Source organism: Kitasatospora sp. NPDC005751 (assembly GCF_040630835.1).
Lineage (GTDB): Bacteria > Actinomycetota > Actinomycetes > Streptomycetales > Streptomycetaceae > Kitasatospora.
Genome location: NZ_JBEXYC010000011.1, coordinates 54,819 through 110,072, shown reverse-complemented (window position 1 = coordinate 110,072; position 55,254 = coordinate 54,819). Strand labels below are relative to the sequence as shown.

54 protein-coding genes and 1 tRNA gene (1 of these 55 cut by a window edge) are annotated in these 55,254 nt (G+C 73.0%); 27 read left to right on the top strand and 28 right to left on the bottom strand.

Going from position 1 to position 55,254, the window contains the following annotated elements; all coding sequences use genetic code 11:
* The first annotated feature begins 162 nt into the window (after nt 1-162).
* Entirely contained in the window at nt 163-2,220 is a 2,058-nt protein-coding gene (locus ABZ497_RS14005) for an EAL domain-containing protein (RefSeq protein ID WP_359805007.1), read from the top strand.
* A 64-nt stretch (nt 2,221-2,284) separates the two neighbouring features.
* Here ABZ497_RS14005 and ABZ497_RS14000 read toward each other — a convergent pair whose 3' ends face one another.
* Nucleotides 2,285-3,388 carry an LLM class flavin-dependent oxidoreductase gene (locus tag ABZ497_RS14000; RefSeq protein ID WP_359805005.1) on the bottom strand — a complete coding sequence of 368 codons (1,104 nt, stop codon included), beginning with the start codon at nt 3,386-3,388 and terminating at the stop codon, nt 2,285-2,287.
* 496 nt (nt 3,389-3,884) lie between these two features.
* On the opposite strand from ABZ497_RS14000, the gene ABZ497_RS13995 reads away from it, so the two are divergent.
* The 6 genes from ABZ497_RS13995 (at nt 3,885) to ABZ497_RS13970 (ending at nt 12,355) form a co-directional block, all read left to right on the top strand.
* Entirely contained in the window at nt 3,885-4,481 is a 597-nt protein-coding gene (locus ABZ497_RS13995; protein WP_359805003.1) for a hypothetical protein, read from the top strand.
* 441 nt (nt 4,482-4,922) lie between these two features.
* Nucleotides 4,923-6,206, top strand: coding sequence for a hypothetical protein (locus ABZ497_RS13990; protein ID WP_359805001.1), 1,284 nt, complete (start codon nt 4,923-4,925; stop codon nt 6,204-6,206).
* Between the two features lie 200 nt (nt 6,207-6,406).
* Nucleotides 6,407-7,168: a CoA transferase subunit A gene (locus ABZ497_RS13985; RefSeq protein ID WP_359804999.1), complete on the top strand. Its 762-nt coding sequence runs from the start codon at nt 6,407-6,409 to the stop codon at nt 7,166-7,168.
* A 4-nt stretch (nt 7,169-7,172) separates the two neighbouring features.
* Nucleotides 7,173-7,922 carry a 3-oxoacid CoA-transferase subunit B gene (locus ABZ497_RS13980; RefSeq protein ID WP_359804998.1) on the top strand — a complete coding sequence of 250 codons (750 nt, stop codon included), beginning with the start codon at nt 7,173-7,175 and terminating at the stop codon, nt 7,920-7,922.
* 570 nt (nt 7,923-8,492) lie between these two features.
* Complete coding sequence (locus ABZ497_RS13975; RefSeq protein WP_359805082.1) at nt 8,493-10,340, top strand: cellulose synthase catalytic subunit; 1,848 nt, start codon at nt 8,493-8,495, stop codon at nt 10,338-10,340.
* A gap of 155 nt (nt 10,341-10,495) precedes the next feature.
* On the top strand, nt 10,496-12,355 hold the full coding sequence (locus ABZ497_RS13970) for a galactose oxidase-like domain-containing protein (protein ID WP_359805080.1): 1,860 nt from the start codon (nt 10,496-10,498) through the stop codon (nt 12,353-12,355).
* Between the two features lie 71 nt (nt 12,356-12,426).
* Here the strand turns inward: ABZ497_RS13970 and ABZ497_RS13965 are convergent, their stop codons facing one another.
* The 4 genes from ABZ497_RS13965 to ABZ497_RS13950 all read right to left on the bottom strand — a co-directional run bounded on the left by ABZ497_RS13965 (nt 12,427) and on the right by ABZ497_RS13950 (nt 16,546).
* Nucleotides 12,427-13,551, bottom strand: coding sequence for a glycoside hydrolase family 6 protein (locus ABZ497_RS13965; protein WP_359804996.1), 1,125 nt, complete (start codon nt 13,549-13,551; stop codon nt 12,427-12,429).
* 78 nt (nt 13,552-13,629) lie between these two features.
* Nucleotides 13,630-14,307: a uracil-DNA glycosylase gene (locus tag ABZ497_RS13960; RefSeq protein ID WP_329492109.1), complete on the bottom strand. Its 678-nt coding sequence runs from the start codon at nt 14,305-14,307 to the stop codon at nt 13,630-13,632.
* A 185-nt stretch (nt 14,308-14,492) separates the two neighbouring features.
* The gene (locus tag ABZ497_RS13955) at nt 14,493-15,671 is read right to left on the bottom strand and encodes a low temperature requirement protein A (RefSeq protein ID WP_359804994.1); all 1,179 of its coding nucleotides are present in this window, start codon (nt 15,669-15,671) and stop codon (nt 14,493-14,495) included.
* A gap of 95 nt (nt 15,672-15,766) precedes the next feature.
* Nucleotides 15,767-16,546, bottom strand: a complete 780-nt coding sequence (locus tag ABZ497_RS13950) for an HAD-IIA family hydrolase (protein ID WP_329487794.1) — start codon at nt 16,544-16,546, stop codon at nt 15,767-15,769.
* A gap of 407 nt (nt 16,547-16,953) precedes the next feature.
* Between ABZ497_RS13950 and ABZ497_RS13945 the strand changes: the two genes are divergently transcribed.
* The gene (locus tag ABZ497_RS13945; protein WP_359804992.1) at nt 16,954-17,994 is read left to right on the top strand and encodes a lytic polysaccharide monooxygenase; all 1,041 of its coding nucleotides are present in this window, start codon (nt 16,954-16,956) and stop codon (nt 17,992-17,994) included.
* A 171-nt stretch (nt 17,995-18,165) separates the two neighbouring features.
* Nucleotides 18,166-19,269, top strand: coding sequence for a Gfo/Idh/MocA family oxidoreductase (locus ABZ497_RS13940; RefSeq protein ID WP_359804990.1), 1,104 nt, complete (start codon nt 18,166-18,168; stop codon nt 19,267-19,269).
* 77 nt (nt 19,270-19,346) lie between these two features.
* Here ABZ497_RS13940 and ABZ497_RS13935 read toward each other — a convergent pair whose 3' ends face one another.
* Together ABZ497_RS13935 and ABZ497_RS13930 are read right to left on the bottom strand one after the other, a co-directional pair.
* Nucleotides 19,347-19,769, bottom strand: coding sequence for a type II toxin-antitoxin system VapC family toxin (locus ABZ497_RS13935; RefSeq protein WP_329487797.1), 423 nt, complete (start codon nt 19,767-19,769; stop codon nt 19,347-19,349).
* Complete coding sequence (locus ABZ497_RS13930) at nt 19,762-20,046, bottom strand: type II toxin-antitoxin system Phd/YefM family antitoxin (RefSeq protein ID WP_329487798.1); 285 nt, start codon at nt 20,044-20,046, stop codon at nt 19,762-19,764. Before ABZ497_RS13930 ends, ABZ497_RS13935 begins: the two co-directional genes overlap by 8 nt.
* Nucleotides 20,047-20,286: 240 nt before the next feature.
* Here ABZ497_RS13930 and ABZ497_RS13925 point away from each other — a divergent pair, with 240 nt between their 5' ends.
* Nucleotides 20,287-20,580 (top strand): DUF6412 domain-containing protein, encoded by a 294-nt coding sequence (locus ABZ497_RS13925; RefSeq protein WP_329487799.1) that lies wholly within the window; start codon nt 20,287-20,289, stop codon nt 20,578-20,580.
* Nucleotides 20,581-20,670: 90 nt separating this feature from the next.
* On the top strand, nt 20,671-21,390 hold the full coding sequence (locus ABZ497_RS13920) for a YidC/Oxa1 family membrane protein insertase (protein WP_329487800.1): 720 nt from the start codon (nt 20,671-20,673) through the stop codon (nt 21,388-21,390).
* A 50-nt stretch (nt 21,391-21,440) separates the two neighbouring features.
* On the opposite strand, the gene ABZ497_RS13915 is transcribed toward ABZ497_RS13920, so the two are convergent.
* A complete protein-coding gene (locus tag ABZ497_RS13915) occupies nt 21,441-21,995 on the bottom strand; it encodes a TetR/AcrR family transcriptional regulator (protein WP_359804987.1) in 555 nt (184 codons plus the stop codon).
* Nucleotides 21,996-22,100: 105 nt separating this feature from the next.
* On the opposite strand from ABZ497_RS13915, the gene ABZ497_RS13910 reads away from it, so the two are divergent.
* Both ABZ497_RS13910 and ABZ497_RS13905 read left to right on the top strand, forming a co-directional pair.
* Nucleotides 22,101-22,532, top strand: coding sequence for a DoxX family membrane protein (locus tag ABZ497_RS13910; RefSeq protein ID WP_352293144.1), 432 nt, complete (start codon nt 22,101-22,103; stop codon nt 22,530-22,532).
* Nucleotides 22,533-22,687: 155 nt separating this feature from the next.
* On the top strand, nt 22,688-23,428 hold the full coding sequence (locus ABZ497_RS13905; protein WP_359805078.1) for a CDP-alcohol phosphatidyltransferase family protein: 741 nt from the start codon (nt 22,688-22,690) through the stop codon (nt 23,426-23,428).
* Nucleotides 23,429-23,530: 102 nt separating this feature from the next.
* Here ABZ497_RS13905 and ABZ497_RS13900 read toward each other — a convergent pair whose 3' ends face one another.
* The gene (locus tag ABZ497_RS13900; RefSeq protein WP_329487803.1) at nt 23,531-23,806 is read right to left on the bottom strand and encodes a hypothetical protein; all 276 of its coding nucleotides are present in this window, start codon (nt 23,804-23,806) and stop codon (nt 23,531-23,533) included.
* Complete coding sequence (locus ABZ497_RS13895) at nt 23,803-24,165, bottom strand: ATP-binding protein (protein ID WP_329487804.1); 363 nt, start codon at nt 24,163-24,165, stop codon at nt 23,803-23,805. Before ABZ497_RS13895 ends, ABZ497_RS13900 begins: the two co-directional genes overlap by 4 nt.
* A 220-nt stretch (nt 24,166-24,385) precedes the next feature.
* Between ABZ497_RS13895 and ABZ497_RS13890 the strand changes: the two genes are divergently transcribed.
* The 4 genes from ABZ497_RS13890 (at nt 24,386) to ABZ497_RS13875 (ending at nt 26,491) form a co-directional block, all read left to right on the top strand.
* Nucleotides 24,386-25,285 (top strand): helix-turn-helix transcriptional regulator, encoded by a 900-nt coding sequence (locus ABZ497_RS13890; protein ID WP_359804984.1) that lies wholly within the window; start codon nt 24,386-24,388, stop codon nt 25,283-25,285.
* A gap of 4 nt (nt 25,286-25,289) precedes the next feature.
* A complete protein-coding gene (locus ABZ497_RS13885) occupies nt 25,290-25,475 on the top strand; it encodes a DUF397 domain-containing protein (protein WP_359804982.1) in 186 nt (61 codons plus the stop codon).
* A gap of 61 nt (nt 25,476-25,536) precedes the next feature.
* A complete protein-coding gene (locus ABZ497_RS13880) occupies nt 25,537-26,106 on the top strand; it encodes a hypothetical protein (protein ID WP_359804980.1) in 570 nt (189 codons plus the stop codon).
* 58 nt (nt 26,107-26,164) lie between these two features.
* Entirely contained in the window at nt 26,165-26,491 is a 327-nt protein-coding gene (locus tag ABZ497_RS13875) for a nuclear transport factor 2 family protein (protein WP_359804978.1), read from the top strand.
* Nucleotides 26,492-26,537: 46 nt separating this feature from the next.
* On the opposite strand, the gene ABZ497_RS13870 is transcribed toward ABZ497_RS13875, so the two are convergent.
* From ABZ497_RS13870 to ABZ497_RS13835, 8 genes are all read right to left on the bottom strand, one after another.
* Complete coding sequence (locus tag ABZ497_RS13870) at nt 26,538-27,611, bottom strand: ABC transporter ATP-binding protein (protein ID WP_359804976.1); 1,074 nt, start codon at nt 27,609-27,611, stop codon at nt 26,538-26,540.
* Nucleotides 27,612-27,659: 48 nt separating this feature from the next.
* The gene (locus tag ABZ497_RS13865) at nt 27,660-28,496 is read right to left on the bottom strand and encodes a DUF4097 family beta strand repeat-containing protein (protein WP_359804975.1); all 837 of its coding nucleotides are present in this window, start codon (nt 28,494-28,496) and stop codon (nt 27,660-27,662) included.
* Nucleotides 28,497-28,577: 81 nt separating this feature from the next.
* On the bottom strand, nt 28,578-29,108 hold the full coding sequence (locus ABZ497_RS13860; protein WP_359804973.1) for a hypothetical protein: 531 nt from the start codon (nt 29,106-29,108) through the stop codon (nt 28,578-28,580).
* A gap of 157 nt (nt 29,109-29,265) precedes the next feature.
* Complete coding sequence (locus tag ABZ497_RS13855) at nt 29,266-30,336, bottom strand: adenosine deaminase (RefSeq protein WP_359804971.1); 1,071 nt, start codon at nt 30,334-30,336, stop codon at nt 29,266-29,268.
* Between the two features lie 62 nt (nt 30,337-30,398).
* Nucleotides 30,399-31,694 (bottom strand): DUF445 domain-containing protein, encoded by a 1,296-nt coding sequence (locus tag ABZ497_RS13850; RefSeq protein WP_329487813.1) that lies wholly within the window; start codon nt 31,692-31,694, stop codon nt 30,399-30,401.
* Nucleotides 31,695-31,821: 127 nt separating this feature from the next.
* A complete protein-coding gene (locus ABZ497_RS13845) occupies nt 31,822-32,781 on the bottom strand; it encodes an ATP-binding cassette domain-containing protein (protein WP_329487814.1) in 960 nt (319 codons plus the stop codon).
* Between the two features lie 35 nt (nt 32,782-32,816).
* The gene (locus tag ABZ497_RS13840; protein WP_359804969.1) at nt 32,817-33,734 is read right to left on the bottom strand and encodes an ABC-2 family transporter protein; all 918 of its coding nucleotides are present in this window, start codon (nt 33,732-33,734) and stop codon (nt 32,817-32,819) included.
* Complete coding sequence (locus ABZ497_RS13835; RefSeq protein WP_352293166.1) at nt 33,727-34,527, bottom strand: ABC-2 family transporter protein; 801 nt, start codon at nt 34,525-34,527, stop codon at nt 33,727-33,729. Before ABZ497_RS13835 ends, ABZ497_RS13840 begins: the two co-directional genes overlap by 8 nt.
* Before the next feature lie 332 nt (nt 34,528-34,859).
* Here ABZ497_RS13835 and ABZ497_RS13830 point away from each other — a divergent pair, with 332 nt between their 5' ends.
* Entirely contained in the window at nt 34,860-37,256 is a 2,397-nt protein-coding gene (locus ABZ497_RS13830) for a transglycosylase domain-containing protein (protein WP_359804967.1), read from the top strand.
* Nucleotides 37,257-37,313: 57 nt separating this feature from the next.
* Here the strand turns inward: ABZ497_RS13830 and ABZ497_RS13825 are convergent, their stop codons facing one another.
* The 3 genes from ABZ497_RS13825 to ABZ497_RS13815 all read right to left on the bottom strand — a co-directional run bounded on the left by ABZ497_RS13825 (nt 37,314) and on the right by ABZ497_RS13815 (nt 39,453).
* Nucleotides 37,314-38,504 carry a winged helix DNA-binding domain-containing protein gene (locus tag ABZ497_RS13825; RefSeq protein WP_359804965.1) on the bottom strand — a complete coding sequence of 397 codons (1,191 nt, stop codon included), beginning with the start codon at nt 38,502-38,504 and terminating at the stop codon, nt 37,314-37,316.
* Nucleotides 38,505-38,618: 114 nt separating this feature from the next.
* Complete coding sequence (locus ABZ497_RS13820; RefSeq protein WP_057237824.1) at nt 38,619-38,921, bottom strand: co-chaperone GroES; 303 nt, start codon at nt 38,919-38,921, stop codon at nt 38,619-38,621.
* A gap of 190 nt (nt 38,922-39,111) precedes the next feature.
* Nucleotides 39,112-39,453, bottom strand: coding sequence for a DUF3618 domain-containing protein (locus ABZ497_RS13815; RefSeq protein WP_359804963.1), 342 nt, complete (start codon nt 39,451-39,453; stop codon nt 39,112-39,114).
* A 143-nt stretch (nt 39,454-39,596) separates the two neighbouring features.
* Here ABZ497_RS13815 and bcp point away from each other — a divergent pair, with 143 nt between their 5' ends.
* A complete protein-coding gene (gene bcp / locus ABZ497_RS13810) occupies nt 39,597-40,073 on the top strand; it encodes a thioredoxin-dependent thiol peroxidase (protein WP_329487819.1) in 477 nt (158 codons plus the stop codon).
* A gap of 109 nt (nt 40,074-40,182) precedes the next feature.
* Here bcp and ABZ497_RS13805 read toward each other — a convergent pair whose 3' ends face one another.
* Nucleotides 40,183-42,609 (bottom strand): glycosyl hydrolase family 18 protein, encoded by a 2,427-nt coding sequence (locus ABZ497_RS13805; protein WP_359805076.1) that lies wholly within the window; start codon nt 42,607-42,609, stop codon nt 40,183-40,185.
* 243 nt (nt 42,610-42,852) lie between these two features.
* Nucleotides 42,853-43,473, bottom strand: a complete 621-nt coding sequence (locus tag ABZ497_RS13800; RefSeq protein WP_359804961.1) for an ABATE domain-containing protein — start codon at nt 43,471-43,473, stop codon at nt 42,853-42,855.
* Nucleotides 43,474-43,545: 72 nt separating this feature from the next.
* Between ABZ497_RS13800 and ABZ497_RS13795 the strand changes: the two genes are divergently transcribed.
* From ABZ497_RS13795 to ABZ497_RS13785, 3 genes are all read left to right on the top strand, one after another.
* Nucleotides 43,546-44,031 carry an HPP family protein gene (locus ABZ497_RS13795; RefSeq protein WP_359804960.1) on the top strand — a complete coding sequence of 162 codons (486 nt, stop codon included), beginning with the start codon at nt 43,546-43,548 and terminating at the stop codon, nt 44,029-44,031.
* A 76-nt stretch (nt 44,032-44,107) separates the two neighbouring features.
* Nucleotides 44,108-44,809, top strand: coding sequence for an HNH endonuclease signature motif containing protein (locus ABZ497_RS13790; RefSeq protein WP_359804959.1), 702 nt, complete (start codon nt 44,108-44,110; stop codon nt 44,807-44,809).
* Between the two features lie 12 nt (nt 44,810-44,821).
* Nucleotides 44,822-44,905 (top strand) — tRNA-Leu (locus ABZ497_RS13785).
* 69 nt (nt 44,906-44,974) lie between these two features.
* Here ABZ497_RS13785 and rdgB read toward each other — a convergent pair.
* The 4 genes from rdgB to ABZ497_RS13765 form a co-directional block, all read right to left on the bottom strand.
* Entirely contained in the window at nt 44,975-45,580 is a 606-nt protein-coding gene (gene rdgB / locus ABZ497_RS13780) for an RdgB/HAM1 family non-canonical purine NTP pyrophosphatase (protein ID WP_359804957.1), read from the bottom strand.
* Between the two features lie 20 nt (nt 45,581-45,600).
* Nucleotides 45,601-45,990 (bottom strand): hypothetical protein, encoded by a 390-nt coding sequence (locus ABZ497_RS13775; RefSeq protein ID WP_329487824.1) that lies wholly within the window; start codon nt 45,988-45,990, stop codon nt 45,601-45,603.
* Nucleotides 45,991-46,159: 169 nt separating this feature from the next.
* Nucleotides 46,160-46,885 carry a ribonuclease PH gene (gene rph, locus ABZ497_RS13770; RefSeq protein WP_359804955.1) on the bottom strand — a complete coding sequence of 242 codons (726 nt, stop codon included), beginning with the start codon at nt 46,883-46,885 and terminating at the stop codon, nt 46,160-46,162.
* Between the two features lie 193 nt (nt 46,886-47,078).
* Nucleotides 47,079-47,312: a PTS glucose/sucrose transporter subunit IIB gene (locus ABZ497_RS13765; RefSeq protein ID WP_030060521.1), complete on the bottom strand. Its 234-nt coding sequence runs from the start codon at nt 47,310-47,312 to the stop codon at nt 47,079-47,081.
* Nucleotides 47,313-47,712: 400 nt separating this feature from the next.
* On the opposite strand from ABZ497_RS13765, the gene ABZ497_RS13760 reads away from it, so the two are divergent.
* From ABZ497_RS13760 to ABZ497_RS13745, 4 genes are all read left to right on the top strand, one after another.
* Complete coding sequence (locus tag ABZ497_RS13760; RefSeq protein ID WP_359804953.1) at nt 47,713-49,002, top strand: PTS transporter subunit EIIC; 1,290 nt, start codon at nt 47,713-47,715, stop codon at nt 49,000-49,002.
* 847 nt (nt 49,003-49,849) lie between these two features.
* Entirely contained in the window at nt 49,850-51,127 is a 1,278-nt protein-coding gene (locus ABZ497_RS13755; RefSeq protein ID WP_329487827.1) for a PTS transporter subunit EIIC, read from the top strand.
* A gap of 408 nt (nt 51,128-51,535) precedes the next feature.
* On the top strand, nt 51,536-52,591 hold the full coding sequence (locus ABZ497_RS13750) for an LLM class flavin-dependent oxidoreductase (protein WP_359805074.1): 1,056 nt from the start codon (nt 51,536-51,538) through the stop codon (nt 52,589-52,591).
* On the top strand, nt 52,588-53,868 hold the full coding sequence (locus ABZ497_RS13745) for an LLM class flavin-dependent oxidoreductase (RefSeq protein WP_359804951.1): 1,281 nt from the start codon (nt 52,588-52,590) through the stop codon (nt 53,866-53,868). The genes ABZ497_RS13750 and ABZ497_RS13745 overlap by 4 nt, the downstream gene beginning before the upstream one ends.
* Nucleotides 53,869-53,905: 37 nt before the next feature.
* Here ABZ497_RS13745 and ABZ497_RS13740 read toward each other — a convergent pair whose 3' ends face one another.
* Nucleotides 53,906-54,985 carry a helix-turn-helix domain-containing protein gene (locus tag ABZ497_RS13740; RefSeq protein WP_359804949.1) on the bottom strand — a complete coding sequence of 360 codons (1,080 nt, stop codon included), beginning with the start codon at nt 54,983-54,985 and terminating at the stop codon, nt 53,906-53,908.
* A gap of 172 nt (nt 54,986-55,157) precedes the next feature.
* Between ABZ497_RS13740 and ABZ497_RS13735 the strand changes: the two genes are divergently transcribed.
* A protein-coding gene (locus tag ABZ497_RS13735) for a branched-chain amino acid transaminase (protein ID WP_359804947.1) crosses the window boundary here: on the top strand, nt 55,158-55,254 show its beginning. The gene runs 818 nt beyond the window's last position; the window shows 97 of its 915 coding nt (coding positions 1-97); it begins with the start codon at nt 55,158-55,160; the stop codon falls past the right edge of the window.

The window sequence follows — 55,254 nt, the reverse complement described above, 5'->3', positions numbered from 1 at the left end:
GCTCCACAGCGAGCGTTGCGCACCGGACCGTGAGGACCTCGACAGGGCGCGGGAGCCGGCCGCCGCAGTTCCAGGTGACCGGCCTGACCAGCATCAAGCGTCAGCAGCGGACGGGAGCATGCCGTGCCGGGCCAGAACGAGGGGGCCGACGCACACCCAAGCGTGCGGCACGAACAACCGCACCAGCACCACCACCTCACCTTTCCGAACCTCCGCCCGGCCCGGGGCACCGACGGGGCACCCGGTGCCCCGTCGGACGGCGCGTCCGACGCGGGGTCAGGACGGGGGCCGGGGGCCGACGATGCGGCGGGCGCCGCCCGCTGTCCCACCTGCTCGGCCCCGCTCGCCGACGGAACGCACCGGCCCGCCGACCCGGCCGGTCCCGCCCCCGCTCCCACGCCCGGGAGCACCGACCGCCTGCTGGCCGCGCTGAGCGCCAGCGAGTCCCGGTTCCGGGCCGCCTTCTGCGACGCCGGGATCGGCATGGCGCTGCTCGACCCCGACGACCGCATCATCGAGGTCAACCCGGCCTTCGCCACCCTGGTCGGCTGCGGGGTCGTCGACCTGGTCCGCACCCACATCCACGACATCATCGACCCGGAGGGCATGCCCGACCGGCTCTTCCCCGAGCTGGTCCGCGGCGACCGCGAACGCGTCCGGGTGGAGAAGCAGCTCAAGCACCGCGAGGGCCGCACGGTGTGGAGCAAGGTGACCATCTCCCTGATCCGGGACGGCGCCGGCAACCCGCAGTACACGCTCGCCATGGTCGAGGACATCACCGAACAGCGCCGGCTCGGCGACCGCCTGGAGTACCAGGCGCTGCACGACCCGCTGACCCGGCTCCCCAACCGGACCTTCTTCTTCGACCGGCTCGACGCGGCCTGCCTCACGGCCGGGATCACCGCGACCGCGCCGGAGACCGCGGAGACGGCGGCGGACCGGCCGGCCGGCCGCCGGGTCGGGGTCTGCTACCTGGACCTCGACGGCTTCGCCGCGATCAACGAGACCCTCGGTCACCACATCGGCGACCAGTTGCTGATCGCGGTCGCCGCCCGGCTCCGGCACGGCGTCTCCGACCACAGCTCCCACCTGGTCGCCCGGATGGGCGGCGACGAGTTCGCCGTCCTGGTGGCCGACAGCCGGGGCAGCGAGCAGCTCACCGAACTGGCCGCCCGGCTCCTCGAAGCGCTGGAACGCCCCTTCGACGTGTCCGGGCACCGGCTGGCGGTCACCGCCAGCGTCGGCGTCGTCGAACGGTCGGTGCACGAGACCACGCCCGCCGACCTGGTCAAGGACGCCGACTCCACGCTGTACTGGTCGAAGGCCGACGGCCGGGCCCGCTGGACCCTCTACGACCCGGACCGGGGCGCCCACCAGCTGACCCGTCAGCTGCTCGCCACCGCGCTCCGTCCGGCCCTGGAGCGCGGCGAGTTCACCGTCGAGTACCAGCCGCTCGTCGGCCTCGCCGACGGCGCCGTGCACGGTGCCGAGGCCCTGGTCCGCTGGCGCCACCCGCGCTACGGGACGCTCTCGCCCGACCGCTTCATCCCGCTCGCCGAGGAGTCCGGCGCGATCGTGCCGCTGGGCACCTGGGTGCTGGAGGAGTCCTGCCGCCAAGCCCGGCGCTGGCTCACGGAGTTCCCGGACAACGAGACCTTCGTGAGCGTCAACCTGGCCGCCCGTCAGATCTGGGACTCCGACGTGGTCGCCGACGTGGCCCGGGCCCTGGAGAGCTCCGGCCTGCCGGCCCGGCTCCTGCAACTGGAGATCACCGAGAGCGCGTTGCTCGGCCCCGGCGGGCGGCCGCTGCAGTCCCTGCAGGCCCTCGCCGACATGGGCGTCCGGATCGCCATCGACGACTTCGGCACCGGCTACTCCAACCTCGCCTACCTCTCCCGGCTGCCGGTGCACGTCCTGAAACTGGACGGCACCTTCATCGAGGGCTTCCGCGACCCGGACCCGGCCGGCCGCACCGGCCGCCCCGGGGCCGGCTCGCGCCGGAGCGACGCCGACGAGCAGATCGTCGGCGCCATGGTGCAGTTGGCCCACACGCTCGGGCTGACCGTGACCGCCGAGGGGATCGAGAGCGCGGCGCAGGCCGAACGGCTGCGACTCACCGGTTGCGACACCGCGCAGGGCTGGTACTTCGCCAAGCCCGGGGAGGCGGAGCACGTCGCCGCGATACTCCGCGAGCGCCGCCCGCGGCCGGCCACGTCATGACAACGGCCCGGCCGCGCCCCTGGTCGGGGGCCGGCCGGGCCGGGAACCGGACCCGCCGGCGGGCTCAGGCGCCGGCGGCCGCCTCGCCGGTGAGCCCGTAGGCCCGGGCGATCAGCCCGTACGAGCGGTGCCTGGCCTCGTGGCCGTGGATGTGCGAGGTGACCATCAGCTCGTCCACCCCCGTCCGCTTGCGCAGCGACTCCAGCCCGTCGGCGACCTCGCCCGGCGAGCCGAGGACGACGTTGCCCAGCCAGTCGTCCACGAAGTCGGCCTCCACCGGGCTGTACGGGTAGCTCTCCGCCTCCTCGGGGGTGGGGATCGGGCCCGGGTTCCCCCGGCGCAGGCGCAGCATGCCGAGCGCCGAGGAGCGCGCGAGCCTGCGGGCGGCCTCCCGGTCGTCGGCCGCGACCGCGTTCACCCCGATCAGCGCGTACGGCTCGGCGAGCACGGCCGAGGGGCGGAAGGACGACCGGTAGAGGTCGAGGGCCGGGATGGTGTTGGTGCTGCTGAAGTGGTGGGCGAAGGCGAACGGCAGACCGAGCCGGCCGGCCAGCTGGGCGCTGAAGCCGGAGGAGCCGAGCAGCCAGATCGGCGGCCGGCCGGCACTCCGGGGAACGGCCGCGAGCCGGGCGTAGGGGTGGCCGTCCGGGAAGTCGCCGTCGAGGAAGTGGGTCAGCTCGGAGAGCTGCTGGGGGAAGTCGTCGGCCCCCTCGGCGAGGCCGCGCCGCAGCGCCCGGGCGGTCGCGGGGTCGGTGCCGGGGGCGCGGCCGAGCCCGAGGTCGATCCGGCCGGGGTGCAGCGCCTCCAGGAGGCCGAACTGCTCCGCGATCCCCAGCGGCGCGTGGTTGGGCAGCATCACGCCCCCGGACCCGAGCCGCAGCGTCGTGGTGTGGGCCCCGAGGTGGGCGAGCAGGACGGCGGGCGTCGAGCTGGCGACGCCCGGCATGCCGTGGTGCTCGGCGACCCAGAACCGGTGGTAGCCCCACTCCTCGGCGCTGCGGGCCAGGGCCGTGGTCGAGGCCAGCGCCTCGGCCGGGGTGTAGCCGGCGCCCACGGTGGCCAGGTCCAGGATGGAGAGCGGCGCGGGCGCCGAGCCCCGGGCGGTGCCCCGGATCGCCGGGTGGCTCCGCGGTCCGGGCCCGCGCTCCTGCTGGTCGTCGGTGGTCATGCCGTCCGCCCTCCTGGCCGTCCTGCCGGTGTCCGTGTGGCGTCTGGAACGGCCGCGCACCTCGTCCGCGGCCCCGCCACTGCCAAGGGGGGTCAACCACGCCGCCGGGCCGGGTGTTCCCGCTCTCCGGCTCCACCGTGCGACCACCCGCCTACCGACCGTTCGGCTGACTCAGAGCCAGCGCGCGAACACGTGTGGCGACTTCACGCCAGCGCGGGAAGTCGCCAGCCGCAGGGCTCGCGACGGGCGGGCGGCGTCCGGCAGGCTAGGACGCAGAGCGGATCACCCAACGGGATCCACTCCCACCTGCAAGGTCGTCGGGCTGGACCAGCACCGATCGATCCCCGCGAGCCCCTGGAACGGCACCCCGCTCCAGGGGCTCGCGTCGTGTGAGGCCGAGCACAGCCGGGGTGCTTCATGGCATGAAAAGTCGAGGCGCTAGCGTTGTCCCCTGCAGCCATCTGCTCCCCCGGGCAGCCTGGAGGGAGTACCTGACTTGGACATCGCGACGGTGATCGGATCCTCATGGATCTGCGCCCTGGCTCTCTGCGCCGTACTCGGCGACGCCTTTCTCCCCTTCATCCCCAGCGGGACGCTGGTCATCCTGGCCGTGCTCAAGACGGCCCAGATAGACGGCGCTCCGGTGGTACTGGGGTTCGGGGTGGCGATCGCCTCCTTCCTGGGAGACCTCCTGCTGCTCCGGCTGGCCCGCCGGGGCGCCCCCTCGCTGCAGCGACGGCTCGAACACCGGCCGCAGCTGGCGGCCAGCGTGGCCCGGGTCCAGCAGGCGCTGGACGGGCGCACCACCGGGGCCGCGGCCGCCATGGTGGTGGTCGCCCGGTTCGTGCCGGCCGGCCGGACCGTGCTGGACCTGGCCATCGGGCACTCCCCCGCCGAGCCGCACCGCTTCCTGCGCTGGTCTGCCCTGGCCGCCCTGGTCTGGGCCGCCTACATCGTCACGCTGGGCTGGCTCAACAGCCACTGGTTCGACACCGCCTGGCTGAGCCTCGCGGTCTCCTGCGCCGCCGCGACCGTGATCAGCACCGCGATCGCCCGGATCGTGCGGCGCAACCGCCGGCTCGTCATCACCTGACGCCGCGCCGCACCGGCGTGGGCGCGGAACCGCGTCGAGGGCTCCTACGGCACCGCAGCGTCGTCGACGCGCGGTGCCGCGCCCGTGCAGCCTCCGCCCCAACTCTCACTCCGGCCTCCGCCCCTGCGGCGCTGGCCCCGCGGCGTACCGGAGTTCGCGGTTCCGGTACAGCGCGCGGAGGACCGCCCGCCCGGCCCCGCCGGGAGCCGATCCCCCAAGAGCGTGCAAAACGTCACAGGACCGCAACAGAAGGCCGGCCGTTGCAGCCGGTCGATGCCGGGTAGGCGTGTTGGCTGTTGTTGGACCTCGGGGACTTCTTCTTCCTTGATGCCTTCCGCGTCCACATGCCATGCTAACGGCGTATTACATATCAATTACCCGATATGACCGGTGCGGCCCACTGGCGCCCTTCGGCCCGGCCGGCGGCACCCAGGGGAGACCATGACCAGCATCTCGCGCAGGACCGTGCTCAGCGCCACCGCCGCGACCGTCGCGCTCGGGGCGGCGGCGGCGTGTTCCAGCAGCGGATCGGGTTCAGGATCGAGTTCCTCCGCCCCCGGCGGCGCCGGAACCGGCACCGGCACCGGCGGGCCGGCGGTGACCGGTACGCCGAGCAAGGGGGGCGCCAAGGGCACGCCGATCGGGGACGGCTCCACGTCCGACACCGGCCCCCAGCCGAACCAGCCCAAGCCGGAGAAGCTCAAGCCCGGTGAGCGGCCGCCGCAGTTCGTGGTCTTCTCCTGGGACGGCGCCGGCGGCACCGACGACAACCAGTTCCCCCGCTTCCTCAAGCTGGCCGAGGAACACAAGGCCGCCATGACCTTCTTCCTCTCCGGGATCTACACCCTCCCCAAGGGCAAGGCCGAGCTGTACCACCCGCCGAAGCACTCGGTCGGCGCGTCCGACATCCCGTACCTCTCGGACGGGGCGGTGAAGAGCACGATCAAGCTGATCAGCCAGGCCTGGCTGGCCGGCCACGAGATCGGCACCCACTTCAACGGGCACTTCTGCTCGAGCCGTTCGGACGGCAACGGCGTCAACAAGTGGACGCCCGAGGACTGGCAGAGCGAGATCGACCAGGCGGTCTCCTTCGTGACCCAGTGGCGCACCAACACCGGGTTCACCGACGTCGACCCGCTCCCCTTCGACTACAAGAAGGAGCTCATCGGCGGGCGGACCCCGTGCCTGGAGGGGCAGAAGGCCCTGCTGCCGACCGCGGCCGCCCTCGGGTGGAAGTACGACGCCAGCTCCTCAGGCGGCCTCCAGATATGGCCGCAGAAGGTGCAGGACGGCAAGGTCTGGGACTTCCCGCTGCAGAGCATCCCGTTCCCCGGGCACTCGTTCCAGGTGCTCTCGATGGACTACAACATCCTCGCCAACCAGTCGGCCGGCAGCACCAAGGGCGACCCGGCGAAGTACGACGACTGGCGCTCCCAGGCCCGGGACTCCTACCTGGCCGGGTTCGACCGGGCCTACAACGGCAACCGCGCGCCCTTCTTCATCGGCAACCACTTCGAGCAGTGGAACGGCGGGATCTACATGGACGCCGTCGAGGAGACGCTCAAGACCATCGCCGGCAAGCCGGAGGTCCGGCTGGTCTCCTTCCGCCAGCTGGTCGAATGGCTGGAGGTCCAGGACCAGTCCACCATCCGCAAGCTGCGTTCGCTGAACGTCGGGCAGGCCCCGGCCGGCGGGTGGGGGACCTTCCTCGGCGCCGCCGGGTGACCGGCTCCTGAGGCGCGGCGGGCGGGCACCCGGGGCGCGGGCGCGGTAAGCGGACGCCCGGGGCGCGGGCGTGCCGGGTGTGGGCGCCGGCCATGTGTCCGCGCACCGGCGTGGGGCCGGGCGACATGGTCGCCGTGCCCCGCGCTCGGGGACGGTGGTGGGGCGTTCCTCCGCCCCCTCCCCCCTCACGAGGTGACCCTGTGGACAAGGTCCTGGACTCCGCCGCCGAAGCGGTCGGGGACATCCCCGACGGAGCGGTGCTGGCCGTCGGCGGCTTCGGCCTCTGCGGCATCCCCAGCACCCTGATCGGCGCCCTGGCCGCCACCCGCGCCACCGGCCTGCACGTCGTCTCCAACAACTGCGGGGTGGACGACTGGGGGCTCGGCCTGCTGCTGCGGGCCGGCCGGATCGCCCGGATGACCTCCTCCTACGTCGGGGAGAACAAGGAGTTCGCCCGGCAGTACCTCTCCGGCGAGCTGGAGGTGGAGCTGACCCCGCAGGGCACCCTCGCCGAACGGCTGCGCGCCGGGGGCGCGGGCATCCCCGCGTTCTTCACCCCGGCCGGGGTCGGCACCCAGGTCGAGGAGGGCGGGCTGCCCTGGCGCTACGGCGCGGACGGTTCGGTGGCGCTGGCCTCGCCGCCGAAGGAGGTCAGGGAGTTCGGCGGGCGCCGCTACCTGCTGGAGGAGGCCGTCACCGCCGACTTCGCGCTGGTCCGCGCCGAGGTCGCGGACCGGCACGGCAACTGCGTGTTCCACGCCGCCGCCCGCAACTTCAACCCGCTCTGCGCCACGGCCGGCCGGACCACGCTGGTCGAGGCCGACCGGATCGTCGAACCGGGCGTGCTGGATCCGGACGCCGTCCACCTGCCCGGGGTGTACGTCGACCGCCTGGTCCTCGCCGATCCCGCCGACCGCCGCGTCGAGCGCCGCACCGTCCGCACCGCGCTCCAGGAGGCCTGAGCCGATGACCGCCGAGACCTTCGCCGCCGCCCCGCGGTCCGTCGCCGCCCCGGGCCGGGCGCCCGAATCCCGGAACGCCCCGGACGCCCGGAGCGCTTCCGACGCGGACGCCCGGAGCGCTGCCGAGGCCCGGAACGCGCTCGCCGCGCGGGCCGCGCGGGAGCTCCGGGACGGCCAGTACGTGAACCTGGGGATCGGCCTGCCGACCCTGATCCCCGGTCACCTCCCCCCGGGCGTGCGGGTGGTGCTGCATTCGGAGAACGGCGTCCTCGGCGTCGGCCCGTACCCCCTGGAGGGCACCGAGGACCCCGATCTGATCAACGCGGGCAAGGAGACCGTGACCGTCACCGCCGGCGCCTCGTACTTCGATTCGGCGTTCTCCTTCGGCATGGTCCGGTCCGGTCGGATCGACGTCTCGGTGCTCGGCGCGATGCAGGTCTCGGCCGCCGGCGATCTCGCCAACTGGATGATCCCGGGCAAGATGGTCAAGGGCATGGGCGGGGCGATGGATCTCGTGCACGGCGCCCGCCGGCTGATCGTGGTCATGGAGCACACCGCCCGGGACGGTTCGCCGAAGATCGTCGAGGAGCTCTCGCTCCCGGCCACCGGGCGGGGTGTCGTCGACCGGATCGTCACCGACCTGGCCGTCGTCGACGTCACGCCCGGCGGGCTGCGCCTGGTCGAGACGGCGCCGGGCGTCTCGTTCGACGAGGTCCGCGCCGCGACCGGCACGGCCCTGCTGCCGCCGTCCTGACCGAGGGACCCGCACGGAGGCCGGACCACCCGTACGGCGGTCCGGCCTCCGCTCCTCCGTCAGACCGGCCCGCGTACGCGAGGCAGGAATCATCCCCTCGTCACACCAACTCGGGCCGCATGGCCGGGAATCGTCATATCCTCACCCCCGCGCGATGATCGTTTCGAGGACTGGTTGCGATCACGTCAACCCTCCGGGAGAGTTGGGGCAGCCAGAAGGTCCCGCGCACCCGGAAGGGAGTCCGGAGAGCGCGCCGGGACCCCGCCTTCGAAGTGGCCGGACGACCGCGCGCGATGATCGGTCGTACACGTTTCACCGATGCCGCCCGGGATCCGCCCGGGATCCGCCAGGCGACACCGCAGTCGCCCGGGCGGCGCCCCGCTTCGAAGGCCAGGCTCCGGGGGAGCGGCCTTCCAGGACGCCCAGGCACAGCCACTGGGCATCGGATCGCACACCTCCGGTCGGAGCACGCACGATCGAGCCGGCCCGAGCGGCCGGCCACGGGGGGAGCCACAGTTGGTCAAGCAGTTCTCGCGGCGCCCGCGCGAGGAGAGCGCGCCCGGTGCTTCCCTGGCCGTCCCCGAAGCCCCGTACGACTACGCCCACTTCAGCCGGCTCGCCGGTCCGGCCACCACCCCGGGCGACGGCGGCGACACCCCCGGCCCCTACCGCGTCCGCTACCGGAGCCTGCTGCGCCGGGAGCCGCACCGGATCCGGGCCGCGCTGCTCCTGCTGGCCGCCCCGGCGGTCGAGTCGGTGCTGCTGGTCTGGCTGCTGCTCCCCGGCCACTGGCCGGTCCGGCCGGGCGAGACGCACGCCTGGCTGCTGATCGCCGACAAGGCGATGGTCACGATCATCGCGGTCGTCGAGCTGTTCCGCCTGGTCAACGTCGTCTCCAACACCCACGCCACGCTGGTCGCCCGCGACCCCGTGCCGGTCACGCCCGAACCGGGCACCCGGGTCGCGTTCCTCACCACCTGCGTACCGGGCAAGGAGCCGCCGGAGCTGGTGCGCACCACACTGGTCGCCGCGCTCGCCGTCCGGCACGACGGACCGTACGACGTCTGGCTGCTCGACGAGGGGAACGATCCCGCGATGCGCGCGCTCTGCGCCCACCTGGGCGTGCGGCACTTCAGCCGGCGCGGGATCGGGCCGTGGAACCGGCCCGAGGGGCGGTTCCGCGCCGGGAGCAAGCACGGCAACTACAACAGCTGGCTCCAGGCCCACGGCGCCGCCTACGACTTCTGGCTCTCGGTGGACACCGACCACGTCCCGCTCCCCGAGTTCGGCGAGCGGATGCTGGGGTTCTTCCGGGACGAGGACGTGGCGTTCGTGGTCGGCCCGCAGGTGTACGGGAACTACCGCAGCTCGGGTTCGGCGGTCACCCGGTTCTCCGAGAGCCAGCAGTTCCTGTTCCACGCGCTGATCCAGCGGGCGGGCAACCGTTACGGCGCGCCGATGTTCGTCGGCACCAACAACGCGGTGCGGATCGGCGCGCTGCGGTCGATCGGCGGGCTGTCCGACTCGATCACCGAGGACATGGCGACCGGGCTGGAGTTCCACCGCCGCCGCAACCCGGCCACCGGGGCGCGCTGGCGGTCGGTCTACACCCCGGACGTCCTGGCGGTCGGCGAGGGCCCCTCCTCCTGGACGGACTTCTTCTCCCAGCAGCTCCGCTGGAGCCGGGGCACCTACGAAACGCTCCTGACCCAGTACTGGCGGGCCGCCTGGCGGCTGACGCCCGGCCGGCTGCTCAACTACACGCTGATGGTCTGCTTCTACCCGATGGCGGCGCTGACCTGGCTGCTCGGCGGGGTGTCGAGCGTGCTCTACCTGGGCTTCGGCGCCTCCGGGGTCCACGTCTCCTCGGAGATCTGGATGATGCTCTACAGCGACGCGGCCGCCCTCCAGGTGCTGCTCTACACCTGGAACCGCAAGCACAACGTCAGCCCGCACGAGCCGGCCGGGTCGTCCGGGGTGGCGGGCATGGTGATGTCGGCGCTGTGCGGGCCGATCTACGCGGCCTCGCTCCTCCAGGCCCTGCTCCGCCGGCGCAGCCGGTTCGTGGTGACGCCGAAGGGCCACTCGGCCAGCCCCGACCGGGTGGCGACGTTCCGCGTCCACCTGTTCTGGGCGCTGGTGTTCGGCGGGGCGGTCACGGCCTCGTTCTTCACCGGCCACGACCACCTCGCCATGCGCACCTGGGCCTGCCTGGCGCTGCTGCTGAGCCTGCTGCCGATGCTCGTGCTGGCCGCCGACGCGGTACGCCGCAGGCGGGCCCGGCCGATCTCCGCGCTCACGGTCACCGGCGCCGCCGCCCCGAGGGTCCCGCGGCAGCCCCGGGCCGGGGAGCGTGCCGGGGCCGCCCCCGGCACGCAGAGCACCGAGGCCACGGCGCCCGCCGCCACCGGCCGCTGACACCCGGCCGCTCAGCCCCGGTCCGTCGAACCAGCCCGTCGAACCAGCCCGTCGTCGCGCCGCAGCAGGAGGGACCACCCACCGTGAGGATCCGCAACGCCGGCCGGACCAGGCGCTTCGCCCTCGGCAGCACGGTCGCCCTGACCGTGGCCGGGATGAACGCGCCGGCCGTCCTCGGCTTCGCCCACGAGCAGTACCACCAGTACGTGATCAACCGCCCGGCCTACAAGGCCGAGTACGGCCACTGGCAGACCGTCGTCCTCCCGGCCGAGTTCCGGATCAACGCCGTCCACGCCAGCCTGCTGCGCACCGGCAAGGTGCTGATCATCGCCGGCTCCGGGAACAGCCGGCGCAGCTTCGACGCGGGCTCCTTCAAGAGCCTGCTCTGGGACCCCGCCGCCAACACCTACCGGCGGATCCCGACCCCGGCGGACATGTTCTGCGGCGGCCACACCGCACTGCCCGACGGCCGGCTGCTGGTGGCCGGCGGCACCCTGCGCTACGAGGCGCTGGACGGCGCCGTGAAGAAGGCGGCCGGCACCATGCGGGTGCGCAACGAGAACCCGGACGCGGCCCGCACCTTCCCCGAGGGCACGGTGTTCACCGGCCCCGGCGGCCACACCTACCTGTCCACCGCCGAGGTGACCGTCCCGGCCGCGACGAAGACCGGCGCCGGCGACCGGACGGTGGTGAAGGCCGGCGAGCAGCACGTGTTCGTGGAGGCGGTGGCGGCGGGCACCGGGTCCGTCGAGGACTCCCCCGCCCAGTACGCGATCAAGGGCCTGGACGGCGCCGACGCCCGCAACCTCTACGGCATGGCCGACCGGCTGACCCTGGAGAAGCAGGACTTCCAGGGCATCCGCTCCGCCTTCGAGTTCAACCCGGACACCGAGCTGTACGAGCAGGTCACCGACATGGCGTACGCCCGCTGGTACCCGACGCTCACCGGGCTGGGCGACGGGCGGGTGGTCACCGTCTCCGGGCTGGACGACACCGGGCAGATCCTCGGCGGCAACGACAACGAGATCTACGACCCGGCCCGCAAGACCTGGTCGAAGGCGCCCGACCGCTACTTCCCGACCTACCCGTCGATCTTCCTGACCGCCTCCGGCAAGCTCTTCTACTCCGGCTCCAACGCGGGCTACGGCCCGGCGGACCAGGGCCGCGACCCGGGGCTCTGGGACTTGCGGGACAACAGCTTCCAGCCCGTCCCGGGACTGCGCGACCCCGCGCTCACCGAGACCTCGTCCTCCGTCCTGCTGCCGCCCGCCCAGGCGCAGAAGGTGATGGTGCTCGGCGGCGGGGGCGTCGGCGAGTCACCGCTCTCCACCGCGCGCACCGACATCGCCGACCTCTCCGCCCCGAAGCCCGCCTTCACCCCCGGGCCGGACCTGCCCGCCGGCGGCACCCGCTACCTCAACAGCGTGATCCTGCCGAACGACACCGTGTTCACCACCGGCGGCTCCCGCGACTACCGCGGCAAGCACCGCAGCGACCTGCTCGAGTCGCAGGTCTACCACCCGGACACCAACACCTTCAGCGCCGCGGCCGAGCCGACCGTCGGACGCGACTACCACGCGGAGGCGCTGCTGCTGCCCGACGGCCGGGTGGTGGTCCTCGGCTCCGACCCGCTCTTCGCGGACAGGGCCGACACCGAACCGGGCACCTTCGAGCAGCGGATCGAGATCTACACCCCGCCGTACCTGTTCCACGGCGCGCGGCCGCGGGTGACCGACGCCCCGGCCGGCGCGAAGCTCGGCACCACGCTCACGGTGGGCACCCCGGACCCGGCGGGCATCGCCACCGCCAAGCTGGTCCGGCCGAGTTCGGTCACCCACGCGACCGACGTCGAGCAGCGCTCGGTGGCCCTGGACGTCGGCACGCGCTCGGCCGGCGGGGTCGCCCTCACCCTGCCCGGCAACCCCGATCTGCTGCCGCCCGGCTGGTACATGCTGTTCGTGACGGACCGGGCCGGCACCCCCTCGGTCGCGCGCTGGATCCAGGTGACCGCCTGATCCCCGGGCGCCCCGACCACCCGACGCGCCCGAACACCCCTCGCACCCGAACACCCGGCGCGGCCGCCCGGCTACCCGCCCCCGCGCACCAGCCCCAAGGCGTACGGCAGCCAGAACTCGCCCGCCCGGGGCTCGCCGCGGCCGCACTCGCCGTCCGACTCACCCGGGTTCTTGATCCACAGGTACGCGTCCACCCCGGGCCGGCCGGTGGCGGCGGTGGGCGGCTCGCCCAGCGCGCGGCCGGGCGGGTTGCACCAGGCCTCGCTGCTCAGCGGGCCGTTGCCGTTGCGGCTGGTGTCGATGACGAAGTGCTTCCCGCCCAGCGCGGTGGAGAGTTCGGCGCCGTACGCCGCGTCGCGGTCGGTGCTGTAGAAATTGGAGACGTTCACGGCGAAGCCGTCCGCCACGGCGACGCCGGACTTGCTCAGCGCCCCGGCCATCGCCGACGGGTCCTGGGCCCAGCCGGGGTTCCCCGCGTCCAGGTAGACCCGGACCTGCGGACGCTTCTTCAACTCCTGTACGGCGAAGGCCAGCAGGCCGTACCGCTCGGCGGCGGTATCGCCCTTGACCCCGCAGCCGTCCAGGGTGTGCGCGACGGCGTCCGGCTCCAGCACCACCCAGGCCTTGCGGTCGCCGATCGCCTCGGCGACGCCGGTGATCCAGGAGCGGTAGGCGGCGGCGTCGGCCGCGCCGCCGGCCGAGTACTGGCCGCAGTCCCGGTGCGGGATGTTGTACGCGACGAAGACCGGGGTGCGGTCCACCTCGGCGGCCAGGCGGCTCAGTTGCTCGACGCTGCCCGGGGCGGCCTGGTCGACGAGCCACTGCGAGGAGGGCTGGGAGGCGATCCCGGCGAGGGTGTCGGCCTCGGCCGTCCGGCCCTGACCGCGCAGCGCGGCCGACTGCCGGGCCGCGGACGTCCGGTCGGACACGTAGAACGTCTGACCCGGCAGCTGGACGGGCCCGGCGCCGGCGCTCGCCGTGGTGGAACCGGTGGGCGCGGGCGCCGCGGCGGACCCCGTGCCCGCACTCCCCGGCGGGTCGGCCGAACTCCCGCCGCCGCAGCCCGCCACCCCTGCCGTCAGCCCCAGCAGCGCCGCCCCCACGGCCAGCCGGAACCCCGCCCCTCGCCATACCCGGCGCACGTACCGCCCCTCCCAGACCCGGTCCGGCGACCAGGTCGGCACCCAGCTTCGCACACCGGGTACCGGCCTCCGGCCGACGCCGGTGAACGGCCGGTGACGGCGGGCCGGCGCGACGCCCGGCCCGCCGTGCGGTCAGTCCTGCTTCAGGTTCGGCACCTGCCAGTCGATCGGGTCGACGCCGAAGCCGGCCAGCGCCTCGTTGATCTGCGAGAAGGGGCGGCTGCCGAAGAACAGCTTGGCGGAGAGCGGCGACGGGTGGGCGCCCTGGACCACGACGTGCTTGGTGGTGTCGATCAGCGGCAGCTTCTTCTTGGCGTAGTTGCCCCAGAGCACGAAGACCACCGGCTCGTCGCGCGCGCTCACCGCCTTGATCACCGCGTCGGTGAACTTCTCCCAGCCCTTGGCCTTGTGCGAGTTGGCCTCGTGCGCGCGCACCGTGAGCACCGCGTTGAGCAGCAGGACGCCCTGCTCGGCCCAGTGCATCAGGTAGCCGTTGTCCGGGGCGGGGATGCCCAGGTCGGCGTTCAGCTCCTTGAAGATGTTGCGCAGCGACGGGGGCGTCCGGGTGCCCGGGAGCACCGAGAAGCTCATGCCGTGCGCCTGGCCGTCGTCGTGGTACGGGTCCTGGCCGAGGACGAGCACCCGGACCTTCTCGTAGGGCGTGGCCTCCAGCGCCGAGAACTCCTGCCCGCTCGGCGGGAAGACCTGGTGCTCCGCGCGCTCCGCCGCCACGAAGGCCGCCAGCGCGGCGAAGTACGGCTGCTCCGCCTCGGCGCCCAGCACCTCGCGCCAGGACTCCGGCAGCTCCAGCCCGCCGACCGCCCCTGCTTCGACCCCGGCTGCCTCGACCACGCCTGCCTCGACCGTGTCCGTCACGACATCAACCTCCCACCGGACGGCCGCTCACCGCCGCACCGCCCCGACCTCCGGCGTACCGCGCCGCTTGCGCCGCCCGCCCTCTTCCACACCGAACGCTACACAGCTCCACCGACAACTCACTCCGCCGCGGCGCCCGCACCCACCGGCTCGACACCGGGCGGCCCGTCACCGACCGCGGGGGCGGCGGCAGCGGCGGCCCGCGCCACCCGGACGTGCTCGACCACGTTCAGCGCCACCACCAGCACCGCCAGCACCACCAGGACGACGAGCGCCGGCAGCCGCACCATCACCGGCACCAGGGCGAACACCACCGCCGCCGCCACGATCCGGGTGGTCGACACCGCGCGGAACATCATCCACCGGGTGTAGCCGAAGGTCAGCAGGTACAGCCCGCAGCCCCCGTACAGCAGCGCCACCGAGCCCGCCCCGAGGGCCCGCCGCGGGTCGGCCACCGTCTCGCCGAAGCCGACCGCGACCGCGATCACCCCGGCCACCAGCGCGAGGTGGCCGTACTGGAACACCCGGCGGATGACGTCCCGGCGGGAGTCCGCGACGGTCACGGCATGCCGCATGGCGTCCGCCGCGTAGACGAAGTACTGCCACCAGAGCCCGGCGGAGATGGTGAACGCCGCCGCCACCGCGGCCAGTTCGGCCGCGTCGAGGCGGACGGCGGCGGCCGTGGCGCCGATCCCGACGATCGACTCGCCGAGCGCCACCAGCAGGAACAGCGCGAACCGCTCCGGCATGTGCTGCGGGTGGTACGCCACCTTGGCCAGCCGGTTGCGGAACAGCACCGGGCCGGACAGGTCGCAGAGCGCGCCCAGCGTCCAGAGCACCAGCCGCGGCCCCTCCGGGAGCAGCCCGCCCACGAACAGCAGCGGCCCGCTGACCAGCACGCCCACCCCGTACGGTCCGCGCCAGACGCCCGGGACGCGGATCAGCAGCACCAGCAGCAGCACCCGGGCCGCCCAGTAGCCGGCGCCGAGCAGCACGCCCCGGCCCTCGTAGGCGCCGGGCACGGCCAGCGCCATGAAGAGGCCGGCCAGGCCGACGGCGAGGATCCCGAGGCGGTCCCTCGGGGTGTCCACGTCGCGGATGTTGGCCTGCACGGTGGTGCCCACCCAGCACCAGTACACCGGGACGAACACCACCAGCGCCCGCGCGACGCCGCCCCAGTCGTGGTGGTGGTGCAGCAGGCCGGAGACCTGCGTGACCGCGAAGACGAAGACCAGGTCGAAGTAGAGCTCCGCCCAGGTCACCCGCTTCTCGTCGATGGACTCCCCCGCCGTACTCATCCCGCCCCCTCCTCCGCATACGCAACAGGCGCACGCAAACGGACGGGCCCCGCCCGGCCACCGGCCGGGCGGGGCCCGCGTCATCAGAGCAGAGGCTAGACCAGGTCGACCAGGTCCGCGATCGACTGGACGACCCGGGTCGGCCGGTACGGGAACCGCTCCACGTCGGCGGCGGCGGTGAGGCCGGTGAGCACCAGGATGGTCTCCATGCCGGCCTCCATGCCCGCCACGATGTCGGTGTCCATCCGGTCGCCGATCATCACGGCGGTCTCCGAGTGGGCTCCGGCGCTGTTCAGCGCCTCGCGCATCATCAGCGGGTTGGGCTTGCCGACGAAGTAGGGCTCGACGCCCGTCGCCTTGGTGATCAGCGCCGCGACCGAGCCGGTGGCCGGCAGCACGCCCTCGGTGGACGGGCCGGTCTCGTCGGGGTTGGTGCAGATGAAGCGGGCACCCTGGTTGATCAGGCGGATCGCCTTGGTGAGCGCCTCGAAGCTGTAGGTGCGGGTCTCGCCGAGGACGACGTAGTCCGGGTTGTTGTCGGTCAGCACGTAGCCCGCCTGGTACAGCGCGGTGGTCAGGCCGGCCTCGCCGATCACGTAGGCGGTGCCGCCGGGGCGCTGGCCCTTGAGGAACTTCGCGGTGGCCAGGGCGGAGGTCCAGATGCACTCCTCCGGCACCTCCAGGCCCATGCCGGCCAGGCGCGCGCTGAGGTCGCGCGGGGTGTAGATCGAGTTGTTGGTGAGCACCAGGAAGGGCTTGCCGGACTCCCGCAGCCGGCGCAGGAACTCCTCCGCGCCGGGGATCGGCGTGCCCTCGTGGATGAGGACCCCGTCCATGTCGGTCAGCCAGGACTCGATGGGCTTGCGCTCTGCCACGTGCGTGTCTCCCGAAGTTGCAACGTCTTGCGATGGTCGTACCAAATCTGCGGCGCACCGCCGTCACCGTTGCGCCTCCCACCGGCCGGACCCACCTCGGGACACCGGACCGCCGGGGGTACTGCTGGCTGCCCCAACGGGGCACAGCCTAATCCGCACACCAGCCCGACGGCAGTACGTCCCGCCCACCGGAACGCCCAGGTCCGGACGACCGCACCGGACCCCGCACCGGGCCCCGGGCCGGGACCGGCTCCGGACGGGCCCCGGGACCGTCCTGCGGCTCTCCCGCCTCAACGGCTCCTTAAGCCGCCCCTAACCTCTCTGAGCACCCCTCAGCAGGCCCCCGCCGCCCGGCTAGCGTGAACGGCACCACCCTCACCCCGCTCCCGCGAAGGAGTCCCCTCACCATGCCCGTGCGCCACCGCCTCCCCGCCGCCGTCCTCACCCTCGCCGCCGCCGGCCTCACCGTCGGGGTCGGAGGCGGATCCGCCGCCGCGCACGGCTCGATGCAGAATCCGCTCAGCCGGATCGAGGGCTGCTACCTGGAGGGCGCCGAGCACCCGAAGTCGGCGGCCTGCCGGGCCGCCGTGGCCGCCGGGGGCACGGCCGCCCTCTACGACTGGATGAGCCTGCGGATCGGGGACGCCGCCGGGCGCCACCGCGAGCTGATCCCGGACGGCCGGCTGTGCAGCGCGGGCTCGGACCTGTACAAGGGCCTCGACCTGCCGCGCGCCGACTGGCCGGCCACCAACCTCACGGCCGGGTCGGACTTCACCTTCCGCTACCGTGCCACCGCGCCGCACCGGGGCACCTTCCAGCTCTTCGTCACCAACGCCGACTACTCCCCGACCAAGCCGCTGACCTGGGCGGACCTGGAGCCCCAGCCGTTCCTCACGGTCACCGACCCGCAGCTGACGGACGGTTCCTACGTGCTGCCCGGCAAGGTCCCGGCGGGGAAGACCGGACGCCAGCTGATCTACGCGATCTGGCAGCGCTCGGACAGCCCGGAGGCGTTCTACTCCTGTTCGGACGTGGTCTTCGACGGCAGCGGCACCGCGCCGACGACGACACCCGCGACGCCGCCCGCCCCCGCTCCGGGCGGCACCGCCCCGGCTCCGTCGTCCGGGCACCCCGCCGGGCACGACCACACCACCGCTCCGGCCACGCCGACCGCCGCCCCGACGGCCGCGGCCACCACCCCCGCCGCCTCCGCCACCACGCCGCCGCCCACGGCCGGCCCCGCCGCGGTGGCCGGCCCCGGTCCCACCACGCAGGCTCCCGCGCCCGCCCCGGTGCCGGCCACCGATCACGAGCGGCTCGCCCAGACCGGCTCCGACCGCTCCCTCGGCGTCCTGGCCTCGATCGGCTCGGCCTTCCTCCTGGCCGGCGCCGTCGTCGCCGTCATCCACCGTCAGCGCCGCCGCACCCCGGGCGCCCACGCCCGCTGACCCCGACCACCCCGGACCGACCCGCCCCCGGACCGCCGGGACGCCCGCCGCCCCACCGGCGGGCGTCCCGGTCGAACCACCGCGGCCGCCTCACCGTCCGTCACACCGACGGCACCGAAACCGGGGCCAATCGGACACCTCGTGCTGGCGCACCGTGATTGAGTAAGGCGCATGAGCCCCTCCTCACGCCCTTCCCGCGACCACGACGGCCCCTTCCGTGTCGGCCTGATCGGCTACGGTCTGGCCGGAGCCGCCTTCCACGCCCCGGTGATCGCCAGCACCCCCGGGCTCCGGCTGGACGCGGTGGTCACCGCCAACCCCGACCGCCGCGCCCAGCTGCGCACGGACCACCCCGGCGCCCGTGCCGTGGACACCCCGGAGCAGCTGCTGGCCGACCGGGACGCGCTCGACCTGATCGTGATCGCCTCGCCCAACCGCACCCACGTCCCGCTCGCCCGGGCCGCGCTGCGCGCCGGGCTGGCCACCGTGGTCGACAAGCCGCTGGCCGCCACCGCCGCCGACGCGCGGGAGCTCTGCACGCTGGCGCGGTCGCAGGGCGTCCTGCTCTCCGTCTTCCAGAACCGGCGCTGGGACGGCGACTTCCTCACCGCCGCCCGGCTGGTCCGCGAGGGCGCGCTGGGCCGGGTCCACCGCTTCGAGTCCAGGTTCGAGCGGTTCCGCCCCAAGCCCAAGGCGGGCTGGCGCGAGCTGGCCGACCCGGCCGAGGGCGGCGGCACGCTGTACGACCTGGGCAGCCACCTGGTCGACCAGGCGCTCACCCTGTTCGGCCCGGTCGAGACGGTCTACGCCGAGATCGACACCCGCCGGGACGGCGCGGTGGTCGACGACGACGCCTTCCTCGCCCTCACCCACGCCTCCGGCACCCGCTCCCACCTGTGGACCAGCGCCATCACCCCGCTCGTCGGGCCCCGGCTGCGGGTGCTCGGCGACACCGCCGGATACGTGAAGTTCGGCATGGACCCGCAGGAGGAGGACCTCCGCGCCGGTCAGCGCCCGGACGGCACCGGCCGCGCCGGGGCGCCGTGGGGCGCCGACCAGCCCTCCCGGTACGGCACCGTCGGCACCGACGAGGACGCGACCACCGTCCCGACCGACCTGGGCGACTACCCCGCCTTCTACGCGGGCGTCGCCGCCGCCCTGGCCGACCCGGGCACTGCGCCGCCGGTCGACCCGCTCGACGCCGTGGCCACCCTGACCGTCCTGGAGGCCGCCCGCACCTCGGCCGCCACCGGCACGACCGTCCGGCTCGGCTGACCCCTTCCGGGGGCGCGGCGCGGCCGGTCGGACCTGGTCGGCCCCGGCTGGAGTCGGCCGGACCGAGTCGGATCCGGTCAGATCCCGATGACCTCGACGGCCGCGCCGAGGCCCCGGAAGTCCGCCACGTTGCGCGTGTACAGCGGCAGCCCGTGCGCGGAGGCGACGGCCGCGATCATCAGGTCGATCCGGCGCGGACGCGGCTGGCGCCCGGCGGCGATGGTCAGCGTGACCAGCGTCCCGTACCGGGCGGCGGCGGCCGCGTCGAAGGGCAGCGGGTCGAAGTCGGCCATCGCCGCGCCCAGCACCTCCAGCCGCGACGCCCGGCTGACCGCGTCCCGAGCCATCGAGACGCCCTGCTGGAGCTCGGCGAAGGTGATCGCGGTCAGCTCCGGCACGGCCGGCAGCTCGGCCGGGTTGAGCAGCGCCAGGTCGATGTAGACGCAGGTGTCCAGTACCCCGGCCGGGCGGCGCCGGGGCGCCCTGCGCCGCTCAGCCACGCCGCCGCTCGAAGGGGTCGTCGCCGTCGTCCCCCACCAGCTCCTCGGGGCCGAAGTACTCCTCGGCCTCCTTGCGCATCTGCTGGTAGTCCACCCGCGGCAGCTTCACGTGCCGCGCCACCAGTTCCTCGGCCGTGAGGCGCCGCCGCTCCGCGACCGGCCGCAGCTCCGCGACCTCGACCCCGTTCCTGGTGATGTGGAAGGTCTCGCCCGCCTCCACCGCGTCCATCACCGCGGCGGAGTTGTTCCGGAACTCCCGCTGGGTAATCGTCTTCATCCTTCCAAGGTAGCCCCGGGTAGCACCGCTGGCTACGGTGCGCGGGAGCGCCGGGGCCGCCCGCCGTGAGCGCGCGCTCCCCCGGGAGCGCCGGGCGTCGTACCATCGTCGACAACGCCCGGACCCGGTACCGCCGAGCACGGCGCGTCCGTCGGCACACCAGTCGGTTCGTCAGCCGGTACGCCCGGCAGTCGGTGCCCGGCACTCGGCACTCGGCACTTGGCAGGAGAGGAGCTCACCGTGGGATTCGTCGCGATGCTGCTCGGCCTGCTCCGGGTGCTGACCGGGGAGGCGCTCACCGACGGTGGGACGCTGACCTCGGTGGCCGCCGCCGCGGCCGTGGTGCTGCTGGCCGGCGCCGTCGCGGGCACGCTGGCCGCGGCCCGGTTGCTGGGCGCGCGGGCGCCGGCCGCCGTCCGGGACGGGACGCTGCGGCGTCGGGCGCTCCGGACGGCCTTCCTCCCGCAGCGCGATCCCGACGCCCGGGGCAGGCGACGCCCCAGGGCCCCGGGCGCGGCCCCGGCGGCCGCGTAACCACCCCTTTCTCCACCGCCGTCCACGCGGCCGCCCTCCGCCGATCACTCATGTCCTGAGACGCTGAGACCCCGGAGGGCTCGCTCCACCATGTCCGTTTTCGCAGTGCTCGACCCGGCCGTCGGCCTGGCCCACGACGTCGTCGCCTCCCTCGCCCAGCTGGTGCCCACCGCGCTGGCGATCGTCCTGTTCACCGTCTGCGTCCGGCTCGCCCTGCACCCGCTGGCGCGGGCGGCCGCGCGCGGCGAGAAGTCGCGGGCCCGGCTCGCGCCGAAGGTCGCCGAGCTGAACCGCAAGCACAAGGGCAAGCCGGAGAAGCTCCAGGCCGCGCTCGCCGAGCTGTACCGGGAGGAGAAGGCCTCGCCGTTCGCCGGGTGCCTGCCGATGCTGATCCAGATCCCGTTCTTCTCGGTGATGTACCGGCTGTTCACCACCCCGAACGACCTGCTCGGCCACACCCTCTTCGGCGTCCCGCTCGGCCTGCACGCGGGCAGCGCGCAGAGCGCCGCGCAGTGGGTGGTGTTCGGCGCGCTGTACGCCGGGCTGGCCGCCGTGGGGTACGTCAACTTCCGCCGGGCCCGCCGTGCGCAGGCGGCCGCTCCGAAGCAGCCGGCGCAGCCGGGGCAGCCCGGGCAGGCCGGACTGATGGCGGTCATGCCGTACCTGTCGTTCGGCACCGTGCTGTTCGCGGCGCTGGTGCCGCTGGCTGCCGCGCTCTACCTGCTGACGACGTCCGCCTGGTCGGCCGCCGAACGCGGCTGGCTGCACCGGGGCGGGACCGCGCCGGTGCCGGCGGTGGCGCTGATCTGACCGGCGCGCGCCGTACGGTCCGGCGGCGGGGGCCCCCGCCGCCGGGCGGGTCAGGCGCGCAGCAGGTTGCCGATCACCGCGCGGGCGATCGTCGCCGGGTCCTCCCCGGCGCGGTCGGGCAGGCTCCCGCTGTTCCACAGCTGGGCGAAGCCGTGGACGATCGACCAGGCCGCCAGTTTGAGCTCGCGCTCCCGCGCGTGCTGCGGGGCGGACGCCGCGAGCGCGGCGGCGAGGGCCTCGTCGGCGCGGGCCCGGGCGGCGGACAGGTGCGGGTCGTCCGGGTGGTAGAGGCCGGGCTCGAACATGACCGCGAAGTGGGCGCGGTGCCCGACGGCGAACCGGACGTAGGCGATCCCCGCCCCGGCCAGGTCCGGCCCGGCAGCGCGTACCGCGTCGGCGAGGAGTTCGTACCCCTGGGCGGCGAGTGCGGTGAGCAGTCCCGCCTTGTCGCCGAAGTGGTGGGCGGGGGCGGCGTGGGAGACGCCGGCCCGGCGGGCCAGCTCGCGCAGGCTCAGCGCGGCGGGCCCGTTCTGTTCGATGGCCGCGGCGGCGGCGGCGAGCAGGGCATTCCTCAGGTCACCGTGGTGATAGGGCTGGGCAGACATGCCCCGATCATAACTTTCCATTGACAAGATGGCGCGGCCGCACCTAACTTGATGGTGTCAAGATGCCCTGCACGCAGGGCACCACCCGCACCTTCGGAGGCCGAGATGGCACCCCTGATCGCTCTTGTCGCCGGATTCCTGGCCGCCCGCCTGGCCGGACTGGCCGGTGTGGACGTGCTCGACGGCTGGCACCCCGCCCTGCGGGTCGGACTGGCCGCGATGTTCCTGCTCACCGCGTCCGCGCACTTCCTCCCGCGCCTGCGGAGCGGACTCGTCGCCATGGTCCCGCCGGGCCTGCCCCGGCCGGAGCTGCTGATCACGCTGACCGGCCTGCTGGAGCTGGCCGGCGCCGTCCTGGTCCTCGTCCCGGCGACGACCAGGCTGGCGTCCGCGGGCCTGATCCTCATGATGATCGCGATGTTCCCGGCGAACGTCTCGGCCGCCCGCCGCCGACTCCCCGGCGTCACCCCGATCGGCCCCCGCACCGCTCTGCAGGTGCTGTTCGTCGCGGCCGCCGCACTGACCTTCGCGGGCTGACCCCGTGCCCTCGCGCCTCCGTGCCGGCTCGGCGGCGCCACTCGGAGACCCGCCCCGGACCGTGGCCACGGCAGGCCGTAGCCTTTGATCGTTTCTGAGTCCGGCCGGACAAGGTGGAGGAATTCGTGAAGGTCGCAGCCCCGACGTTGGCCGAGATGCGGGAGGTCTGCCAGCCGCAGGCCAAGATGCAGAGCCGCAACGGTGAGCACTGGGCGGGCCGCCTCTACATGCGCCGGATCTCGCTGCGGACGACGCGGCGGCTGGTGCGGACGTCCGTCTCGCCGAACACCCTGACCTGGGTGATGGTGGTCTGCGGCGTCGGCGCCGGGGCCGCCCTCGTGATCCCCGGACTGACGGGCGCGATCCTGGCCGCCCTGCTGTTCCAGGGGTTCCTGCTGTTCGACTGCGTCGACGGCGAGGTGGCCCGCTGGAAGCGGCAGTTCAGCACGGCGGGCGTGTACGTCGACCGGCTCGGCGCCTACCTGGCCGATGCCGCGCTGATGATCGGTGCGGGCATCCGGGCCGCCCGGGGCGGGTCCGACCTGTGGATCTCGGTCGGCCTGGCGACGGCGCTGGGCGTCGTCCTGCTGAAGGCCTCCACCGACCTGGTCGACGTGGCCCGGGCCCGCAGCGGGCTGGCGCCCGCCGACGAGGAGTCGACCCAGCCGCGCTCGCAGGGCATCGCCACCGCGCGACGGTTCGCCTCCATCTTCAAGATCCACCGGGTGACCAACGGCATCGAGGCCTCGCTGGTGCTGCTGGCCACGGCGGTGGCGGACGCGGCGGTCGGCAACCTCGGGCCGACCCGGATCGCGCTGGCCGCGATCGCGGTGATCACCTGGGGGATGGTCGTCGCCCACCTGGCGTCGATCCTCTCCTCGTCGCGCCTGCGCTGACCGGCCGCCGGACCGCCCCGGCGCGGTCGGCGGCGTCGCGGCGCAGGGCGTCGCTCCTCGCCTGGCAGACCGCGCCGACGACGGCGGACAGGACGATCAGGCTCAGGAGTCCGAGCACGGCGGACTCGTCGAGATGGCGCCGAGGGGCCTGCCGCAGCGCCAGCCCAGCCGCCAGGCGAGGCCGTGCATGAGGTCCTCGGCCTGCCGGGTGGTGAGACGGAAGACGAGCTGCTCGTCGGGATCCGCACCGACGGGGTCGTCGACGGCCAGCCGGAGCTGGACGGCGGCGTCCGGGGAGGGTTCGACGGCGAGGTAGGGGACGGTGGTGGTGGCGGCCTCGTGAGGCCGCGGGGGAACGGGCAGGTGGACGACGTTCACGCGACGGCGTCCAGCTCGAACCAGACGGCCTTGCCGCGCTTGCAGGGCTCGGCGCCCCACCGGTGGGTGAGGCCCTCGATGAGCTGGAGGCCGCGCCCGCACTCGGCGAGGTCGGAGGGGTGGCGCTGCTCCGGCAGCTCGCAGCTGTCGTCGTTCACGGAGACCCGCAGCGTGGTGTCGTTGATGAACACCAGGACGACCGGCGAGGACGTCCGGCCGTGCCGCCAGGCGTTCACGATGAGTTCGGCGAGCGCGAGTTCGGCGTCGGCGATGACCTCGGGGTGCCAGCCGCTCCGCGCCATGGCGCTGCGGAGGCCCTCGCGGGCGAGGGTGAGGGAAGGGGAGTTGCGGTTACACACGGGGAGTCTCCCTGCGGTGTAGGTGGGGCACACCGGTGAGGGTGTCGCCGTGAGCAAGTCCGCAGCGGCGCTGGAAGGACCACATACGGATGCTCTTCGGTGCCCGGGCAGCAGGTACCAACTGCCCTAGGGGTTGGCGTTACTGACAACCCGTTCGGTGAGCGGTGCATCACAGACTGTAGGGCACTGGACGGCAAATTTGCCAGCCGATCCATAGAAGATGTGCCAATTGATCAGCTGGACTGGCACAGCTGCGGGGGTAGATGCTTGGCAGATGCCACCTACCCCAACAGCACGCCGCAAGCGGGTCGGCATCGAGCTACGGAAGATGCGAGATGCCGCCGGCTGCACGGCAGGAGAGGCCGCCACCGTTCTCGGGGTGGACCGCAGCAAGGTCACACTCATCGAGCAGGGGACCTATCCGGTCAGCGCTGAACGCGTGATCGCGCTGGCCAACAAGTACGGCGAGACCGACCAGGACTTCGTCGAAGCTCTCGCGGCTATGGCGGGCGACCGCTCCAAGGGATGGTGGGAGGAGTATCGGGGAGCCGTCCCGATCGGGTTCCTCGATATCGCCGAGCAGGAATACCTCGCTCGCGGAACGCAGTCCTACCAGATCTGCCATCCTCCAGGGCCAATGCAGACCGAGCGATTCAGCAGAGCCATCTTCCGCGACGCCCAGGTACCACTGAGTCCACGCGTGGTGGAAACTCGTATCGAACATCGCATGCGACGCGCCGATACTCTCATGACAGAGGGCGCCCCGCCCTATCTCGCGATCGTGCACGAGGCCGCACTGCGCATGCAGTTTGGTGGCCGAGAAGCGGCACGAGAGCAGTTGGACTGGCTACTGGAGCTCTCGGAACGTCAGCATGTCACGCTTCGCGCGATCACCTTCGAGTCGGGTGGATTCAAGGGATCCGGCCAAGCGATCATCTACATGAACGGCACCGCGCCACGCCTCGACACCGTCCTCTATGACACCGTCGACGGGCCGACGTTCCTTCATTCAACAGAACACCTGGACAAGTATCGCGCGATCATAGAGGAGATGACCGAAAGGGCTCTGTCGGTCGACCGTTCTCGCGATCTGATTTCAAAGATCAAGAAGGAGATGTAGACCAATGGATGACCTCACCTGGATACGCCCCGAGGCGTGCGCAAACTCTGCCAACTGCCCCGAGGTGGCCATCACCCCCGACACCGTCTTCGTCCGCAGCAGCCTCCAGCCCTCCGCCGTCGCCCAACTCACCACCGACGAATGGCGTGACCTCCTCGCCGGGATCCGCAACGGCGAGTTCGACGTCTGACACCCGGGCCCGCCCCGGGCTCCCTCCCTCTCCACCGGGCCCGGGGCGTAGTGTGCGAACGGTGATCGAACTGAGCTTCCGGGGGAAAGACCGGTATCGTCCGTCCTGGCTTCATCTCGGCGTCCTCTGTGTGGTGTTGGCCGTCGAGGGAGTCTTCGCCGCCTACCGTCTCGGCCCGGCGGGCTTCGGCTGGGTGCTCGGCGGGACCCTGGTGCTGGTCGGTCTCGCCACCTTCGTCGTGCTCCGGTCCTGGACCACCGTCGACGCCTCCGGCATCACCATCTGCTGGGGCCTCGGTCGCGGCCGCACCCATCCCTGGCACGAGATCCGCTGGATCGACATCCGCGAGACCGACAACCAGTACGGATACTCGCTCGTGCCCCGGATCCACCTCACGAACGGCCGGCGCCGCTCACTGCCCGGGCTCCAGCACAGCGACGTCTACCCCTCCCCCGACTTCCACGTGGACTTCCGGCGCATCATCAACTGGTGGGAGCTGAGCACGGATCCGAGCATCCGCGTCCAGTCGTCGAAGCAACTCCGCGACCGGGTGGGCCCCATGGCGGCCGGGGCCATCGCCGGCCTCGTCATCGCGGTCGTCGTCGGAATCGTCTTCGTCGTGAAGAGCTGACCCGGCCGTGCCTCGGCTGTGCCCCGAACCCCGCTCGAACCCGAAAGGACAACCCCGCATGACCAGCCCGCGGGACGTGGTCGAGCAGCAGCTCACCGCCTACAACAACCACGACATCGACGCCTTCGTCGCCACCTACGCCGAGGACGTCCTCGTTCTGCGGCGTGACGGCAGCCGCCTGGAAGGCCGTCAGGCCCTGCGCGACACCTACACCCGGCAGTTCGCCGCGGGCCGCTGCCGGGCGGAGATCGTGGGACGGCTCACCGAGGGCGACTGGGTGGTCGACCACGAAGTCGCCCACGGCCTGTCCGACGAACCGGTCCGCGTCCTGGTGGCCTACCGGGTCAGCGAAGGCCTCATCGACCGCGTCGAGTTCCTCGGCTGAGCCCGCGCACCCTGCTCGCCCCACCCTGCTCGCCCGCCCTCACCCGTCACCCCGCCGACAGCAGGGCGGTGAGCACCTCCTCCGGGTCAGGACCGTGCACCGTCAGCGCCTCCGCGCGGACGGCGGCGAGGTCCAGGGCGTCCAGCACGGCCTTCACCGTGACGATCGAGTTGTCGCCGGGTATGGACAGCGCCAGCGCCTCCTCGTCCGGCGCCGCGTAGTCGAAGAGCGCTGCGGCCGCCCGGAGTTCGGCCCGGCCGGCGAAGCTCAGCCGCAGGTGACTACCCGGGACGAACCGCTTCAGCTCGGCCGCCGTGCCCTCGGCCACGATCCGGCCGCCGTTGAGCACGGCCGTCCGGTCGGCGACCCGGTCCGCCTCCTCCAGGTGCCGCGTGGTGAGCAGGACGGTGAGGCCGTGCTCGGTGGCGAGGCCCCGGACCGCCTCCCCCAGCGCCCGCCGGCCCGCCGCGTCGAGGCCGGCGGTCGGCTCGTCGAGCAGGACGACCCGAGGCTCCCCGACCAGCGCCATCGCCAGATCCAGCGTGCGCAGCACGCCGACCGGGAGACCGGCGGCCGCTCGGTTCGCCACCTCGCTCAGCTCGAAGCGCCGCAGCAGCTCCGCGACCCTCCTGCGCCCCTCCCGACGACCCAGGTGGTGGAGGTCCGCCATCAGGAGCAGGTTCTCCTCGGCGGTCAGCAGCTTGTCCACCGCCGAGACCTGGCCGACGACACCGATCGCCCGCCGGACCTCACCCGCGCCCCGAACTCCGCCCACGCCCCGAACCGCACCCGCACCCGCACCCGCACCCCGAGCCCTGCCTCCTCGCAGGGCCCCGCCCCCTTGCAGGGCCCTACCCGCTTGCCGGACCCTGCCCGCCCGCTGCACCAGCTCGTGCCCGGCCACCCGCACCACCCCGCCGTCGGCCGGGACGAGCGTGGAGAGGATCCGCACGACGGTGCTCTTCCCGGCTCCCCTCGCCCCGAGGAGTGCGAACACCGTGCCCTCGGGGACCGTCAGGTCGATGCCGTCCAGCACCACTCTCCCCCCGTAGGACTTGGTCAGTCCGGCCACGGAGACCGCCGCCGTGATCGGGGCGGCGGGGACCGGCCTCAGGGTCATGGCTCACGCCTCCTTCGCTACCGGGTACGCCGGGCCGTGGCCGGGTGGTCAGGAGCGCCGGATCACGATGTCACCGAGCTGCGTCCGCCCCCGGATCTCGACCCGCTCCGTCGCCTCGCCGGGGCCCGCCGCGGCGCCGAGCGAGTTGCGGAGGCTACCAAGCTTGGTGTGGACGTCGAGCCAGGCGGCCGTGCCCTCGCGGATGCCGACCTCCAGCTCGCCGATGGCGCTCTGCAGGACGACCCGCCCGCGGACCACCTCACCGATCCGGATGGCGCCCTGGGCCGTCTTGATGTCCACGTCCCCGAGGGCCGCGCCGACCTGGATCTGGCCGTTGGAGGAGTTGACCTTGAGGTCCCCGCCGGCCTCGCCGATCACCGTCTCGCCGTTGAGGTTCTTCACCGTCACCGCGCCCGCCACGGTGCCGATCTCGACCCGGCCGGAGCCGTTGACCTCGGCCTCCCCGTCGGCCCGCCGCAGCCGGACGTCCCCGTGGTCCGTCCGCAGGTGGACGGAGTCCGCGTGCTCGACCTGGATCCGGCCGACCGACGTCCGCACCCGGCAGTCGCCCAGCAGCCCCTCGCAGAGGAAGTCCCCCATCGGCGCGTTGCCGTGGACCTCCGAGCCGGCCGGCAGCTCGACGGTGACGTCGACCGAGCCCGCCCGCCCGAAGAGCGAGCGCTTCTTCGGGCCCTTCACCACCAGGGCGCCGCCCGCGTAACTGATCCTGGTCTGCTCCGCGGCCTTGACGTCCGCCTCGACCGCCGGGTCCGCCGGCCGGACCTCGACCACGGTGTCCGTGCGCTTGCCCGCGGCGATCCGGACGGACGCGATGTCGAACTCGATGGTGGCGCTGATCGGGCCGGGAGTGTCGAAAGAAGGCATGGCTGTCCCGTTCTCTTGGCTCTGATGGATGAACCCGCCGGTCGGACGGGGTGGAAGGAGAAGGAGTGGGAAGCGCGGAACCTAGTGGACCCAGCCGGTGAACCCCTGCCCGGTGGGTGACACCGTCCGCCCGACGGCCCGGACGGGCTCGCCCGGCTCCAGGGCGGCGGCGACGGCGCGCACCAGCCAGGCGTTGGCCGAGAGTCCCTCCTGACCGGCCGCCTCCTCGACCCTGGTCTTGAGGTGGGCGGGCAGGCGGAAGTTGATCCGGGCGGTGTTGCCGTCCTCCCCCTCCGGCGCCGCCGGTGCCACCGGCGGCGCCACCGGCGCCGGTGACCGCTCGCCGGTGTCGTGGAACACCTCCGGCGACGGTGGCGCCATCACCACGAACTCCGGATCCAGCCCCCGGAGCCGGACGTCCACCGAGCCGGGTGCGAGATCACGGGTGACCTCGCCCATCGCGGCGGAGAGGGCGTTGAGAAGGGTGAGCCGCACGGCCGACTCCAGCGGAAGAGTCAGGCGCTCGGCCAGGGCACGGGCTTCGTCTCCGCCCGCGCTCGCTGCGACCGCGAGCTCGTTCCGGAGGTTGTCGACGTACGGCGAGAGGTCCATGACCCAAGAATGGCACACCCGTGGCGCCACACCAAGTCCTTTTGGCGCCACAACCCGGAAGAGTGGCGCCACGCGCCGGTGCGGGCCCCGCCGCCGGACGCACCGCGGGCCGGTGCCGTCCAGGACGGCACCGGCCCGCAGGCATGACAGGGGAAGGTCAGACCGTGCCCCACCCGGCCAGGTGGGCGTCGATCTCGCCGACGATCCGGGCCTTGCCGGCCGGGTCCAGGAAGGACGCCTCGACCGCGTTGCGCGCCAGCGCGGCGACGCCCGCCTCGTCCAGGTCCAGCAGCCGGGCCGCGACCGCGTACTCGGTGTTGAGGTCGGTGCCGAACATCGGCGGGTCGTCGCTGTTGACGGTGACCAGCAGGCCCGCGTCGACCATCTGCCGGATCGGGTGCTCCTCGATCCGCTCGACCGCGCGGGTCGCGATGTTCGAGGTCGGGCAGACCTCCAGGGCGATCCGGTGCTCGCCGAGGTGGTCCATCAGGGCCGGGTCCCGCACGGCCTGGGTGCCGTGGCCGATGCGCTCGGCGCCGAGCAGCCGCAGGGCGTCCCAGACCGTCTCGGGGCCGGTGGTCTCGCCCGCGTGCGGGACGCTGCGCAGACCGGCCGCCCGCGCCCGGTCGAAGTACGGCTTGAACTGCGGGCGCGGCACGCCGATCTCCGGGCCGCCGAGGCCGAAGCTGACCAGGCCCTCGGGGGCGAGGTCGACGGCGAGCCGGGCGGTCTCCTCGGCGGCGGCCAGACCGGCCTCGCCGGGGATGTCGAAGCACCAGCGGAGCACGACGCCGAGGTCCTTCTCGGCCCGCACCCGGGCGTCCTCGATGGCCTCCATGAAGGCGACGTCGGGGATGCCCCGGCTGACCGAGGAGTACGGCGTGATGGTCAGCTCCGCGTACCGGATGTTCTGCCGGGCCATGTCCTCGGCGACGCCGTAGGTCAGCGCGCGGACGTCCTCGGCGTCGCGGATCAGGTCGACGACGCTGAGGTAGACCTCGATGAAGTGGGCGAAGTCGGTGAAGGTGAAGTACTCGGCGAGGGCGGCCGGGTCGACCGGCACCTTCGACCGGCCGCGGTGGCGCGCGGCCAGCTCGGCGACCACCCGCGGCGAGGCCGAGCCCACGTGGTGGACGTGCAGCTCCGCCTTGGGCATCCCGGCGATGAACGCCTCGATGCCCCGGTTCGCGGTGGGGTTTCCGATCCGACTTCCGTCCGGCTGGACCACGGTGGTGCCCTTCTTCTCTACGCGCGTATCAAGCTGTGTCCGCAAGGATAAGCACAGGTGGCTCACCCCCCGAGGGCAACCGCCACGGTGTGGATGAGCAGTCCCGCCAGCGCTCCGACCACGGTCCCGTTGATCCGGATGAACTGCAGGTCACGGCCGACGTTGGCCTCGATCTTGCGGGACGCGTCGTCCGCGTCCCAGCCGGCCACGGTCTCGGAGATCAGCGAGGTGATCTCCGCACGGTAGGTGTCGACGAGGTACTGGGCGGCGTCCTGGAGCCAGCCGTCCACCTTGGCCTGGAGCTTCGGCTCGGTCGCCAGGCGCGCGCCGAAGTCACGCACGCCGTCACGGATGCGCCGGCGCAGCTCGCTGTCCTCGTCCTCGGCCGCGGTCAGCACCAGGGCGCGGACGGCGGCCCAGGTGGAGGCGATGAGCTCCTGCACCTCGGGGCGGACCAGCAGGTCGGCCTTGGCCCGCTCGACCCGGGCGATGGTCTCCCGGTCGCTCTGCAGTTCGGTGGCGAAGTCGGCGAGGAAGTTGTCGACGGCGCCGCGCGCGGCGTGGTGCGGGTCGTCCCGGATGTCGGTGACGAACCGCATCAGCTCCTTGTAGACCCGCTCGCCGACCTGGTGGTCGAGGAACCTCGGCGTCCAGCCCGGGGTCTTCTGGGTGACCCGCTGGACCACCTCCTCGTGGTTCTCGGTCAGCCAGTCGTGCACCCGGACGGCGATCAGGTCGACCACGCCGTGGTGGCCGCCGTCGGCGACCACCCTGCCGAGCATCCGGCCCATCGGCTCGGCGACCGAGGTGGCGGCGGCCCGCCTGGTCACCGCCTCGCCGACGACCGCCTGGACGTCGTCGTCGCGCAGCACCGCGAGGACGCCGCGCAGCGCGGCCGACGCCTCCTTGGTGACCCGCTCGGCGCTGCCGGGCGCGGCCAGCCACTCCCCCAGCCGGCGGGCGATGCCGAGCGCGGCGAGCCGGCCGCGCACCACCTGGCCGGAGAGGAAGTTGTCGCCGACGAAGTCGCCGAGCGACTTGCCGAAGGCGTCCTTCTTGGTCGGGATGATCGCGGTGTGCGGGATCGGCAGGCCGAACGGACGGCGGAAGAGCGCGGTCACCGCGAACCAGTCGGCGAGCGCGCCGACCATGCCCGCCTCGGCGGCGGCGGCCAGGTAGCCCGCCCAGGCGCCGGCACCGGCCGCCTTCGCCCAGGTGGCCAGGGCGAAGACCAGGGTCGCGAAGGCCAGCAGGCCCGTCGCGATGGTCTTCATCCGGCGGACGCCGCGTCTCTTCTCCTCGTCGGCCGCGGTGAACCGGACCCCGGGCCCGGTCCCGCTGAAGGCATCGTCACTCACCCCGCCAGTCTGCCCGTTGCCGGCGCATGCGGAGGGCGCGCCCCACAAAGACGCGCCCCCGCCGTGGGAACGCCGTGCGCCCGGCCCGGCAACCGGACCGGACGCACGCCCGCCGCGCCGGGGCCGGTCAGCCGATCGCGACCTCCGCGTACATCCGGGCGATCACGTCCTCGATGGCCGGCTCGCGGACCGACAGGTCGACCATCGGGTACCGGTCGGCGACCGCGGCGACGATCGGGGCGGCGCTCTGCTGGGCCGGGAAGGCCAGCCACTGCCGCGGCCCGTCGACCTTCACCACCCGGGCGCCGGGCACCTCGATCGGCGGCCGCGCCTCGGCGAGGTCGACGACCAGCGTCCGCTCGCTGTCGCCCGCCGCGTGCAGCCCCTCCAGGCCGCCGTCGTAGACGACCCGGCCGTGGTCGATCACCATGACCCGGCCGCAGAGCTGCTCGATGTCGGTGAGGTCGTGGGTGGTGAGCAGCACGGTGGTGCCCTCGTCGCGGTTGACCTCGCGCAGGAAGTCGCGCACCCGGCCCTTGCTCACCACGTCCAGCCCGATGGTGGGCTCGTCCAGGTAGAGCACCTGCGGGTCGTGCAGCAGCGCCGCCGCCAGGTCCCCGCGCATCCGCTGGCCGAGCGAGAGCTGGCGCACCGGGGTGTCCAGCAGGGCGCCGAGGTCGAGCAGTTCGACGCAGCGCCGGAGGTTGGCCCGGTATCGGTGCTCGGGGATGCGGTAGATCCGGCGGGCCAGCTCGTAGGAGTCCCGGAGCGGGAGGTCCCACCAGAGCGTGGTGCGCTGTCCGAAGACGACGCCGATCCGGCGGGCCAGCGCGACGCGCTCCCGGGCCGGGTCGACGCCGGCGACGCGCAGCCGGCCGCCGGAGGGCACCAGGATGCCGGTGAGCATCTTGATGGTGGTGGACTTGCCCGCGCCGTTCGGGCCGATGTAGCCGACGCATTCGCCGGCCTCCACCGTGAAGCTCAGCCCGTCCACCGCGCGGACCTCGCGCTTCTCGCGCTTCAGCCGGCCGGCCTTGGCGCGGACGGTGAAGGTGCGGCGGACGTCGTCGAGTTCGATCAGTGCCATGGGAGTCCTGCTTTCGAAGGGGGTTCGGGGCCGGGTCAGCTGCCGGTGCCGCGGTAGGCCCGCAGCCCGGCGCGCCAGGCCAGCCCGGCCGCCACCAGTGCGAGGACGGCGGCGATCGGCGAGGCGTACTGGAAGGCGGTCGGCAGGCCGAGCGGGTCGGGCCGGTCGAGGATCCGCAGCGCGGGCAGCCAGTTGACGAATGCCAGCGGGACGCCGAACACGGTGCCCGCCACCAGCTCCTTGGCGAAGACGGTCGGCGGGTAGTGCAGCACGGTGGCGCCGCCGTAGGTGAAGGCGTTCTGGATCTCCTTGGCCTCGCCCCACCAGAACTGGAGGGTGGCGAAGCCCACGAACACCGCGGCGAAGATCGCCGTGCCGCAGACCAGCAGGGACGGGACGAGCAGCACCCGGTCCCAGGTCCAGTCGACGTCCAGGGCGGCCAGCGACCAGGCCAGCACCCCGACCGCCTGCACCGGCCGGCCGATCCGGCGCAGCGAGAAGCGCTCGGCGCAGACCTGGGCCAGCGCCGGGGCGGGCCGGATCAGCATGGTGTCCAGCGTCCCCGCCCGGATCCGCTGGCCCAGGCCGTCGACGCTGCCGACCAGCAGGTTGGCCATGCCGAGCGCGAAGCCCGAGGTGCCGTAGAGGAAGCCGAGCTCGGGCAGCGTCCAGCCGCCGAGCCGGTCGGTGTGCCGGAACATCAGGATCACGACGACGAAGTCGAGGAAGGTGATCACCAGGTTGGCGACGAGCATCAGCACGAAGGACGCCCGGTAGGACATCGTCGCCCTGGTCCACATCGCGGCGGTGAGCCACCAGGCGCGCAGCGCCCAGCGGGTCCGGGCGAGCAGGCCCCGCTCGGTCGGGAGCGGACCGGTGGAGAGCGGGTCGTTCGGGAGCGGGTCGCCTCCGGCGGGCGGGGCCGCGGCGCGGGCGAGGGCCGGCTCAGCCACCCTGGACCACCACCTTGCGGGTGGCGAGCAGCTGGACGCCCCGGCCGAGGAGGACCAGCCCGAGGCCCCAGGCGAGTTGGAAGCCGAGCGCACCGAGCAGCGCGGCCCCGGTCGAGCGCTCCAGGAAGACGTCGGTCGGCACCTGGATCAGCGCGGCCCACGGCAGCACCGGCGCGATCTCGCCGAGCAGGCCGGGGAAGAGCGCCAGCGGCAGCAGCATCCCGGAGAAGAACATCGACACCACCAGCATCACTGAGCGCACCCCCTCCGAGTCGTGCAGCCAGAAGCCGGTGAGCGAGACGAGGAAGCGCAGCCCGAAGCTGACCACCACCGCGAGCAGCACCGACAGCAGGAAGTACAGCCAGGTCAGCGGGTGTTCGGGCAGCCGGACCCGGAAGACCAGCGCCCCCGCCAGCATCGGCAGGGTGCCGCGGGCGAGCAGGTGGTAGCCGGCCCGGCCGAGGTCGGTGGCCAGCCACCAGCCCTGGAAGTCCACCGGACGGTAGAGGTCGATGGCGATGTCGCCGCTGCGGAACCGGTCCTGGACGTCGTCCTGGAAGCCGCCGCCCCAGACCGCGACGGTGACCAGCAGCGCCTGGCTGACCCAGATGTAGGTGACGGCGGCGCTCTGGTCGTAGCCGCCGAGGCCGGGCCGGGCCTGCCAGAGGGCGACGAAGGTGTAGGCGAGGATGAAGCCGAAGACGGTGTTGGTGAAGGCCCCGGCGAGGGTGGCGGCCCGGTAGGTGGCGTAGCGGCGGAAGGCTCCGCGGGCGATGGCGAGGTAGAGCGCCACCGCGGCGCCCGGACCGCCGGCGGCGCCCGCGGGATGTGGAGCACCACGGGGATCGGGATCGGGAGGGTGTCGGAACCGCGACTCGGCGGGAAGAGCGTTCGACATATTGTCTCCTTGTCGACAAATAGGAGCGGGCAGGTGTCCCCGGGGACACCGGCGCACGCGGACCGGCCCCGGCCGGCCCCACCCGGGGGGTGCCGGGTCAGGCGGGCGGAGCTGCCCGAACTGGGTGCGCTATGTGGTTCGCACCTTTCACCGTACCTCCGGCGATCTTCCCGCGCACCCGGTTATTCCAACGCCTGATCACGGGTCAAATAGCACATAATCGCGGCATGACCTTGAGGGCAGACCACAGCACCCGGCGCAGCGCCAGACGGGCCGCCCGCCGCGAAGCCCGCCGCGCCAAGCCGCTGTGGCGCCGGCTCCTGCCCACCTGGCGGGTCACCCTCGGCGCGCTCACCGCGACCCTGCTGCTCGCCGTCGGCTCCTTCGCCGTGCTCTACCTCATCGTCCCCGTGCCCGACGCCAACGCCCACGCCGTCGCCCAGAACAACATCTACCTCTACGCCGACGGCACCACCGAGATCGCCCGCACCGGCGCCGTGAACCGCACCGACGTCACGATCGACCAGATCCCGCTCGACACCCGGCACGCCGTCGTCTCCGCCGAGGACCGCACCTTCTACCGCAACGGCGGCATCGACCTGAAGGGCATGGTCCGGGCCGGCTGGAACACCCTCACCGGACTCGGCACCCAGGGCGGCTCCACCATCACCCAGCAATACGTCAAGAACTACTACCTGACGCAGGACCAGACCATCGAGCGCAAGGGCCGCGAACTCTTCATCGCGCTCAAGGTCGACCAGCAGCGCAGCAAGGACCAGATCCTCGCCGGGTACCTCAACAGCAGCTACTTCGGCCGGGGCGCCTACGGCATCCAGAGCGCCGCCCACGCCTACTACGGCACCGACGTCTCCCGCCTCACCCTCCCCCAGGGCGCCTACCTCGCCGCCCTGCTCCAGGCCCCCAGCGCCTACGACGTCAAGACCGCCACCCCCGCCAACCGCGAGAAGGCCGTCGCCCGCTGGAACTACACCCTCGACGGCATGGTCCAACTCGGCTTCCTCAGCCCGGCCGACCGCGCCGCCACCACCTTCCCCGACCCGATCGACCCCCAGCCCGCCACCGGGCTCAAGGGCCAGTCCGGCTACCTGGTCGGCGTCGCCGACGACTACCTCGTCTCCGCCGGCATCATCGACGCCGCCACCCTCAAGTCCGGCGGCTGGCGCATCATCACCACCTTCGACAAGCCCCGCCAGGACGCCTTCGTCCAGGCCGTCCAGCAGGAACTCACCGCCGAACTCGACCCCGTGGCCCGGCCCGCCACCGACACCGACGTCCGGGTCGCCGGCGCCTCCGTCGAACCCGCCACCGGCCGGGTCGTCGCCGTCTACGGCGGCCCCGACTACGCCAAGCAGCCCTACAACGACGTACTGCGCCAGGACAACCAGATCGGCTCCACCTTCAAGGCCTTCGACCTCGCCGCCGGCCTCACCTCCGGCCGCAGCAGCGGCGACGGCCGCCCGATCACCACCGAGACCCGCTACGACGGCACCAGCGAACGCCCCGTCACCGGCGGCCCCACCCCGTACGCCCCGCCCAACGAGGACGGCATCGACTACGGCAGCATCACCCTGCGCTACGCCATGGTGAAGTCCGTCAACTCGGTGTACGCCCAGGAGGGCGTCGACGCCGGACTCGCCCACGTCCGCGACACGGCCGTCCGGCTCGGCATCCCCGACAACGTCCCCGGCATGGACCCGGCCAACACCTCGATGACGCTCGGCACCGCCACCCCCAGCGCCCTCAACCTGGCCGGCGCCTACGCCGGCCTCGCCAACCACGGCCAGACGTACGCCCCCTGGTCGGTCGGCAAACTCGAACGCGTCAACTCCGGCGGCGCCATCGACGTCCCCAAGATGCCTGAACACGTCCCCACCAGCGCCCTCGACCGGGGCGCCGCCGACGCCGTCACCGACGTCCTGCGCGACGTCGTCAGCACCCGCGGCACCGGCGCCGCCGCCCTCGACCTCGGCCGCCCCGCCGCCGGCAAGACCGGCACCACCGACTCCAACCTCTCCGCCTGGTTCGCCGGCTTCACCCCCGAACTCGCCACCACCGTCGGCCTGTTCCGGGAGAACCCGAAGACCCACGCCAAGGAGCCGCTGTCCGGCACCGCCGGCTACGAACGGATCAACGGCGGCGCCTTCCCCACCCGGATCTGGACGGCCTACATGGCCGACGCCCTCGACGGCACCGACGTCCAGCGCTTCGACCTCCAGACCGGCCGCGGCACCACCCAGACCGGCGGGCCGACCGGCAGCGGCTCCCCCTCCCCGTCGCCGTCGCCCAGCGCCACGGCCACCGCCACCACCACCGCGCCGACGCACACCCCGACGCCGTCCGCCCCCGCCCCGCCCAGCCCCAGCAGCCGGCCCACCGAGACGGCGCCGGCGCCCAGCCCCGAGGCCCCCGCCCCGACCGGCACCCCGGAACAGCCGCCCGCGCCCACCAACCGACCCACCGCGCCGCCGCGGCCGACGCACACCCCGACCGCGCCCCCGAGCACCCCGCCCCCGGCCGACGACACCAGCACCCCGCCGACCCGCCCGGCCACCGCCCAGCCCCCCGCACCGGCCGACGGACACCCCGCCGGACAGGCCCCGTAGCACCCGGAGCCCCAGAGCCCCAGAGCCCTCCATCGGCGCCCCCAGGACCTCAGGACCTCAGGACACCAGCTCCCGCTCCAGCGGCGTCCGGAACCGCGGCGTCACCCGCACCTGGCCCAACCAGCCCGCCAACCGCGCCGCCTCCACCTCGACCGCCGCCCGCGCCTCGGCCCCGGCATCCGCCAGGAACCGCCACACCAGCTCACCGTCGGGGCGCTGCGCCCAGCCGCCGACCACTCGGCCGCACCACCAGAGCGTCGGCCCGGCGTTGCCCGCCCGGTCGAACAGCGCCGGCACGTCCTCAGGCCGCAGGTACCAGTCCCGCCCGCGCCAGCCCATCACCGTCGGATCCAGCGCCGGCAGCAGCGCCGCCCACGGCTCCGGCTCCGCCACCGGCCCGTCGTCCCCCGGCAGCACCAGGCCCGCCACCGCGCCGGCCAGCGCCACCTCCACCGCGCCGACGTCCCCGAGCGCCCTGCGGGTGTCCCCCAGCGTCCAGCCCGTCCACCACTTCACGTCCTCGACCGTCGCCGGACCGTACGCCGCCAGCCAGCGCCGGACCACCTCGGCCTTCGCCTCCCGCACCGGCACGTCCGGCCACTGCGGCACCGGCGCCCACGGATAGCTGCTGCTCAGCCACGAACCGCGCGGCCGCGAGCGCCGCACGTGCCCGTCCGAGGCCAGCAGCCGCAGCAGCCGGCTGCCCACGCTCTGCCGGGCCTCGTACGGCTTGCCCTGCGCCATCAGCATCGTCTCGCGCAACGCCGGTACGTCCTCGGCGAGTTCGGACGTCGTCGCCTCGCCCCGCACGGCCAGCGCCGCCAGCACGGCCCGCTCCGTCGCGGCCAGCCGCGGCTCGTCCCACCCCTCGGCGAACTCCCGCAGGTGCTTCACCAGCGTGGCCCGCTCCTTGACCGCGATCGCCCGCGCCGCCGCGGAGCTGACGTACGGGGCGAACTCCTCCGTCACCGCGAAGAGGGTGCGCCGCATCGACAGCAGCTTCACCAGCGAGACGTCCTCGTACAGCGCCCGCTCCACCTCCGCCGCCGAGGGCTCCGCCAGCCGCGCGCAGGCCGACAGGTAGACCGTCGCCGCGTCCGTGGCGTGCAGCCCGACGACCGCGTCCGCCACCTCCTCCACCCGCGCCGCCCGCTCGGCCCGCGCCAGCAGGTGCCGCCGCCCGACCCGGGCCCGGCGCTGGTCGTCACCGATCGAAGGCACCCCGCCCGAAGGCACACCGCTGCTCATGCCCGGACCCTACTGCCGACCCCCGACAACCGCCCGGACACGACGGTGCGGGCCGCCGCGCCCTCGGCGCGCCGACCCGCCCGGAAAGCCCTCACAGGGTGCCCGCCCGGACCCTCAGAGGTACAGCCCGGTCGAGCCCTCCGCGTCGCCGAAGCGCATCGCGGCCACCGCGTGCAGGTCCCGCTCGCGCAGCAGCACGTAGGTGGCGCCGCGAACCTCGACCTCCAGCTTGTCCTCCGGGTCGTACAGCACGCGGTCACCGGGCTCCACCGAGCGGACGCTCTGGCCCACCGCGACGGCCTCGGCCCAGGTGCACCGCTTGCTGAGCTCCGCGGTGGCCGGGATGAGGATGCCGCCGGTCGAGCGGCGCTCGCCCTCGCTGCCCTCGGTCTTCACCAGGACGCGGTCGTGCAGCATCTTGATCGGCAGCTTCTCGCCCAGCCGGTCGTGGCGCGGCGGATCCTGCTCGGGGGAGGTGGTCCGCTGGGTCGGTTCGTCGTTCGTACTCACGACCCCGAAGGTACCGCTCCGCGGCGCCCCGCGTGACCCCGGACCGGCATCCGGCGGGCCGGGTGCGGTGGCACCCGGCCCGGCAGGACCCCGACCCTCAGCCCCTGCGGCGCTTGCGGGCCGAGGCGACCAGCAGCACCAGGCCCACGCCGACCAGCGCGGCGGGCACGATCCGCTCCTTGCGCGGCTGCCCCTTCTCGTCCACGAACTGCGCCCTGGCCTGCTCGACCAGCCCGCTGGCCGCCACGTACACCCGGCCGGCCTTCTCCTCCACGGAGGCCACGGCCTTCGCCTTGACCTGGGCCGTGATGGTGCTCGGGTGGACGCGCATGGCGAGCTCGTCCAGGGTCGCGGCCAGCTGGGTGCGGGTGCGGGTGATGTCCGCCTCGATCTGAGCCGTCGTCCGCGCCGACTTGTCCTTCGTGCTCGCCTCGCCCACTCGGGCCACCCCAATTCACTGATGTTGTCCTGTGCGACTGACCCAGTTTGTCAGCTGCCGCCCCGGCCCGCGCGGCCCCACCCACCATCGGAGGTAAGTTGACCGTGGTACGACCACCCGTCCACGCACCAGGAGAGTCCCCCGTGAGTGAGCGTCTCCAGCCCGGCGACACCGCACCCGCCTTCAGCCTGTCCGACGCCGACGGCAACCAGGTGTCCCTCGCCGGCCACCTCGGCCGGAAGGTGATCGTCTACTTCTACCCCGCCGCGCTCACCCCCGGCTGCACGAAGCAGGCCTGCGACTTCACCGACAACCTGGAGGTCTTCGCGGGCGCCGGGTACGACGTCATCGGCATCTCGCCGGACAAGCCGGAGAAGCTGGGCAAGTTCCGCGAGGCCGAGGACCTCAAGGTCACCCTGCTCTCCGACCCGGAGAAGAAGGTGCTGGAGGCCTACGGCGCGTTCGGCGAGAAGAAGCTGTACGGCAAGACCGTCACCGGTGTGATCCGCTCCACCGTGATCGTCGACGAGCACGGCAAGGTCGAGCACGCCCTGTACAACGTCAAGGCCACCGGCCACGTCGCCAAGCTGCTGCGCGACCTCAAGGTCGAGGCGGCCTGACAGCCGCCCCCGCGGGGGCGGAAACGAAGCGGTGGCGGCGCACCCCCCGACCGGGTGCACCGCCACCGCGTCTCTCACCTCAGCGAGCCACGCTCATCGGATCGACCGATCAGCAGGCCCCGAGGTCGCTCCAGACACCCCACGAGCCACTGGCACTGGGGTCGTCGCCCTTGGTCCACCACTTGTTCTGGTAGTAGTGCCCCTTCCAGGACACCTTGGTGGTGGACGCGTAGGTGGTGCCCGCGTCCCAGCCCGGCGCGCCCGTGCAGGCCCCCGAGGTCGGGGTCGCGGTCGGGGTCGTGGTCGGGGTCGGGGTCACCGTGGGCGTCACGGTCGGCGTGACCGTCGGGGTCACGGTGGGCGTCACGGTCGGCGTGACCGTGGGCGTCACGGTCGGGGTGACCGTCGGCGTCGCGGTCGGCGTCGCGGTGCCGCCGCCCGTGCTGCCGCGGGTCAGGTCGCCCTTCAGGCCGTACAGCGTGCCGGCGACGTTGACCGTCCAGTTCGACGGCGTCGAGACCGGCAGGTAGTAGACGAAGTCCAGGTCCACCGAAGCGCCCGGCGCCAGCGACTGCCAGCCCGGCAGCTTCACCGAGACGCGGTTGTAGGTGCCCTTGAGGCCGCCCACGTTGCCCGGACCGGGGTTGTCCTGCTTGATGACGGTCAGCCCGAACCCGGACTGGTCCTTGGCGTTGCCCGGGGCCGAGTTGCTGTAGTCGAACTGGAACTCGGTCCCGCCCGGCAGGGTCAGCGTCGAGTTGTTGACGATGTGGATCTTCGGGTTGATCGGGTAGTTCGAGTCGCCCAGCGCGAAGTTGGTGAACGACACGTCGACCGGCAGGGTCTGCTGCGGCAGCGCGATCGTCGAGCGGGTCGCGTTGTACGGCGAGGCCGCCTTGAACTTGTCGTACATCAGCGAGGTCAGCGTCGAGCCGGGCACGTACTGGCCCTTGCCGCCGTTGGCCGCCGCGTCCCACTTGTAGTCGCCCGCGAGCTCCCAGATCATCGCGCCGCCGGCGCCCTGGTTGACGATGTAGTCCGCCTTGGCGGCCACCGACTGCTCGTCCTCGGTGGAGAGGAACACCTTCTTGGTGTCGTTCCACAGCCACGGCGCCACCAGGGTGGAGCTGTAGTTGCGGGTGTAGGTGCCCTGCAGGGCGGTGTCGGTCACGCCGTACTTGGAGAGGTAGTCGGGCACGATGCCCTTCTCCAGGTTCTTCGCGTGCCACATCGGGTTCGAGCCCGCCGGGGACTCCTTGCCCGCGTCGTCCTTGTCGTTCCAGATGTTGTCGATGCCGACCGCGCCGTCACCGCACGAGGTCAGCCCGGCGCCCACCGGGCAGGTGGTCGCGGACGCGGTGCCCCAGAGGCCGTTGGTCCCGCCGGTGACGTTCTTGAACCCGCGGGTGTAGTACGGCAGGCCGACGTTGATCCGGCCGCCCGGCATCGAGCCGCGGAAGTAGTGGTACGACCAGTCGGCGTTCAGGTAGCCGATGCCGCCGTACTGGCCGGTGCCGTACACGTTGGCCGCCGCCAGCTCGCCGTCCTTGCCGTCGTCGAACAGCGAGGCGTTCGGGCCGACGTACTTGTTCCAGGCGCCGTGCAGGTCGTACGACATGATGTTGACGTAGTCCAGGTACTGCGCGATCTGGAAGGTCTCCATGCCGCGCAGCAGGTAACCGGACGACGGGGCCGCGACCGAGAGCAGGTAGTGCTTGCCGTCGGCGGCGCCGGCTCGGTCCAGCTTCTCGCGCAGGGTCTTCATCAGCGCCGCGTAGCCCTTGGCCAGCGAGGCCCGCTTGCCGTTGGCGAGCTGCCAGTCCAGCGGGTTGCCCGCGTCCTTCATCGAGGTCGGGTACTCGTAGTCGACGTCGACGCCGTTGAAGCCGTACTTCTTGATGAAGTCGACCGAGGAGTTGGCGAAGGCGTCGATGCCCGCCTGGTTGACGCTGCCGTCCGGGTTGACCGTCAACGAGTAGAAGCCGCCGGAGTTGACGCGCTTGCCGTCGTCGCCGAAGTACCCGCCGGTCTCGGTCCAGCCGCCCACCGAGATCATGGTCTTGACGTTCGGGTGCTGCTTCTTGAACTTCGTCAGCAGGTTGAAGTGGCCCTTGTAGGGCAGCGACGGGTCCAGCTCGGCGCCGGGCACGCCCGGGAAGGAGATCCCGGTCGCCTCGTTCTTGTCGTTGTCGGTGCCGACCGAGATCTTGTTGTCGCTGCCGACGTGCCCGAACGCGTAGTTCAGGTGGGTGACCTTGTCCCAGGGGATGTCGCTCACCAGGTAGGGCGGGGTCCCGTCCTTGCCGGTACGCCAGCCGGTGAAGTAGCCGATGACGCGGCGCTGGTGGTCCGCGCCCATCTTCTCGCGGCCCTCGGTGTCGTAGACGCTGCAGTACGGGACGTCCACCCCGGGCGTCTGGTACATGCCGTCCGGCCGACAGGCCGCGTTGTCGACGGTGGCGGACGCCTGCGAGGGCGCCGCACCCAGCGTCGCCATCAGCAGGCCGGCCAGGCCGGCGACCGCCAGCGAGGCCATGCCCGCCCGGGCGGCCGGGTTCTTGGAATGCCGGGCAGCGGTGGGACGCCGCTCGGCCGTGCTTCGGATCAACACTCGGTCCTCCGGGAGAGAGTGTCGGCGCATGCCTGTGGGGGAGCACGCACGTGGGGGAATGCAGATTGGCGCTGAAGCTATGTGGTCTGAACCACAAAGGTCAATAGGTCTGTACCAATTAGTAATCAAATCCCCAACAACACCGGTCGAACGGCCGATACCCGTCGGTCAGCCGTCCGCATGCCGACGACTGTGCCGGGCCACCCGGACCCGCGTCCCACAGGCCGTCGAACACCACGCCCGACGCGCGTGCCGCTGCAGGAAGAACAGGATGCAGCCCGGCGCCGGACAGGCCCGCACCAGCTCCCGCCGACCCCCCGTCAGCAACTCCACCGCCGCCTGCGCCACCCGCCCCAGCAGCACCGCCCCACGCTCCCCCGCGGCCGTCCGGCGCACCCCCCGCGCGGCCGCCCCCGGCCCCAGCTCCACCCACCCCGGCGCCGCCCGCACCGCCGCGTTCACCACCGCCACCTCCGCCGCCCCCGCCGGCTCACCCGCCACCACCGCCGTCAGCACCGCCCGCAGGGCCCCGCGCAGCTCCAGGAACGCCGCCAGCTCCGCCGGCCCCGGCGACCCGGCCGGGACGCTCGCCAGATCCAGCTCGACGGCGTGCCGGTCCACCCAGACCGCCAGGTCCGACGGCTCCACCAGAACGTCCACCAGATGCCCGCGCAGACCACCCCGCACGAAGGTGCTGTTCACCAGATCCAGCGCGAGATGCTCACCGCCGACCGGCATCTCGTCCACCGCGCCACGCTCCACCATGCCCATGCCTAACGGTAACGCCACTTGCCACCGGTTAGCCAAAACCCGCAGACTAACGCTTGCCTGCCGTCTCACACGTTAGGGAATGCCTTCGCCATGCCCCTTTCCAGCCAAGCCCCCGCCCGACCCGCCCCCACCGCCGTCCTCACCTCCACCGCCACCGCCGTCACCGCCCTGCTCACCCTCGCCGCCCTCGGCACCCTCACCCGCCAACCCCTCCTCATCCCCCCGCTCGCCGCCTCCATGGCCCTCATCGCCGGCGCCCCCACCCTCCCCCTCGCCCAACCCCGCAGCGTCATCGGCGGCCAACTCGTCTCCGCCCTCACCGGCTACGCCGTCCTCGCCGCCACCACCCCCGCCTACTGGTCCGCCGCCCTCGCCGGCGGCCTCGCCCTCGGCGCCATGACCCTCGCCCGCACCCCCCACTCCCCCGCGGCCGCCACCGCCGTCATCGTCACCCTCACCGCCCCCGACCCGACCCGCTTCCTCCCCCTCCTGCTCCTCGCCACCCTGCTGCTCACCGCCACCGGCCTCGCCGCCGCCCGCCTCACCCGCCGCACCTACCCGACGTACTGGTGGTGACCCCGTAACCACCCCGCCCCCCAACTCGTTCGCCCCCACGGGGGACGGGCGCACACAGGCCCGAAGGGGGACGACCATGCCGGTCAAGTACACCCGTGAGCTGCTGGCGACCACCGCGGCAGCCGCCGCCTCACTCGACGAGATGCTGGCCGCCCTGGGGAGGGAGCCGAACCGGGAGAGCCGCAAGTACCTGCGCCGCAGGCTGACCGAGTTCGCGATCGACACGTCGCACTTCCGCCCGACCGGAACCGTCTACACCCGCGAACTCCTCCAGGAGGCGGTCTCGGCCTCGTACAGCGTGGCGGGCGTGGTGCGCCACCTCGGCCAGCGCCAAGCCGGGGGCACCCAGGCACACATCGGCCGCCGGATCAAGGCGTTCGGCATCGACACCTCACACTTCACCGGGCAGGCCCACAGTCGCGGGAAGCGGTTCCCCAGCAGGATCCCGGCCGAACAACTCCTCGTCCAGCGCCCCTCGGAGGCCAAGCGGCTTCCGGGAGTGCGCATCCGCCAGGCCCTTTCGGAGCTCGGCCGGCCGGAGTCGTGCGAGTCCTGCGGCACCGGGCCGGAGTGGCGGGGCCGCCCGCTCACGCTGGAGGTGGACCACATCAACGGGGACTGGTCCGACAACCGCCCCGACAACCTCCGGCTGCTGTGCCCGAACTGCCATGCCGTCACCCCCACGTACTGCGGGCGCAACAAGAACAGGCGCGCGAAGCCCGCACCCGACCGCACCAAGGGAGAAACGGCTGTGCCCGAAGGCCGCGCAAACCCCTAGACTGGAGGCCATGCGGCCTTGGCGGAACTGGCAGTCGCGCTGGACTTAGGATCCAGTGGGAGAAATCCCGTGAGGGTTCGAGTCCCTCAGGCCGCACTAGCCTTTGAATCGAAGGCCCACCCGGAATGATCTCCCGGGTGGGCCTCCGTCGTTCTCGATGACCCGTCAGCCCAGCAGGTCCTTCAGGACCGGGGCCAGGGCGCGGAAGGCCTTGCCGCGGTGGCTGATGGCGTTCTTCTCCGCCGCCGTCAGTTCGGCGCAGGTGCGGGTCTCGCCCAGGGGCTCCAGGATCGGGTCGTAGCCGAAGCCGCCGTCGCCGGCCGGGGCCGTCCGCAGGGTGCCGAGGAGGCGGCCCTCGACGACGCGCTCGGTGCCGTCCGGCAGGGCCAGGGCGGCGGCGCAGAAGAAGTGGGCGCCGCGGTGCTCCGGGGCGATGTCGCCGAGCTGGGCCAGCAGCAGGTCCAGGTTGGCGCGGTCGTCGCCGTGCTTGCCGGCCCAGCGGGCGGAGAAGATGCCGGGGGCGCCGCCGAGGACGTCGACGCAGAGGCCGGAGTCGTCGGCGACCGCGGGCAGGCCGGTGGCCTGCGCGAGGGCGTGTGCTTTGAGCAGCGAGTTCTCGGCGAAGGTGACGCCGGTCTCGCGGACGTCCGGGATCTCCGGGTAGGCATCGGCGCCGACCAGTTCGACGTCGAGGCCGGCCTCGCCGAGGATGGCGCGGAGCTCGGCGACCTTGTTCTGGTTGCGGGTGGCGAGAATCAGACGGGTGGACATGAACCCACCCTAACCGGACGTCAGCCGGTGCAGACCTGGGTGAGGTTGCCGGCGGCGTCGCCGAGCGGCTTCAGGTCGGGGGCCTGCTTGTCGTTGATGGCCTGCTGGACCTTGCCGACCTGGGTGTTGAGGTCGGTGATGGCCTTGGCGACGTCGGTGTTCTTGGAGTTCTTGCCGAGGTCGTCGAGGTCGTTCTTGAGCTTCTGCAGGGCCTGGCCGGCGGCGGCCGAGTCGTTGCTGGCGTTGTTGAAGGCGGTGGTGACGTCGCTGATGTCCCCGGTGATGCGGACCGCCGTGTTGCCGCAGTCGAGCGCCTTCTGGGCGGCCGAGCAACTGACCGCGCTGAGCGGGAGGATGGCGATCAGGCCGGCCACGGCGAGGGTGGCGGGGCGGGCGATGCTCTGGGGCATCCGGTCCTCCTGGGTGCGCGGGTTCCGGAACGGAATGACGCGCCCCCGGGGGTGCGCGGTTCCCACAACGGGGTGCTGCGGGAACCGTAAGGGCTCCGGGCCCGGCCTGTACAGCGCTGGTGTCGCGGTTCGGCCACGCGCCGGAGCCCTTCGGGCACCGGTGGCGGGCTCAGCCCTCCAGGGCCTTGCGCTGGATCTCGTCCAGCTCGGCGCAGCCGAGGGTGCCGAGGTCCAGGAGCTGGTCGAGCAGGGCACGGTCGAAGGGGGCGCCCTCGGCGGTGCCCTGGACCTCGACGAAGCGGCCGTCGGAGGTGCAGACGATGTTCATGTCGGTCTCGGCGCGGACGTCCTCCTCGTAGCGGAGGTCGAGCATCGGGACGCCGTCGATGATGCCGACGCTGACGGCGCTGACGGCGCCGGTGATGGGCTGGCCCTTGGCGCGGAGGATCTTCTTCTCGCGGGCCCAGGAGACGGCGTCGGCGAGGGCGACGTAGGCGCCGGTGATGGCGGCGGTGCGGGTGCCGCCGTCGGCCTGGAGGACGTCGCAGTCGAGGACGATGGTGTTCTCGGCGAGGGCGCGGTGGTCGATGACGGCGCGCAGCGAGCGGCCGATGAGGCGGCTGATCTCGTGGGTGCGTCCGCCGATGCGGCCCTTGACGGCCTCGCGGTCGCCGCGGGTGTTGGTGGCGCGCGGGAGCATGGAGTACTCGGCGGTGACCCAGCCCTCGCCGCTGCCCTTGCGCCAGCGCGGGACGCCTTCGGTGACGCTGGCGGTGCACAGCACCTTGGTGTCGCCGTAGGAGATGAGGACGGAGCCTTCGGCGTGCTTGCTCCAGCCCCGCTCGATGGTGATGGGGCGGAGCTGGTCGGGGGTGCGGCCGTCGATGCGTGACATAGGCACCGAGCGTAGTCGGTCCGGTCGGGTGGTTCCGGCAGGGTCGGACGGGTCGTCGGTGGTGCCCGGCGGGCCCGTGGCGGGGTGCCCGAACGGTTGTGCCCGGTGCGCCGGACGGCGCCGGCCCGCCGTCCACGGGGGGCGGCGGGCCGGGTGTGCCGAGCGTGGTGGTGCCGAGCCTGGTGGGCTCAGCTCACATCATGTCCTCGATGTCGGCGGCGATCGGGTCGGCGTCGGTGCCGATGACGACCTGGATCGCGGTGCCCATCTTGACGACGCCGTGGGCGCCGGCGGCCTTCAGCGCGGCCTCGTCGACGAGGGAGGCGTCCTTCACCTCGGTACGCAGGCGGGTGATGCAGCCTTCGACCTCTTCGATGTTGTCGATGCCGCCCAGACCGGCGACGATCTTCTCAGCCTTGCTGGCCATCTGATTTCTCCCTCTGTCTCGGCCCGTCGGCTGCTCTGCCGGGTGCCGTCCTGCGCTGTGCGGGGTGCCCCGGCCGCCGGCCGGGGTCGTCGCTGTCGGTGCTGACGCGGGTTCAGCTGCCGTCGCGCTGCGCCGCAGCGCGACCAGCATCACCCGAGTTGGACCGATCTGCCACGTTAGTCCACTTTTGGCCCATTCCGGCGCGCACGGTCTGGATCTTCGTCCGAGGATGACGATCAGCGGGGCTTCTGCCCCGGTGCGCGCGGCCTGCCTCCCAAAGTGGTCTACACCAATATATGTGTACTCCGATGAACGCAGGAAGCGCCCCGGGTGTTCCTGAGCCCCGTCCGAGGGTCCCCCAGGGGGCCAGCGCTCGGCAACTGCTCTCGGAGGGCGAAGGATGAGTTCGGCAGGCGCCACAGCCCCGCGGACCACGTGGTGGCACACCTTCTACGGCGGACTCCAGAAGATGGGCCGCTCGCTCCAGCTGCCGGTCGCCGTGCTGCCGGCGGCGGGCATCCTCAACCGGCTCGGACAGCCCGACGTGTTCGGGAAGGACGGCCTCGGCTGGGACGACGTCGCCAAGGTGTTCGCGGCGGCCGGCGGCGCTCTGCTGGACTCCTCGCTCGGCCTGCCGCTGCTGTTCTGCATCGGGGTCGCGATCGGCATGGCCAAGAAGGCGGACGGCTCCACGGCACTGGCGGCCGTGGTGGGCTTCCTGGTCTTCTACGCCGTGCTGCACGCCTTCCCGGAGGACTGCAAGCTGCCGACCGTCCTGGTCGGCAACCAGTGCGTGGACTTCACCTCGGCCAAGTCGGCCGCCGCGACCTACCAGAACCCGGGCGTCCTGGGCGGCATCCTGATCGGCCTGCTGTCGGCGTGGCTCTGGGTGCGCTACCACCGCACCCGGCTGGTCGACTGGCTCGGCTTCTTCAACGGCCGCCGGCTCGTCCCGATGATCACCGCCGTGGTCGGCATGCTGCTGGCGGTGCTGGCGGTCTGGGCCTGGCCGCCGATCGGCCGCGCCTTCAACGACGTGAGCCAGTGGCTGGCCGACCTGGGCGCGGGCGGGGCCGGCATCTTCGGCGTGGCCAACCGCGTACTGCTGCTGATCGGCATGCACCAGTTGCTGAACACCTTCGTCTGGTTCCAGTTCGGCGACTTCACCAAGCCCGACGGCATGGTCGTGCACGGCGACATCCCGCGCTTCCTGGCCGGTGACCCGACGGCGGGCCAGTTCACCTCCGGTTTCTTCCCGATCATGATGTTCGCCCTGCCGGCGGCGGCGCTGGCGATGGCGCACGCGGCCAAGCCGCACCGCCGCAAGGAGATCTACGGGCTGATGCTCTCGGTCGGCCTGACGTCCTTCGTGACCGGCGTCACCGAACCGATCGAGTACTCCTTCGCCTATGTCGCGCCCGCGCTGTACGCGGTGCACGCGCTGCTGACCGGCGCCTCGATGGCGATCACCTGGGCGCTCGGGGTGCACGACGGGTTCAGCTTCTCGGCCGGCCTGATCGACTACGCGATCAACTGGAGCCTGGCCACCAAGCCCTGGCTGATCATCCCGATCGGGCTCTGCTTCGCCGTCGTGTACTACGCGCTCTTCCGGTTCATCATCGTGAAATTCAACATGAAAACACCCGGACGCGAGGACGACGACGAGGTCGAGGACGTGACCAAGGCATAAACCGAGCGTCACCGGACGCCCGCCGGAATAGGCCCTCGGACCCTTGGTCCGGGGGCCTTCGGCATATTCGCGAAAGGACGATCGTCCCGGCCGGAAAACCATTCCCGGACCGGTCCGGGAAATTCGGCGGCCGGCCCCGCCGCCGACGGGGCGCCGGGCCGGCACCCGGCGCCCGGCGGCCCGTGGCCCGGCCGGGACAGGGCCGCGGCGCCCCGGCGGCGGCCGGACGGGCGGTCTCCGGCGAAGCCGGCGACCCGGGTGGGGGGAAGATCACCGCCGCCGCGCGGCGCACCGCGCGGCAATGCGTCACCGTACTCGCCCACCGGCTTCGCCTTTGGTTTCTCCGAGCCGGCGAGGGCGGCCGCCGAGTCCGGTCGCAATGCGGCGGCTAATACCCGCGGCGGGTTCAGGGGGTCCGGCACATCGCACCGGCCCCTCGCCGCGAGCCCGGCACCGGCCGCGCCCCGGCCGTCCGGCACCCGCGGCGACGCCCGGCCCGGCGGCGGACGGCGCCCGGCGGGAGCGGCCGGCCGCCCGCGCCCGCCGGCTGCCGCCGCCCTCCCGGCCGTCCGTCCGGGGGTCGCCGGGCCCGCCGGGGTTGCCCCGGCCTTTTTGTTGCGCAAATAGCCAAAATCCCAATCACGGCGGGTAATCATGATCGTCGATCCGCAAGTAGGTTTCGATTTCATAGCGCTTCTCACCAGCACCGCTTTCAGGGCTTCCCCCCCTTCTCCACCCGTGCTACAAAACTGGTCTACACCACGTGTGGTGTAGACCAGTTCGCGGTTCGGCCCCTCTGTGCACCTACCCCCCGACCGACCCGCCCTGCCGTTAGGAACCCACCCCCATGAGTCAGTCTGCGCAGGCACCGGCGCCCGCCGCGGCTCCGGCCACGCCAAGCCCCACCAAGAAGTTCGGCCAGAACCTGCTGCAGGGTCTGCAGAAGATCGGCCGCAGCCTCCAGCTGCCCATCGCCGTTCTCCCCGCCGCCGGTCTGCTGCTGCGGCTCGGCCAGGACGACGTGTTCGGCAAGGACGGCCTCGGCTGGGACAAGGTCGCCGCGGTGTTCAACACCGCCGGTGGCGCCGTCTTCGACAACCTGCCGCTGCTGTTCGCGGTGGGCATCGCGATCGGCTTCGCCAAGAAGGCCGACGGCTCCACCGCGCTCGCGGCCCTCGTCGGCTTCCTGGTGTACAAGAACGTGCTGACCGCGTTCCCGGTCACCGAGGCCCAGGTCCTGCCCGGCAAGGACGCGGCCGCCACGTACCAGAACCCGGGCGTGCTCGGCGGCATCGTGATCGGTCTGCTCTCGGCCGTGCTGTGGCAGAAGTACCACCGCACCCGGCTGGTCGACTGGCTCGGCTTCTTCAACGGCCGCCGCCTGGTCCCGATCATCATGGCCTTCGTCGGCACCGCCGTCGGTGTGGTCTTCGCCCTGACCTGGGGCCCGATCGGCGACGCCATCAAGAGCCTGAACGACTCCCTGATCGGTGCCGGCGCGTTCGGCGCCGGTGCGTTCGGCCTGGTCAACCGCGGTCTGCTGCCGGTCGGCATGCACCAGTTCGTGAACTCCTACGCCTGGTTCCAGACCGGTGACTTCACCAAGCCCGACGGCACCGTGGTGCACGGCGACCTGACCCGCTTCTTCGCCGGTGACCCGACCGCCGGACAGTTCATGTCGGGCTTCTTCCCGATCATGATGTTCGCCCTGCCGGCCGCCGCGTTCGCCATCGCCCACACCGCCAAGCCGCACCGCCGCAAGGCCGTCACCGGCATGATGCTCTCGCTGGCGCTGACCTCCTTCGTGACCGGTGTCACCGAGCCGATCGAGTTCTCCTTCGTCTTCATCGCCCCGGTCCTGTACGTGATCCACGCGCTGCTGACCGCCGTCTCGATGGCCGTCACCTGGGCGCTCGGCGTGCACGACGGCTTCACCTTCTCCGGTGGTCTGATCGACTACCTGCTGGCGTGGAACAAGGCCACCGACCCGTGGATGATCATCCCGCTGGGTCTCGTGTTCGGAGCGCTGTACTACTTCCTGTTCCGCTTCGCGATCGTCAAGTTCAACCTCAAGACCCCCGGTCGCGAGGACGACGAGGAGATCGAGGACGTCACCAAGGCCTGACGCCGAGGAACGACCCGCACCACTCCACGGCCCCGCCCCGCCGCTCGCTCCCCCGAGCGGCGGGGCGGGGCCGTCGCGCGTCCCGGCCCGGCCCGCGGCCACCGCCCGGCCGGTGGGACGACGGTTGACGAACCGGCGACCGCGCTGGTCAACTGAGGCGGTGAACGCGCCGCGCATCCTGGTCAGCCGCTGCCACATCGACTTCGGTCGTGTGTGGTCGGCCGCGTGTTGCGCCTGACCCGTCCGTTCCCCCCGCCGCCGCCCGGCTGACCTCCCGCCGCGCCCCGGCCCCCGCCTCCCCGCCTCTCGTGTCGGCCCGTACCCGGGCCACCGCCACGTACCCAGCTGCGTCCCGTGCGCGAAACGAAGATGAAGCAGCGCACGCACGAGGAAAGTCAAGGCCACGCCATGCCGCGCCAGTTGCACCTGTCCGCCGCCGTCGACAGCCCCGGCCGCTTCGACGCCGGGCACTTCACCGCCCTCGCCCGCCACGCCGAGCGCGCCGCGCTCGACTTCGTCACCCTCGACGACTCCTACGCACCCGAGCCGCACCGGCTCGACGCCCTCGCCACCTTCGCCCGGCTCGCGCCGCTGACCCGGGGGCTCGGCCTGGTCCCGACCGTCACCACCACGCACACCGAGCCGTTCCACACCTCGATATCGGTCAACACCCTGGACTGGGTGAGCGAGGGCCGGGCCGGCTGGCTGATCGGGATCTCCGACACCGAGGCGCAGGCCCGGGCCTTCGGGCGCAAGGGCGTCGCCCCGGCCGACGAGCTCTGGGCGGAGGCGGCCGACGCCGCCGAGGTCGCCGCGCGGCTCTGGGACAGCTGGGAGGACGACGCGGAGATCCGCGACGTGGCCACCGGCCGGTTCATCGACCGGGGCAAGCTGCACTACATCGACTTCGCGGGCCCGCACTTCTCGGTCCGCGGCCCCTCCATCACCCCTCGCCCGCCCCAGGGCCGACCGGTGATCGCCGTCCCGGTCTCCGCCGCCGACCTCGCCCCGGGCGCCCCCGCCGGCAGCCGGGCCCGGGTGGAGACGGCCGCCCGGTACGCGGACGTCGTCCTGCTGGACGCCCCCGGCCCGGCGGCCCGGCTGACCGCCGCCACCGAACTGCGGCTGCGGGCGGGCGAGGGCCTGCGGATCCTCGCCCGGCTCACCGCGGACCTCCCCGACGGCGCCTCGATCAGCGCGCTGATCCGGGAGGTCACCGAGGGCGGCGGCGGCGTCGACGGCTTCCACCTCGTCCCCGCCGACCCGGCCCGAGACCTCGCCGCGGTGGCCGACCACGTCGTCCCGGCCCTGCGCGAGCGCGGCCTGTTCCGCACCGGCTACACCGGCACCACCCTGCGCGACCACCTCGGCCTGGCCCGCCCGGCCAACCGGTACGCCCCCGCCACTCCCGCTCCCGCCGCTCCCACGGCGACCGCCGCCGCCCACGCCGAGGTGACCCGATGACGGACCGACCGCTGAAGCAGATCCACCTCGCCGCGCACTTCCCCGGCGTCAACAACACCACGGTCTGGACCGACCCGGCGTCCCGCAGCCAGATCGAGTTCGCCTCCTTCCGCCACCTCGCGGAGACCGCCGAGCGCGGCCGGTTCGACTTCTTCTTCCTCGCCGAGGGCCTGCGGCTGCGCGAGGTGAACGGCCTGATCCACGACCTGGACGTGGTCGGCCGGCCCGAGTCGATCACCGTGCTCGGCGCGCTGGCCGCCGTCACCACCCACCTCGGACTGGCCGCCACCGTCAACGCGACCTTCAACGAGCCGTACGAGCTGGCCCGCCGGTTCGCGTCGCTCGACCACCTCTCCGGCGGCCGGGCGGCCTGGAACGTGGTCACCTCCTCGGACGCCTTCACCGGCGAGAACTTCCGCCGCGGCGGCTTCCTCGACCGCGCCGACCGGTACACCCGGGCCGCCGAGTTCGTCCAGCTGGCACGGGAGTTCTGGGACGGCGGGCAGGTCCGGCACAGCGGCCCGCAGTTCGACGTCGAGGGCCGGCTGTCGCTGCCGCGCCCGCCGCAGGGCCACCCGGTGGTGATCCAGGCCGGGGACTCCGACGAGGGCCGGGAGTTCGCCGCCGCCACCGCCGACATCATCTTCAGCCGGCACTCGACCCTCACCGCCGGCCAGGCCTTCCACGCCGACGTCAAGCGCCGGCTGGCCGCGTACGGGCGCAAGCCGGACGAGCTGAAGATCATGCCCGGGGTCACCTACGTCCTGGGCGACACCGACGAGGAGGCCACCGAGCGGGCCGCCGAGATCCGCCGCGCCCAGGTCGGACCGCAGACCGCCATCGCCTACCTGGAGCAGGTCTGGGGCATCGACCTGTCCGACCACGACCCGGACGGCCCGCTGCCCACCGCCGACCCGGTGGTCGACAGCACCGTCGTCCAGGGCCGGACCAGGATCGGGGACCCGCTGGAGATCGCCGCCCGGTGGCGCGCGGTCGCCGCCGAGAAGCGGCTCAGCAGCCGCGAGCTGGTGATCGAGGTGACCGGCCGGCAGTCCTTCATCGGCACCCCGGCGGCGGTCGCCGAGCAGCTCGACGCCTATGTGCAGAACGACGCGGCGGACGGCTTCATCCTCGTCCCGCACCTCACCCCGGGCGGCCTGGACGACTTCGTGGACCAGGTGGTGCCGCTGCTCCAGGAACGCGGGGTGTTCCGCACCGAGTACACCGGGACGACCCTGCGCGACCACCTCGGCCTGCCCGTTCCCGGCCGGCGCTGAGCGCCTCGGACGAGCGGGCGTCCCGCCCGGAACGGCCTCAGATCCGGCCGAGGCGGGCCGCGTGGACGCCGGCCTGGAAGCGGCTCTCCGCGCCCAGGTCGGCGGTCAGCTCGGCGACCAGCCGGCGCACCGTCCGCTCGGAGACCTCCAGCTTCCGGGCGATCGCGGCGTCCGTCAGCCCGGCCGCGAGCAGCCGCAGCACCACGTCATGACGGTCCGTCCTCCCCGCCGCCCCCGGATGCAGTTCCGGCGGGGTCGAGGCCGCCGACCAGAAGTACTCGAACAGCTCCGCGACCAGGGCGACCAGGGCCGGCTCGCGGACCACCACGGCGGCCTCCGCACGGCCGCGGACCCGGGGAGCAGCCGCGTCCGGCCCGTCCTCGGACACCTCGTCCGACAGGTCGCCCGGCGCGGGCAGGATCGCCAGCCGGGCGTCGACCACGATCAGCCGGAGCGGCAGCGAGTGCGCGACCCTGATCCGCGCCCCGGCCCCGGTCAGCTCCCGGACGTGCGCGAGCACGGCGGGCCGGCGCAGCGCGGCGGCCGGGTAGACGGAGCGCAGGGCGGCGCCGCGGTCGAGGGCGAGGCGTTCGCGGGCCAACTTGCCCGCCAGGGCGGGGCCGGAGAGGTCCTGGCCGGGCCGGAGGGAGAGGGCCCGGGTGCGGGCGCCGCGGGCCGCGTCCTCCAGCAGGGCGGCGATCCGGTCGGCGCCGCGGACGAGTTCGAGGGCGGCGCCGCCGGGCCGGCGGTGCTGGACCGGCAGGTAGCCGGTGTGCAGGCGGTCGACGGAGTCGCGGGCCCGGCCCAGGGCCTCGACGAGGGCGGTGACCTGGGTGTCCGCGTCGAGCAGCAGTTGGCGGACGGCGGTGTCGACGGAGACGGCGGCGTGTCCGGCCGTGCCGGTGCCGTCCGCCCCGGCGGCCGCGGTGGGCTGGAGCAGGCCGAGGGCGCGGAGTTCGGCGGTGGCGGCGGCCAGGCGGGGCTCGTCCCAGCCGAGGCCGAGGTCGGCGGCCGGGCGGCCGGGTTCGGCGAGCAGCCGGGCGTAGAGCCGGGTGGCGTCTCGGTCGGGGCCGCCGGCGGGGTGGTCGGCCCGCGCCGCACTCTCCATGCGCTCCATCGGCGCAGCGTAGTGAGGCCGGGCGCGGGCGGGCCGGGGTTTCCGAGGAGCGAGACGGCGGGCCGGGGCTTCCGAGGGGCGGGGCGGCGGGCCGGTTCCGCTCCCGGTCATGTCCGGTTGCGGCAGCGCCGGGAGGGCCCGGCCGCGGTCCGTCGGCGGCCAGGATGGGGCCATGGCTCTTCCCGAGGCTTCGACGATCTGGATGGACGGCGCGCTGGTGCCCTGGCAGCAGGCGCGGACGCATGTGCTGACGCACGGCCTGCACTACG

Coding starts and splice junctions, on each gene's coding strand:
- ABZ497_RS13790 (WP_359804959.1), top strand. CDS start 44,108: ATGCCGGTCAAGTACACCCGTGAGCTGCTGGCGACCACCGCGGCAGCC.
- ABZ497_RS13910 (WP_352293144.1), top strand. CDS start 22,101: ATGGCACCCCTGATCGCTCTTGTCGCCGGATTCCTGGCCGCCCGCCTG.
- rdgB (WP_359804957.1), bottom strand. CDS start 45,580: ATGTCCACCCGTCTGATTCTCGCCACCCGCAACCAGAACAAGGTCGCC.
- ABZ497_RS13940 (WP_359804990.1), top strand. CDS start 18,166: ATGAGCCCCTCCTCACGCCCTTCCCGCGACCACGACGGCCCCTTCCGT.
- ABZ497_RS13980 (WP_359804998.1), top strand. CDS start 7,173: ATGACCGCCGAGACCTTCGCCGCCGCCCCGCGGTCCGTCGCCGCCCCG.
- ABZ497_RS13890 (WP_359804984.1), top strand. CDS start 24,386: ATGTGCCAATTGATCAGCTGGACTGGCACAGCTGCGGGGGTAGATGCT.
- ABZ497_RS13920 (WP_329487800.1), top strand. CDS start 20,671: ATGTCCGTTTTCGCAGTGCTCGACCCGGCCGTCGGCCTGGCCCACGAC.
- ABZ497_RS13905 (WP_359805078.1), top strand. CDS start 22,688: ATGCGGGAGGTCTGCCAGCCGCAGGCCAAGATGCAGAGCCGCAACGGT.
- ABZ497_RS13740 (WP_359804949.1), bottom strand. CDS start 54,985: ATGGAGCGCATGGAGAGTGCGGCGCGGGCCGACCACCCCGCCGGCGGC.
- ABZ497_RS13930 (WP_329487798.1), bottom strand. CDS start 20,046: ATGAAGACGATTACCCAGCGGGAGTTCCGGAACAACTCCGCCGCGGTG.
- ABZ497_RS13755 (WP_329487827.1), top strand. CDS start 49,850: ATGAGTCAGTCTGCGCAGGCACCGGCGCCCGCCGCGGCTCCGGCCACG.
- ABZ497_RS13860 (WP_359804973.1), bottom strand. CDS start 29,108: ATGGACCTCTCGCCGTACGTCGACAACCTCCGGAACGAGCTCGCGGTC.
- ABZ497_RS13945 (WP_359804992.1), top strand. CDS start 16,954: ATGCCCGTGCGCCACCGCCTCCCCGCCGCCGTCCTCACCCTCGCCGCC.
- ABZ497_RS13885 (WP_359804982.1), top strand. CDS start 25,290: ATGGATGACCTCACCTGGATACGCCCCGAGGCGTGCGCAAACTCTGCC.
- ABZ497_RS13865 (WP_359804975.1), bottom strand. CDS start 28,496: ATGCCTTCTTTCGACACTCCCGGCCCGATCAGCGCCACCATCGAGTTC.
- ABZ497_RS13795 (WP_359804960.1), top strand. CDS start 43,546: ATGCCCCTTTCCAGCCAAGCCCCCGCCCGACCCGCCCCCACCGCCGTC.
- ABZ497_RS13825 (WP_359804965.1), bottom strand. CDS start 38,504: ATGAGCAGCGGTGTGCCTTCGGGCGGGGTGCCTTCGATCGGTGACGAC.
- ABZ497_RS14000 (WP_359805005.1), bottom strand. CDS start 3,388: ATGACCACCGACGACCAGCAGGAGCGCGGGCCCGGACCGCGGAGCCAC.
- ABZ497_RS13990 (WP_359805001.1), top strand. CDS start 4,923: ATGACCAGCATCTCGCGCAGGACCGTGCTCAGCGCCACCGCCGCGACC.
- ABZ497_RS13745 (WP_359804951.1), top strand. CDS start 52,588: ATGACGGACCGACCGCTGAAGCAGATCCACCTCGCCGCGCACTTCCCC.
- ABZ497_RS13875 (WP_359804978.1), top strand. CDS start 26,165: ATGACCAGCCCGCGGGACGTGGTCGAGCAGCAGCTCACCGCCTACAAC.
- ABZ497_RS13820 (WP_057237824.1), bottom strand. CDS start 38,921: ATGCTGCACGACCGCGTCCTGGTGAAGACCGAGGGCAGCGAGGGCGAG.
- ABZ497_RS13915 (WP_359804987.1), bottom strand. CDS start 21,995: ATGTCTGCCCAGCCCTATCACCACGGTGACCTGAGGAATGCCCTGCTC.
- ABZ497_RS13760 (WP_359804953.1), top strand. CDS start 47,713: ATGAGTTCGGCAGGCGCCACAGCCCCGCGGACCACGTGGTGGCACACC.
- ABZ497_RS13805 (WP_359805076.1), bottom strand. CDS start 42,609: ATGGCCTCGCTGGCGGTCGCCGGCCTGGCCGGCCTGCTGATGGCGACG.
- ABZ497_RS13830 (WP_359804967.1), top strand. CDS start 34,860: ATGACCTTGAGGGCAGACCACAGCACCCGGCGCAGCGCCAGACGGGCC.
- ABZ497_RS13775 (WP_329487824.1), bottom strand. CDS start 45,990: ATGCCCCAGAGCATCGCCCGCCCCGCCACCCTCGCCGTGGCCGGCCTG.
- ABZ497_RS13970 (WP_359805080.1), top strand. CDS start 10,496: ATGAACGCGCCGGCCGTCCTCGGCTTCGCCCACGAGCAGTACCACCAG.
- ABZ497_RS13765 (WP_030060521.1), bottom strand. CDS start 47,312: ATGGCCAGCAAGGCTGAGAAGATCGTCGCCGGTCTGGGCGGCATCGAC.
- ABZ497_RS13955 (WP_359804994.1), bottom strand. CDS start 15,671: ATGAGTACGGCGGGGGAGTCCATCGACGAGAAGCGGGTGACCTGGGCG.
- rph (WP_359804955.1), bottom strand. CDS start 46,885: ATGTCACGCATCGACGGCCGCACCCCCGACCAGCTCCGCCCCATCACC.
- ABZ497_RS13870 (WP_359804976.1), bottom strand. CDS start 27,611: ATGACCCTGAGGCCGGTCCCCGCCGCCCCGATCACGGCGGCGGTCTCC.
- ABZ497_RS13750 (WP_359805074.1), top strand. CDS start 51,536: ATGCCGCGCCAGTTGCACCTGTCCGCCGCCGTCGACAGCCCCGGCCGC.
- ABZ497_RS13845 (WP_329487814.1), bottom strand. CDS start 32,781: ATGGCACTGATCGAACTCGACGACGTCCGCCGCACCTTCACCGTCCGC.